Source organism: Actinomadura sp. 3N407 (assembly GCF_052245875.1).
GTDB lineage: Bacteria > Actinomycetota > Actinomycetes > Streptosporangiales > Streptosporangiaceae > Spirillospora.
In genome coordinates this window covers 55,496-111,775 of record NZ_JBQQBP010000022.1, presented here as the reverse complement: position 1 = coordinate 111,775, position 56,280 = coordinate 55,496, and the positions used below count along the sequence as shown (strand labels likewise).

General features: G+C 72.9%; 53 protein-coding genes (1 of these 53 running past the window's edge). 27 read left to right on the top strand and 26 right to left on the bottom strand.

Going from position 1 to position 56,280, the window contains the following annotated elements; all coding sequences use genetic code 11:
* Positions 1–14 precede the first annotated feature (14 nt).
* From ACTWPP_RS38345 to ACTWPP_RS38310, 8 genes are read left to right on the top strand one after another with little or no spacing between them, the layout of a single operon-like run.
* Positions 15–2,903, top strand: a complete 2,889-nt coding sequence (locus tag ACTWPP_RS38345) for a bifunctional glycosyltransferase/CDP-glycerol:glycerophosphate glycerophosphotransferase (protein ID WP_443109349.1) — start codon at positions 15–17, stop codon at positions 2,901–2,903.
* On the top strand, positions 2,887–4,212 hold the full coding sequence (locus tag ACTWPP_RS38340; protein ID WP_443109348.1) for a glycosyltransferase: 1,326 nt from the start codon (positions 2,887–2,889) through the stop codon (positions 4,210–4,212). Before ACTWPP_RS38345 ends, ACTWPP_RS38340 begins: the two co-directional genes overlap by 17 nt.
* A gap of 34 nt (positions 4,213–4,246) precedes the next feature.
* A complete protein-coding gene (locus ACTWPP_RS38335) occupies positions 4,247–5,485 on the top strand; it encodes an acyl-CoA dehydrogenase family protein (protein WP_443109347.1) in 1,239 nt (412 codons plus the stop codon).
* Complete coding sequence (locus ACTWPP_RS38330) at positions 5,482–6,258, top strand: SDR family oxidoreductase (protein ID WP_443109346.1); 777 nt, start codon at positions 5,482–5,484, stop codon at positions 6,256–6,258. The genes ACTWPP_RS38335 and ACTWPP_RS38330 overlap by 4 nt, the downstream gene beginning before the upstream one ends.
* Before the next feature lie 8 nt (positions 6,259–6,266).
* Positions 6,267–6,884: a TetR family transcriptional regulator gene (locus ACTWPP_RS38325; RefSeq protein WP_443109345.1), complete on the top strand. Its 618-nt coding sequence runs from the start codon at positions 6,267–6,269 to the stop codon at positions 6,882–6,884.
* 21 nt (positions 6,885–6,905) lie between these two features.
* Complete coding sequence (locus ACTWPP_RS38320) at positions 6,906–8,060, top strand: acetyl-CoA C-acetyltransferase (protein WP_443109344.1); 1,155 nt, start codon at positions 6,906–6,908, stop codon at positions 8,058–8,060.
* Between the two features lie 2 nt (positions 8,061–8,062).
* Positions 8,063–9,223: an NADH:flavin oxidoreductase gene (locus ACTWPP_RS38315; protein WP_443109343.1), complete on the top strand. Its 1,161-nt coding sequence runs from the start codon at positions 8,063–8,065 to the stop codon at positions 9,221–9,223.
* Between the two features lie 16 nt (positions 9,224–9,239).
* On the top strand, positions 9,240–10,046 hold the full coding sequence (locus ACTWPP_RS38310) for an FAS1-like dehydratase domain-containing protein (protein WP_443109342.1): 807 nt from the start codon (positions 9,240–9,242) through the stop codon (positions 10,044–10,046).
* On the opposite strand, the gene ACTWPP_RS38305 is transcribed toward ACTWPP_RS38310, so the two are convergent.
* From ACTWPP_RS38305 to ACTWPP_RS38295, 3 genes are all read right to left on the bottom strand, one after another.
* On the bottom strand, positions 10,043–11,707 hold the full coding sequence (locus ACTWPP_RS38305) for a glycerol-3-phosphate dehydrogenase/oxidase (RefSeq protein ID WP_443109341.1): 1,665 nt from the start codon (positions 11,705–11,707) through the stop codon (positions 10,043–10,045). The two genes, ACTWPP_RS38310 and ACTWPP_RS38305, sit on opposite strands and share 4 nt — an antisense overlap.
* Positions 11,708–11,823: 116 nt before the next feature.
* Positions 11,824–13,341 (bottom strand): glycerol kinase GlpK, encoded by a 1,518-nt coding sequence (gene glpK, locus ACTWPP_RS38300; protein ID WP_443109340.1) that lies wholly within the window; start codon positions 13,339–13,341, stop codon positions 11,824–11,826.
* A gap of 45 nt (positions 13,342–13,386) precedes the next feature.
* Positions 13,387–14,214 carry an MIP/aquaporin family protein gene (locus ACTWPP_RS38295; protein WP_443109339.1) on the bottom strand — a complete coding sequence of 276 codons (828 nt, stop codon included), beginning with the start codon at positions 14,212–14,214 and terminating at the stop codon, positions 13,387–13,389.
* Between the two features lie 249 nt (positions 14,215–14,463).
* Here ACTWPP_RS38295 and ACTWPP_RS38290 point away from each other — a divergent pair, with 249 nt between their 5' ends.
* Both ACTWPP_RS38290 and glpK (ACTWPP_RS38285) read left to right on the top strand, forming a co-directional pair.
* The gene (locus ACTWPP_RS38290; protein WP_443109338.1) at positions 14,464–15,231 is read left to right on the top strand and encodes an IclR family transcriptional regulator; all 768 of its coding nucleotides are present in this window, start codon (positions 14,464–14,466) and stop codon (positions 15,229–15,231) included.
* Between the two features lie 57 nt (positions 15,232–15,288).
* Positions 15,289–16,815 carry a glycerol kinase GlpK gene (gene glpK, locus ACTWPP_RS38285; protein WP_443109337.1) on the top strand — a complete coding sequence of 509 codons (1,527 nt, stop codon included), beginning with the start codon at positions 15,289–15,291 and terminating at the stop codon, positions 16,813–16,815.
* Positions 16,816–16,831: 16 nt separating this feature from the next.
* Here glpK (ACTWPP_RS38285) and ACTWPP_RS38280 read toward each other — a convergent pair whose 3' ends face one another.
* Positions 16,832–17,983 (bottom strand): acyl-CoA dehydrogenase family protein, encoded by a 1,152-nt coding sequence (locus tag ACTWPP_RS38280; RefSeq protein ID WP_443109336.1) that lies wholly within the window; start codon positions 17,981–17,983, stop codon positions 16,832–16,834.
* Positions 17,984–18,156: 173 nt separating this feature from the next.
* On the opposite strand from ACTWPP_RS38280, the gene ACTWPP_RS38275 reads away from it, so the two are divergent.
* From ACTWPP_RS38275 to ACTWPP_RS38250, 6 genes are all read left to right on the top strand, one after another.
* Complete coding sequence (locus tag ACTWPP_RS38275; RefSeq protein WP_443109335.1) at positions 18,157–18,852, top strand: GntR family transcriptional regulator; 696 nt, start codon at positions 18,157–18,159, stop codon at positions 18,850–18,852.
* Between the two features lie 69 nt (positions 18,853–18,921).
* Entirely contained in the window at positions 18,922–19,716 is a 795-nt protein-coding gene (locus tag ACTWPP_RS38270) for an enoyl-CoA hydratase/isomerase family protein (RefSeq protein ID WP_443109334.1), read from the top strand.
* 19 nt (positions 19,717–19,735) lie between these two features.
* A complete protein-coding gene (locus tag ACTWPP_RS38265) occupies positions 19,736–20,911 on the top strand; it encodes an acyl-CoA dehydrogenase family protein (protein ID WP_443109333.1) in 1,176 nt (391 codons plus the stop codon).
* Between the two features lie 49 nt (positions 20,912–20,960).
* Positions 20,961–21,815 (top strand): helix-turn-helix transcriptional regulator, encoded by an 855-nt coding sequence (locus tag ACTWPP_RS38260; RefSeq protein ID WP_443109332.1) that lies wholly within the window; start codon positions 20,961–20,963, stop codon positions 21,813–21,815.
* Between the two features lie 77 nt (positions 21,816–21,892).
* Positions 21,893–22,678 (top strand): glucose 1-dehydrogenase, encoded by a 786-nt coding sequence (locus ACTWPP_RS38255; RefSeq protein WP_443109331.1) that lies wholly within the window; start codon positions 21,893–21,895, stop codon positions 22,676–22,678.
* A 29-nt stretch (positions 22,679–22,707) separates the two neighbouring features.
* Positions 22,708–23,715 (top strand): aldo/keto reductase, encoded by a 1,008-nt coding sequence (locus ACTWPP_RS38250; RefSeq protein WP_443109330.1) that lies wholly within the window; start codon positions 22,708–22,710, stop codon positions 23,713–23,715.
* Between the two features lie 82 nt (positions 23,716–23,797).
* Here ACTWPP_RS38250 and ACTWPP_RS38245 read toward each other — a convergent pair whose 3' ends face one another.
* Genes ACTWPP_RS38245 through ACTWPP_RS38230 form a run of 4 tightly spaced genes read right to left on the bottom strand, consistent with a single transcriptional unit; the run spans position 23,798 to position 27,286 of the window.
* Positions 23,798–24,925, bottom strand: coding sequence for an NAD(P)H-dependent flavin oxidoreductase (locus tag ACTWPP_RS38245; RefSeq protein ID WP_443109329.1), 1,128 nt, complete (start codon positions 24,923–24,925; stop codon positions 23,798–23,800).
* Positions 24,922–25,686, bottom strand: coding sequence for a CoA-transferase subunit beta (locus ACTWPP_RS38240; protein WP_443109328.1), 765 nt, complete (start codon positions 25,684–25,686; stop codon positions 24,922–24,924). Before ACTWPP_RS38240 ends, ACTWPP_RS38245 begins: the two co-directional genes overlap by 4 nt.
* Entirely contained in the window at positions 25,683–26,543 is an 861-nt protein-coding gene (locus ACTWPP_RS38235) for a CoA transferase subunit A (protein ID WP_443109327.1), read from the bottom strand. The genes ACTWPP_RS38240 and ACTWPP_RS38235 overlap by 4 nt, the downstream gene beginning before the upstream one ends.
* A complete protein-coding gene (locus ACTWPP_RS38230) occupies positions 26,540–27,286 on the bottom strand; it encodes an enoyl-CoA hydratase family protein (protein ID WP_443109326.1) in 747 nt (248 codons plus the stop codon). Before ACTWPP_RS38230 ends, ACTWPP_RS38235 begins: the two co-directional genes overlap by 4 nt.
* An 81-nt stretch (positions 27,287–27,367) precedes the next feature.
* Here ACTWPP_RS38230 and ACTWPP_RS38225 point away from each other — a divergent pair, with 81 nt between their 5' ends.
* Positions 27,368–28,132 carry an SDR family oxidoreductase gene (locus ACTWPP_RS38225; RefSeq protein ID WP_443109325.1) on the top strand — a complete coding sequence of 255 codons (765 nt, stop codon included), beginning with the start codon at positions 27,368–27,370 and terminating at the stop codon, positions 28,130–28,132.
* 34 nt (positions 28,133–28,166) lie between these two features.
* Positions 28,167–29,075 carry an SDR family oxidoreductase gene (locus ACTWPP_RS38220; protein ID WP_443109324.1) on the top strand — a complete coding sequence of 303 codons (909 nt, stop codon included), beginning with the start codon at positions 28,167–28,169 and terminating at the stop codon, positions 29,073–29,075.
* On the opposite strand, the gene ACTWPP_RS38215 is transcribed toward ACTWPP_RS38220, so the two are convergent.
* The gene (locus tag ACTWPP_RS38215; RefSeq protein WP_443109323.1) at positions 29,060–29,188 is read right to left on the bottom strand and encodes a hypothetical protein; all 129 of its coding nucleotides are present in this window, start codon (positions 29,186–29,188) and stop codon (positions 29,060–29,062) included. The two genes, ACTWPP_RS38220 and ACTWPP_RS38215, sit on opposite strands and share 16 nt — an antisense overlap.
* Positions 29,189–29,418: 230 nt before the next feature.
* Here ACTWPP_RS38215 and ACTWPP_RS38210 point away from each other — a divergent pair, with 230 nt between their 5' ends.
* Both ACTWPP_RS38210 and hrpA read left to right on the top strand, forming a co-directional pair.
* Complete coding sequence (locus ACTWPP_RS38210) at positions 29,419–30,945, top strand: NADH-ubiquinone oxidoreductase-F iron-sulfur binding region domain-containing protein (RefSeq protein ID WP_443109322.1); 1,527 nt, start codon at positions 29,419–29,421, stop codon at positions 30,943–30,945.
* A gap of 158 nt (positions 30,946–31,103) precedes the next feature.
* Complete coding sequence (gene hrpA, locus ACTWPP_RS38205) at positions 31,104–35,072, top strand: ATP-dependent RNA helicase HrpA (protein WP_443109321.1); 3,969 nt, start codon at positions 31,104–31,106, stop codon at positions 35,070–35,072.
* A gap of 29 nt (positions 35,073–35,101) precedes the next feature.
* Here the strand turns inward: hrpA and ACTWPP_RS38200 are convergent, their stop codons facing one another.
* Entirely contained in the window at positions 35,102–35,326 is a 225-nt protein-coding gene (locus tag ACTWPP_RS38200; protein WP_443109320.1) for a hypothetical protein, read from the bottom strand.
* 61 nt (positions 35,327–35,387) lie between these two features.
* On the opposite strand from ACTWPP_RS38200, the gene pip reads away from it, so the two are divergent.
* Together pip and ACTWPP_RS38190 are read left to right on the top strand one after the other, a co-directional pair.
* Positions 35,388–36,335: a prolyl aminopeptidase gene (gene pip, locus ACTWPP_RS38195; protein ID WP_443109367.1), complete on the top strand. Its 948-nt coding sequence runs from the start codon at positions 35,388–35,390 to the stop codon at positions 36,333–36,335.
* Positions 36,336–36,414: 79 nt separating this feature from the next.
* The gene (locus tag ACTWPP_RS38190) at positions 36,415–37,923 is read left to right on the top strand and encodes a chromosome segregation ATPase (protein ID WP_443109319.1); all 1,509 of its coding nucleotides are present in this window, start codon (positions 36,415–36,417) and stop codon (positions 37,921–37,923) included.
* An 18-nt stretch (positions 37,924–37,941) separates the two neighbouring features.
* Here ACTWPP_RS38190 and ACTWPP_RS38185 read toward each other — a convergent pair whose 3' ends face one another.
* The 10 genes from ACTWPP_RS38185 to ACTWPP_RS38140 form a co-directional block, all read right to left on the bottom strand.
* Positions 37,942–38,157, bottom strand: coding sequence for a hypothetical protein (locus ACTWPP_RS38185; protein ID WP_358468230.1), 216 nt, complete (start codon positions 38,155–38,157; stop codon positions 37,942–37,944).
* Between the two features lie 137 nt (positions 38,158–38,294).
* The gene (locus ACTWPP_RS38180) at positions 38,295–38,930 is read right to left on the bottom strand and encodes a hypothetical protein (protein WP_443109318.1); all 636 of its coding nucleotides are present in this window, start codon (positions 38,928–38,930) and stop codon (positions 38,295–38,297) included.
* 392 nt (positions 38,931–39,322) lie between these two features.
* Positions 39,323–39,838, bottom strand: a complete 516-nt coding sequence (locus ACTWPP_RS38175; protein WP_443109317.1) for a hypothetical protein — start codon at positions 39,836–39,838, stop codon at positions 39,323–39,325.
* A 194-nt stretch (positions 39,839–40,032) separates the two neighbouring features.
* Entirely contained in the window at positions 40,033–41,382 is a 1,350-nt protein-coding gene (locus ACTWPP_RS38170) for an AAA family ATPase (protein ID WP_443109316.1), read from the bottom strand.
* Positions 41,379–42,851: a hypothetical protein gene (locus ACTWPP_RS38165; protein ID WP_443109315.1), complete on the bottom strand. Its 1,473-nt coding sequence runs from the start codon at positions 42,849–42,851 to the stop codon at positions 41,379–41,381. The genes ACTWPP_RS38170 and ACTWPP_RS38165 overlap by 4 nt, the downstream gene beginning before the upstream one ends.
* Positions 42,852–42,858: 7 nt before the next feature.
* Positions 42,859–43,953: a hypothetical protein gene (locus tag ACTWPP_RS38160; RefSeq protein ID WP_443109314.1), complete on the bottom strand. Its 1,095-nt coding sequence runs from the start codon at positions 43,951–43,953 to the stop codon at positions 42,859–42,861.
* Complete coding sequence (locus ACTWPP_RS38155; RefSeq protein ID WP_443109313.1) at positions 43,950–44,792, bottom strand: hypothetical protein; 843 nt, start codon at positions 44,790–44,792, stop codon at positions 43,950–43,952. The genes ACTWPP_RS38160 and ACTWPP_RS38155 overlap by 4 nt, the downstream gene beginning before the upstream one ends.
* Before the next feature lie 170 nt (positions 44,793–44,962).
* Positions 44,963–45,829: an NAD(P)-dependent oxidoreductase gene (locus tag ACTWPP_RS38150; RefSeq protein ID WP_443109312.1), complete on the bottom strand. Its 867-nt coding sequence runs from the start codon at positions 45,827–45,829 to the stop codon at positions 44,963–44,965.
* 90 nt (positions 45,830–45,919) lie between these two features.
* Positions 45,920–46,975 (bottom strand): phosphotransferase enzyme family protein, encoded by a 1,056-nt coding sequence (locus ACTWPP_RS38145; protein WP_443109311.1) that lies wholly within the window; start codon positions 46,973–46,975, stop codon positions 45,920–45,922.
* 56 nt (positions 46,976–47,031) lie between these two features.
* Positions 47,032–47,163 carry a nitroreductase/quinone reductase family protein gene (locus tag ACTWPP_RS38140; protein WP_443109309.1) on the bottom strand — a complete coding sequence of 44 codons (132 nt, stop codon included), beginning with the start codon at positions 47,161–47,163 and terminating at the stop codon, positions 47,032–47,034.
* Positions 47,164–47,327: 164 nt separating this feature from the next.
* On the opposite strand from ACTWPP_RS38140, the gene paaI reads away from it, so the two are divergent.
* The gene (paaI, locus tag ACTWPP_RS38135; protein WP_443109366.1) at positions 47,328–47,726 is read left to right on the top strand and encodes a hydroxyphenylacetyl-CoA thioesterase PaaI; all 399 of its coding nucleotides are present in this window, start codon (positions 47,328–47,330) and stop codon (positions 47,724–47,726) included.
* A gap of 37 nt (positions 47,727–47,763) precedes the next feature.
* Here the strand turns inward: paaI and ACTWPP_RS38130 are convergent, their stop codons facing one another.
* On the bottom strand, positions 47,764–48,630 hold the full coding sequence (locus tag ACTWPP_RS38130; RefSeq protein WP_443109365.1) for a helix-turn-helix domain-containing protein: 867 nt from the start codon (positions 48,628–48,630) through the stop codon (positions 47,764–47,766).
* A 628-nt stretch (positions 48,631–49,258) separates the two neighbouring features.
* On the opposite strand from ACTWPP_RS38130, the gene ACTWPP_RS38125 reads away from it, so the two are divergent.
* On the top strand, positions 49,259–49,567 hold the full coding sequence (locus ACTWPP_RS38125; protein WP_443109308.1) for a hypothetical protein: 309 nt from the start codon (positions 49,259–49,261) through the stop codon (positions 49,565–49,567).
* 66 nt (positions 49,568–49,633) lie between these two features.
* Here the strand turns inward: ACTWPP_RS38125 and ACTWPP_RS38120 are convergent, their stop codons facing one another.
* Genes ACTWPP_RS38120 through ACTWPP_RS38110 form a run of 3 tightly spaced genes read right to left on the bottom strand, consistent with a single transcriptional unit; the run spans position 49,634 to position 52,139 of the window.
* The gene (locus tag ACTWPP_RS38120; RefSeq protein WP_443109307.1) at positions 49,634–50,461 is read right to left on the bottom strand and encodes an ABC transporter permease; all 828 of its coding nucleotides are present in this window, start codon (positions 50,459–50,461) and stop codon (positions 49,634–49,636) included.
* Positions 50,461–51,237 (bottom strand): ABC transporter permease, encoded by a 777-nt coding sequence (locus tag ACTWPP_RS38115; RefSeq protein WP_443109306.1) that lies wholly within the window; start codon positions 51,235–51,237, stop codon positions 50,461–50,463. The genes ACTWPP_RS38120 and ACTWPP_RS38115 overlap by 1 nt, the downstream gene beginning before the upstream one ends.
* Positions 51,234–52,139 (bottom strand): ABC transporter ATP-binding protein, encoded by a 906-nt coding sequence (locus tag ACTWPP_RS38110; RefSeq protein WP_443109305.1) that lies wholly within the window; start codon positions 52,137–52,139, stop codon positions 51,234–51,236. Before ACTWPP_RS38110 ends, ACTWPP_RS38115 begins: the two co-directional genes overlap by 4 nt.
* A 157-nt stretch (positions 52,140–52,296) precedes the next feature.
* Between ACTWPP_RS38110 and ACTWPP_RS38105 the strand changes: the two genes are divergently transcribed.
* Positions 52,297–53,436, top strand: coding sequence for a sensor histidine kinase (locus ACTWPP_RS38105; protein ID WP_443109304.1), 1,140 nt, complete (start codon positions 52,297–52,299; stop codon positions 53,434–53,436).
* 7 nt (positions 53,437–53,443) lie between these two features.
* Entirely contained in the window at positions 53,444–54,100 is a 657-nt protein-coding gene (locus tag ACTWPP_RS38100; RefSeq protein ID WP_443109303.1) for a response regulator, read from the top strand.
* Between the two features lie 241 nt (positions 54,101–54,341).
* Here the strand turns inward: ACTWPP_RS38100 and ACTWPP_RS38095 are convergent, their stop codons facing one another.
* Complete coding sequence (locus ACTWPP_RS38095; RefSeq protein WP_443109302.1) at positions 54,342–54,842, bottom strand: hypothetical protein; 501 nt, start codon at positions 54,840–54,842, stop codon at positions 54,342–54,344.
* A gap of 378 nt (positions 54,843–55,220) precedes the next feature.
* Positions 55,221–55,919 (bottom strand): alpha/beta fold hydrolase, encoded by a 699-nt coding sequence (locus ACTWPP_RS38090; protein WP_443109301.1) that lies wholly within the window; start codon positions 55,917–55,919, stop codon positions 55,221–55,223.
* A 92-nt stretch (positions 55,920–56,011) separates the two neighbouring features.
* On the opposite strand from ACTWPP_RS38090, the gene ACTWPP_RS38085 reads away from it, so the two are divergent.
* Positions 56,012–56,280: the start of a winged helix-turn-helix transcriptional regulator gene (locus tag ACTWPP_RS38085; RefSeq protein WP_443109300.1), read on the top strand. 397 nt of this gene lie beyond the right edge of the window; the window shows 269 of its 666 coding nt (coding positions 1–269); its start codon is at positions 56,012–56,014; its stop codon lies off the right edge, out of view.

Here is a 56,280-nt window from a genome sequence, read left to right as displayed (position 1 = left end):
TGGAGGGGAAGCCCATGCGCCCTGATGTGAGTGTAGTGGTGATCGCCTACAACGACGCGCGGAGGCTGCCACGGGCCGCCGCGTCGTCGCTGGGGCAGTCGCTGGGGGCCGTCGAGACGGTCATCGTCGACGACGCGAGCACCGACGGCACCGCGGAGATCGCCGACCGGCTCGCCGCCGCGCACCCGGGGCGGGTCAGGGCCGTCCACCTCCCGTCGAACTCCGGTGGCTGCGGCCGCCCGCGCAACGCCGGCATCGAGGCCTCCACCGGCCGGTACGTGATGTTCCTCGACAGCGACGACCTCCTGGACCGGCACGCCTGCCTCAACCTCCTCGGCGCGGCCGAGGACACCGGCGCCGACATCGTGTCCGGCCGGTGCGACCGGGTCTTCCTGGACCGGCCGGAGGACGCGCAGGCACGCGTCCGCCCCTGGTATCCCTGGCTCTACGAGCGCAGGGCCGTGTACGGGTCGCTGAGCGAGAATCCCGACCTCCTCTACGACACCCTGTCGACCAACAAGGCCTACCGGCGGGGTTTCCTGGAGGACCAGGGGCTGCGGTTCGTCGAGGAGCTCTACTACGAGGACCTGCTGTTCACCGCCGAGGCGTACCTGGCGGCCGGCCGGACCGCGCTGATCCCGCACCGGGTCTACAACTGGCTGGTGCGGGAGCCGGCGACGGCGCCGTCCATCTCCAACAGGCGCGCCGAGCTGGCCAACTTCGCCGACCGGCTGGAGATCCACCGGCGCATCGACGAGCTGTTCGCACTGCGCGGGGCCCACGACCTGCGGCGGGCCAAGGACGTCAAGTTCATCAACCACGACCTGCTGCTCTACATGCGGGAGCTGCGCGGCCGCGACCGGGACTACCAGGCGCGGTTCCTCGACCTGGCGGCCGGCTACGTGGCCGAGCTGGATCCCCGGGCGTTCGAGGAGGCCAATCCGCTGCCCGCGATCGCCGCCTACCTGGCCCGTGAGGGAGACCACGCGGGGGCGCTCGCCGCCGCCGAGTACGCCCCCGGCAGCCGGCCCGAGCTGCGCGCGCGGCTCGTGGAGCGGAACGGACGGGTCTACTGGGGCGGCGGCCGCCCGCGCAGGACTCTCGGCCGCCGCATCCTGGACGTCACCGGCCTCGGCTTCCATCAGCGGCCGCTGAACGAGCTGTGCCCGGGCAACACGGTGACGCGGCTGGAGATGCGCGCCGGCCGCGTCCACATGGCCGGGGACGTGCTCAACCCGCTGAACCGGATCCCCGAGGACGCCGACCTGTCCGGCACGCTGGAGTTCAGCGACCGGCGCCGCCCGGCCCGCAGGGCGAGGGTCCGGGCGGCCGTCCGGCACGAGGGCGACCGGCTCAGCTGGCGGGCCGAGTTCGACCCGGCGGCCCGGATCCGGCCGATCGGGTTCGTCGACCCGGTGTGGGACGTGCGGTTCCGCCTGCGGGTGGACGGCGAGGACGTGGTCACCCGGCCCGGCGCGGGCCGGGGTTCGCCTCCGCTGGACGGTGTCATGCTGCCCGTCCGGCCCCGGCTGACGCGGCTCGCCGCCGACCGGCTCAGCTCGCGCGTCACCGGGCGCGGGCAGCTGGCGTTCGTCCTGGAGGCGGGGAGCCCGGGGGCGCGGCTCGCCGGCGCGGTCGTGCGCCGCGCCACCGGGACCCCGCCCGGACGGGCGGCCCGGCGGGCACGGCGCCTGGGCCGGCGCGTCCGCCGGAAGCTGACCTCGCACCACACCAAGATCGTCGTGTTCAACCGGGTGCTGAGCCGGCTGCCCGTCCGGACGGGCCTGGTGGTCTTCGAAAGCCACATGGGGAAGCAGTACTCGGACAACCCGAAGTACATCCACCGGGAGCTGCGCCGGTCGGGCCGGCCGGTGAAGGCGGTGTGGTCGTACGCCTCGTCCCCCAAGGGGTTCCCGGACGACGCCAGGCTGGTCCGGCGCGGCTCATGGGCCTATTTCCTGGCGCTCGCGCGCGCCGGGTTCTGGGTGGACAACCAGGGCTATCCGGATGGTCTCCGCAAGCGGCGCGAGACCACCTACATCCAGACCTGGCACGGGTCGGCTTTCAAGCTGATGGGCCTCGACCAGCCGCGGCTCAAGAGCGGCCCGGCCTCGGAGCGGGCCCGGCTGCGGCGGATGGTGGAGCGATTCGACTGCTTCCTCGTCCGGTCCGAGCACGACGTGGAGACCTTGTGCGGCGGCCTCGGGGTCCGTTCCGAGCTGCTCCGGGCCGGCTATCCCCGCAACGATCCCCTGGTCAACGGCGTGGACGGCGACCCGGAACTGGCCGCCGAGGTTGCGGCCCTCCGCGACTCGCTCGGGCTGGACGACGGTCGCCGCGCCGTCCTGTACGCGCCGACCTTCGCCACCCTCCCGGACGGGCGCCCGGTCGGGGTGCTGGAGCCGCCCATCGACCCGGAGGTGTTCGCGCGGGAACTGGGGGAGGAGTTCGTGCTGCTCGTCCGGCCGCACTACCTGTGCCGGGCCGACCTCCCGCCCGGCGCCCGCGCGGTCGTGCGGGACGCCGGCGCCGCGCCCGACGTCACCCCGCTGCTGCTGCTCGCGGACGCGCTGATCACCGACCACTCCTCGATCATGTTCGACTTCGCGCTGCTCGACCGGCCGATCGTCCTGCACCTCCCGGACGGCAGGGACCGCAGGACCGGCTACTTCGACCTGGAGCCGCACGCGCCCGGGCCGATCACCCGCACCGAGGACGAACTCGTCGCCGCGCTCGCCGGCCTGGACGAGGCGGAGCCCGTCCACGCCGCCCGGCGCCGCGCGTTCGCCGAGCGTTTCGGCGAGCACGACCGCGGCACCGCCGCCCGGACGGTGGTGGACCGCTACTTCCCGCCCGCACAACCGCAACGCCACAGGGGGAACAGGCATGGCCGCACCGCGTGACGTCTTCATCGTGTGCAACAACACCGACGGCATGGGCGGCCTGCAGCGCTGGGCGCACCACATGGCGAGGCTGATGGCGGGACGCGGCGACCGCGTCACCCTCGTCGGGATCACCCGCGGGCCGGAGTCGTACCACCACGGCCGCGACGGCTCCTACGCGGTCGAGGTGCTGCACGAGGACTGGCGTCCGCCCGCGATGGCGTGGCGCCCGAAGAGGCTCCGTCAGCGCATGGACGTGCGCGCACGCGGGCGGGACCTGTGGCGGACGATGGCGCAGCGGCGCGGCGCCGCCCGCTTGTCGGAGCTCTTCGCCGCGGCCGGGCCCGGATCGGTCGTCATCGTGGGGCAGGTGTGGGCGATGGAGTGGGTGAGGCTGGCCGACACCTCCGGGCTGCGCGTCGTGGGCATGAGCCACGAGTCGTTCGCGGCCACCTGCGCGTCCTCGCGGTACCGGCGGGTCAGGGAGCACTACGCGGACGTGGACCGGATGCTGGTGCTCACCGCGGAGGACGCCGACGCCTGGGCCAGGGACGGGATGACCAACGTGGACTACATCCCGAACGCGCTGCACGTCGCCCCCAGCGTCCACCCCACGCTCGATCTTCCCGTCGTCGCCTGTGTCGGCCGCCTGTCGTACGAGAAGGGCGTGGACATGATGCTGGAGGCGTGGGAGCGGGTCGCCGCGCGCCGTCCCGGCTGGCGGCTGCACGTCTACGGCGGCGGGCCGGACGAGGCGGCGCTGCGCGAGCGGGTGGACGCCGCCGGGCTGTCCGGCTCGGTGGAGTTCCGGGGCGTGGTCGCCGATGTCGAGGAGGCGCTCGTCGAGGCGTCGATCTTCGCGCTGCCGTCGCGGGCCGAGGGCTTCCCGATGTCGGTGCTGGAGGCGATGGCGTACGGGCTGCCCACGGTCGCGTTCGACTGCGCGCCGGGCGTCCGGGCCCTGATCGGGGACGGTCGGGGCGGCGTGCTCGTCGAGCCGGGCGACATCGCCGCGTTCGCCCGGGAGCTGGAACGCCTGATGGGGGACCCGGATCTGCGCCGTGCCGTGGGCGCCGAGGCCCGCGCGTCGGTGCTGCGGTTCCATCCGGACGCGGTGCTCGCCCGCTGGGACAGGCTGTTCGACCTCCTCCACCGCACCCTGCCGTCCGCCGCCGGGGAACCGGAGGAGGGCACGCCGGAGAGGTCCGTGGCGAAGAGGCCCGTGGCGGAGGCCGCGGAAGGCGAGGCCGGGCGGACCGCGGCGCGCGTCCCCGGGCCTGCGGAGGGGCCCGAGGCGGAGCGGGCGGCGGAGCCCGCACCCCGGGGGTGATTCTTTCTAACAACTGTTTGGTAGAGTACACGGCGTGAACCAGAACGAGTCCCCGGCGGACCGGGCGTTCCGCGCCGAGGTCCGCGACTGGCTCGAGGCCAACCTGTCCGGCGAGTTCGCCCACGCCCGCGGGCTCGGCGGGCCCGGGCGCGAGCACGAGGCGTTCGAGGAGCGGCTGGCCTGGGAGCGGCACATGGCCGCCGCCGGCTGGACGTGCGTCGGCTGGCCCGAGGAGTACGGCGGACGCGGCGCCACCCTCGAACAGCAGGTCATCTTCCACGAGGAGTACGCGCTGGCCGACGGGCCCGCCCGGGTCAACCACATCGGCGAGAACCTCCTCGGCCCCACGATCATCGCGTTCGGCACCGACGAGCAGCGCGCCCGCTTCCTCCCGCCGATCGTGGCCGTCGAGGAACTGTGGTGCCAGGGTTACTCCGAACCCGGCGCCGGCTCCGACCTCGCCAACGTGCAGACCCGCGCCGAACGGGACGGCGACCACTGGCTGATCAACGGCCAGAAGGTCTGGACGTCGCTGGCCCTCGAATCGGACTGGTGCTTCCTCATCTGCCGGACCGAGCCCGGATCGTCCCGCCACCGCGGCCTGTCGTACCTGCTCGTCCCCATGAAGCGGGACGGCGTGGACATCCGTCCGATCGTCCAGCTCACCGGCACCTCGGAGTTCAACGAGGTCTTCTTCGACGACGCCCGCACGGACGCCGGGAACATCGTCGGCGCGCCCGGCGAGGGCTGGAAGATCGCGATGGCCACGCTCGGGTTCGAGCGGGGCGTCGCGACGCTCGGCCAGCAGGTCGGGTTCCGGCGCGAGTTCGAGGGCGTCGCCGACCTGGCCCGCCGCACCGGCGCCATCGGAGACCCGCTGCTGCGCGACCGTCTGACCAGGTCGTACATGGGCCTGGAGATCATGCGGCTGAACGCCGTGCGGACCATGGCGGGCGTCGCCGCCGGGGCGCCCGGGCCCGAGTCGTCCATCTCCAAGCTCGTCTGGGGCACCTGGCACCGCGAACTGGGCGAGCTGGCCATGGACGTCCTCGGCGCCGCCGGAATGGTCGCCGACGGAGGGCGGGGGCGGGCCCCCGAAAAGGGGACGGAGGAAACACAGCCTTACGACCTGAACGACTGGCAGCGGCTGTTCCTGTTCTCCCGCTCCGACACGATCTACGCCGGGTCGAACGAGATCCAGCGCAACATCATCGCCGAGCGGGTGCTCGGGCTCCCCCGGGAACCGGCCGCAGGCAGGGAGGCACGCGGATGACCCCGCCCTACGTACCCGGGCACGGGCTGCTCGATGACCGCGCCGTCGTGATCACCGCGGCGGCCGGCGCCGGGATCGGCGGCGCCACCGCCCGCCGCTGCCTGGAGGAGGGCGCACGCGTCCTGATCTCCGACGCCCACGAGCGGCGCCTCACCGCGTCCGCGCTGGAGCTGGAGAAGGAGTTCGGCGCCGACCGGGTCGCCTCGCTGCCCTGCGACGTGACGTCCGAGGAGCAGGTCCAGGCCCTCTACGACCTGGCCGTGGAACGCTTCGGGCGCATCGACGTCGCCGTCAACAACGCGGGCCTCGGCGGGACGGCCGACCTGGTCGACATGACCGACGACCAGTGGAGCCGCGTCCTCGGCATCACCCTCACCGGCACGATGCGCTGCACCCGCGCCGCCCTGCGGATCATGCGCGGCCGGGGCTCGGGCGTCATCGTCAACAACGCGTCGGTGATCGGCTGGCGGGCGCAGAAGGGCCAGTCCCACTACGCCGCGGCCAAGGCCGGCGTCATGGCCCTGACCCGCTGCTCCGCGCTGGAGGCCGCCGACTTCGGCGTCCGCGTCAACGCCGTCTCGCCGTCCCTCGCGATGCACCCGCACCTGGTGAAGGTGACCTCCGGGGAACTGCTGGACGAGCTGACGCGCCGCGAGGCGTTCGGCCGCTACGCGGAACCGTGGGAGGTGGCCAACGTCATCGTCTTCCTGGCCAGCGACTATTCCTCGTACATGACGGGCGAGGTCGTCTCCGTCTCCTCTCAGCACGCATAGGGAGAACGATGAGTCCACGACGGCGCGACGCCGAGGGCACGGCCGCCGCCCGCGCGGGACGGCGGGCCGAACTGCTCGCCACGGCCGCCGAGGTGTTCGCCTCCCAGGGGTACTCCGCCACCACCGTCCGGAAGGTGGCCGACGCCGCCGGCATCCTCGGCGGGAGCCTCTACTACCACTTCGACTCCAAGGAGGCGATGGCCGACGAGATCCTCTCGACCTTCCTGGACGAGATGTGGGCCTCCTACGACCGCGTCCTGGAGGCCGGGCTCAGCGCGCGCGACACCCTGGAGGGCATCGTCGTCGAGTCGTTCCGCTCGATCGACCGGCACCGGCCCGCCGTCGTCCTCTACCAGAACGAGTCCAAGCACCTCGCGACGAGCGAGCGGTTCCACTACCTGCACGAATCGCGGCGCAGGTTCGAGGAGATGTGGCTGTCCCTGCTGGAGAGGGGCGTGGAGGAAGGCGTGTTCCGCGCCGACCTCGACCCGAGCCTCGTCTACCGGTTCATCCGCGACACCGTCTGGGTCGCCGCCAACTGGTACCAGCCCGGCGGGCGGCTGTCCGCCGACGACATCGCCAAGCAGTACCTCGCCATGTTCCTCGAAGGGATCCAGGCGAGCTAGGTCCGTACAAAGGAGAACCCCATGGCCGAGGCATACATCGTCGACGCGGTCCGCGCTCCGGTCGGGCGGCGCGGCGGCGGCCTGTCCGGCGCGCACCCCGCCGACCTCGGCGCGCACGTGCTGACGGCGCTGATGGACCGCACGAAGGCCGACCCGGCCGCCGTCGAGGACGTCGTGTTCGGCTGCGTCGACACCCTCGGGCCGCAGGCCGGCGACATCGCCCGCACCTGCTGGCTCGCCGCCGGGCTGCCCGAGGAGGTCCCCGGCGTCACCGTCGACCGGCAGTGCGGCTCCTCCCAGCAGGCCGTCCACTTCGCCGCGCAGGCCGTCCTGTCGGGGACGTCCGACCTGGTCGTGGCCGGCGGCGTGCAGAACATGTCGCAGATCCCGATCGGGTCCGCGATGACGGCCGCCGCGCCGCTCGGCTTCACCGAGGGGCCCTTCGCCGGCTCCAAGGGCTGGACGCGCCGCTACGGCGACGCCGAGGTGACGCAGTTCAACGGCGCCGAGATGATCGCCCGCGACTGGGACCTGTCCCGCGAGGAGATGGAGGCGTTCGCCTACGAGTCGCACCGGCGGGCCATCCGCGCGATCGACGGGGGACGGTTCGAGCGCGAGATCGCCCCCTACGAGGGCGTCACCACCGACGAGGGGCCGCGCCGCGACACTACCCGGGAGAAGATGGCGGGCCTGAAGACCCTCGTGGACGGCGGGCGCCTCACCGCGGCGGTCTCGTCCCAGATCTCCGACGGCGCCGCCGCGCTCCTCATCGCGTCCGAGCAGGCCGTCAAGGACCACGGCCTCACCCCGCGCGCCCGCATCCACCACATCTCCGCGCGCGGAGAGGACCCGATCCGGATGCTGTCCGCGCCGATCCCCGCCACCGCGTACGCGCTGAAGAAGACCGGGATGACGATCGGCGACATCGACGCCGTCGAGATCAACGAGGCGTTCGCGTCCGTCGTGCTCGCCTGGCTGAAGGAGACCGGCGCCGACCCGGCGACGACCAACCCCAACGGCGGCGCCATCGCCCTCGGCCACCCGCTCGGCGCCACCGGCGCCCGCCTGATGACCACCCTCCTGCACGAGCTGGACCGCACCGGCGGGCGCTACGGCCTCCAGACCATGTGCGAGGGCGGCGGCCAGGCCAACGTCACGATCATCGAGCGTCTCTGACCGTGGACGTGTTCGAACCGGCCCGGCTCGGGCCGCTGACCCTCCGCAACCGCGTCATCAAGGCCGCCACCTTCGAGGGGATGACGCCCGACGCGGTGGTGACCGACGACCTGATCGAGTACCACCGCCGTCCCGCCGCCGGGGGAGTGGGCATGACGACGGTCGCGTACTGCGGGGTCGCCCCGGAGGGACGCACCGAGCGGGGGCAGATCTGGATGCGGCCCGACGCCGTCCCCGGCCTGCGGCGGCTCACCGACGCCGTCCACGCCGAGGGCGCCGCCGCGTCCGCGCAGATCGGCCACGCCGGGCCCGTCGCCGACGCCGGTTCCAACAAGCTGCCCGCCGTCTCGGCCGGGCGGTTCTTCAACCCGCTCGGCATGCGCTTCACCAAGGTCGCCACCGCCGGGGACATCGAGCGGATCACCCGCGCGCACGCCGAGGCCGCCCGCCTGGCGATCGAGTCGGGCTTCGACGCCGTCGAGATCCACTTCGGGCACAACTATCTGGCCAGCTCGTTCCTCAGCCCCCGCCTCAACCGGCGCAAGGACGCCTACGGCGGGCCGATCGAGAACCGCGCCAAGGTCGCGCTCGGCATCGCCCGCGCCGTCCGCGACGGGGTCGGCGACCGCATCGCCGTCACCGCCAAGCTCAACATGCGCGACGGCGTCCGCGGCGGCCTGGAGATCGACGACAGCCTGTACGTCGCGCGCCGCCTCCAGGAGGAGGGCACGGTCGACGCGCTGCAGCTGACCGCCGGCAGCTCACTGCTCAACCCCATGTACCTGTTCCGCGGCGAGATGCCCATCCCGGAGTTCGCCGCCAACTACAAGCTGCCGATGCGCGCCGGCATCCGCATGTTCGGCAAGAGGTTCCTGCGCGTCTACCCCTACCAGGACGCCTACCTGCTCGAACACGCCCGCAGATTCCGCGCCGAACTCGACCTGCCGCTGATCCTGCTGGGCGGCATCACCGACCGCGAGACCATGGACACGGCGATGGCTGAGGGCTTCCAGTTCGTGGCCATGGCCCGCGCCCTGCTCCGCGAGCCCGATCTGGTGAACCGCATCGCCGCCGACCCGTCCACCCCGTCCCTGTGCATCCACTGCAACCGCTGCGTCCCCACGATCTACAAGGGCACCCACTGCCCCGTCATCCCGGCCTGACCGGGAGGATGGGGCGATGATCGACATCGCGGGATGGGCACCGGAACCACGGGAGACGGTCGAGGTCATCGGCGCGGCGCCGTCGGCGGCGCTGGCCGGTGTGCTGGACGTCGAGCCGCCCGGGGAGGAGCTGCCGCCGCTGTGGCAGTGGCTCCACTTCCTCGAACGTCCCGCGCGACGCGAGCTGGGCGCGGACGGACACCCGCGTGAGGGACGGTTCCTGCCGCCGATCCCCGACCGGAGCCGGATGTTCGCCGGCGGACGGTTCCGGGTCCACGAGCCGCTGCGTGTCGGGGACGCCGTCACCCGCCGGGACGAGCTGGCCTCCACGGCCGTGAAGAACGGGCGCAGCGGCGAGATGCTGTTCGTGACCGTGCGTCACACGTTCCTTCGCGGTGGTGTGGAGATCGCGGTGGAAGAACAGGATCTCGTCTACCGCAGCGGCGGCGCGGCCTCCCGTCCGGCCGAGGTGTCGTTCGAGGCACCGCAGGTGAAGGCGCCGTGGACGTTGCCCATGGCCGCCGACCCCGTGCTGCTGTTCCGGTTCAGCGCGCTCACCTACAACGCCCACCGCATCCACTACGACGAGACCTACGCCACCGAGGTGGAGGGACACGGCGGGCTCGTCGTGCACGGGCCGCTGCTCGCGATCCTGTGCCTGGAGCTGCCGCGCCGGGCGGGCCTGAAGGTGACGGAGCTGTCGTTCCGCGCCCGGAGGCCCGTCTACGCGCGGCAGCCGTTCGTGGCGGCCGGGTCCCCGGACGGGAAGCTGTCCATCGAGGCGCCGGGCGGTGCCACCGCGATGACCGCCGCGTTCGCCTAGGCGGCGGTGACCGGCGTCTCCGGGACGGCGGGTCCGCCGCGGCGCTCCGCCGCGATCCGCAGCACGTACCGCTTGATCTCGTCGGCGACGTCCTCGCGGCCCCAGCCCAGCCGGGGCGCGAGAAGCTCGGCGACATGGGAGGCCGCGGCGATGCCGCCGTCCCGCTCCTCGATCGAGATGCGCAGGCGCCGGGCCAGGACGTCCTCCAGGTGCAGGGCGCCCTCGTGCGTTACCGCGTAGACCGCCTCGGCGGACAGGTAGTCCTCGGCGCCGGGGACGGGCGCGCCGAGCACCGGGTCGTCCGCGATCAGGTCGAGGACCTCGCGGGCGCACGACCCGTACCGGTGCAGCAGGTGCTCGACCCGCGCGACGTGCAGGCCGGAGTCTGCGGCGAGGCGGCGCCGCTCGTTCCACAGCACCTCGAACCCGACCGCGCCGAGGATCGGCAGCCGGCCCGTGACCGACGCGGGGACGGCGTCGTCCAGGCCCTCGGCGACCACGTCCACCGCGTCCCGCGCCATCACCCGGTAGGTGGTGAACTTGCCGCCGGTGACCACCACCATGCCGGGGACCGGCTCGGCGACGGCGTGCTCGCGCGACAGGCGGGTCGTGTCGTCCATCTCGCCCGACAGCAGGGGCCGCAGCCCCGCGTACACGCCTTCGATGTCGTCATGCGTCAGCGGGGTCCGCAGCACGGCGTTGGCCTGGTCGAGCAGGTAGCCGATGTCGGTGTGGGCGGCGACCGGCTCGTCCGGGCCGTCCTCGTGCGGGGTGTCAGTGGTGCCGACGAGCCAGTGCCGGCCCCACGGGATGATGAACAGCACGCTCTTGGACGTCCGCGTGATCAGGCCGGTGTCCATCGGGATCCGGTCGCGCGGCACCACCAGGTGGACGCCCTTGGACGCCTGCACGCCGAACGCGGCCCGCGACCCGGTCATCGCCTGCGCGCCGTCCGTCCACACCCCGGTCGCGCACACCACGCGCCGGGCCCGCACGGCGATCTCCCGTCCGCCCTCCAGGTCCAGGACGTGGGCGCCGGTCACCCGCTCGCCTTCGCGAAGGAAGCCGGTCATCTCCGCGCGGGTGGCGACCTTCGCGCCGTACTGCGCGGCGGTCCGGGCGACCATCATCGTGTAGCGGGCATCGTCCACCTGCGCGTCGTAGTACTGGATCGCGCCGACCAGCGCGTCCGACCGCAGGGCCGGCGCCTCCCGCAGGGCGCCGCGCCGCGTCAGCTGCCGGTGACGGGGAAGCGCACGGGAACCGCCCATCGAGTCGTACAGGGTGACGCCCGCACTCACGTACGCCCGCTCCCAGACCCGGTTGCGCAGCGGGTAGAGGAACTGGACGGGACGCACCAGATGCGGAGCGAGCCGGTGCAGGAGCAGGCTTCGCTCCCGCAGCGCCTCCCGGACGAGCCCGAAGTCGCGCTGTTCGAGATAGCGAAGCCCGCCGTGGATCAGCTTGCTGGAACGGCTGGAGGTTCCGGCCGCCCAGTCCCGCGCCTCCACGAGGGCGACGGACAGGCCCCGCGAGATCGCGTCGAGGGCCGCGCCGGCGCCGACGATGCCGCCGCCGACGACCAGGACGTCGAACTCGGTCTCGGCGAGGTCGCGCAGGGTGTCCTCGCGGTACCGCGGTCCGAGGGCTACGGATGTCACTGCATGCTCCCGAAAAGAGATCGATCGAGTGTCCCGCCGCCGGGTTGCGGCGAGTTGTCGTCCAGGGGGCCTGCAGGACGACAACTCCCCGCGACTCGGTTGACGTTGACCGGCCGTCAGTCCAGTTCGACCCAGTCGAGGGTGCGGCTGACGGCCTTCTTCCAGCCGGCGTAGCCGGTCTGGCGTTGCCGGTCGTTCCAGGTGGGTTCCCAGCGGCGGTCTTGGTTCCAGTTCTGGCGGAGTTCGTCGGTGGTGTTCCAGAAGCCGGTGGCCAGGCCGGCGGCGTAGGCGGCGCCCAGGGCGGTGGTCTCGGCGACGACGGGGCGGGAGACCGGGACGCCGAGGATGTCGGCCTGCATCTGCATGCACAGTTCGTTGGCGGTGACGCCGCCGTCGACCTTGAGGACGTCCAGGGAGACGCCGGAGTCCTCGCGCATGGCCTCGACGACGTCGCGGGATTGGTAGCAGATCGATTCCAGGGTGGCGCGGGCCAGGTGGGCGTTGGTGTTGAAGCGCGACAGCCCGACGATGGCGCCGCGGGCGTCCGAGCGCCAGTAGGGGGCGAACAGGCCGGAGAAGGCGGGGACGAAGTAGACGCCGCCGTTGTCGTCGACCTGCCGGGCCAGGGCTTCGCTCTGGGCGGCGCCGGAGATGATGCCGAGCTGGTCGCGCAGCCATTGCACCGCCGACCCCGTCACCGCGATCGACCCCTCCAGCGCGTAGACCGGCTTCTCCTGGCCGAACTGGTAGCACACCGTCGTCAGGAGGCCCTGCGAGGAGCGGACGAGTTCGTTGCCGGTGTTGAGGAGGAGGAAGTTGCCGGTGCCGTAGGTGTTCTTGGCCTCGCCGGGCGCGAAGCACACCTGCCCGACCGTCGCGGCCTGCTGGTCGCCGAGCGCGGCGGTCAGCGGGACCTCGCCGCCGAACGGTCCGTCCGGACGCGTCAGGCCGTAGCCGCCGGGCGTGGAGGACGGCTTGATCTGCGGAAGCATCTGCCGCGGGATGCCGAAGAACGACAGGAGTTCGTCGTCCCAGTCGAGGGTCTCCAGGTCCATCAGCATGGTGCGGCTGGCGTTGGTCGGGTCGGTGACGTGCACACCGCCGTCGGTCCCGCCCGTGAGGTTCCACAGCACCCAGCTGTCGGTCGTGCCGAAGATCGCGTCGCCGTTCTCGGCCGCTTCGCGGACGCCGTCGACGTTCTCCAGGATCCACTGGATCTTGCCGCCGGAGAAGTACGTGGCCGGGGGGAGTCCGGCCTTGCGCCGGATGACGTCCCCTTTGCCCTCCCGCTCCAGGGCGGCGGCGATGCGGTCGGTGCGGGTGTCCTGCCAGACGATCGCGTTGTAGTACGGGCGGCCGGTCCGCCGGTTCCACACCACCGTCGTCTCGCGCTGGTTGGTGATGCCCAGCGCGGCCAGGTCGGCATGGCCGAGATCGGCCTTGTTGAGGGTGGACTGGACGACGGCGCGGGTCCGTTCCCAGATCTCGGTGGGGTTGTGCTCGACCCAGCCCGCCTGCGGCAGGATCTGGTCGTGTTCGAGCTGGTGGCGGGCGATCTCGTTGCCGCCGTGATCGAAGATCATGAAGCGGGTGCTCGTGGTGCCCTGGTCGAGCGCTCCGACGAAGTCAGCCATGCGTGGGTTCTCCTGGGATGGACGGGCGGAGGGGAACGGGGCGGTTCACGCCGCCTCGTACTCGGGCTCGGGCTTCGCGGGGGCCTGCGGGGCCTCGTCCTCCGTGGGCAGGAAGCGTCCGATGAGCACCTTGTAGAGGGCGACGCCGATCACCGCGCCGATGAGGGGTGCGATGATCGGCACCCAGAAGTACAGCTCGCCGTACTGGTCCCGCCACGCGCCGCCGTAGCCGGTGAGGAACGAGGCGAGGCGGGGGCCGAAGTCGCGGGCCGGGTTGATCGCGTACCCGGCGGCGCTGCCGAACGCCATCCCGATCGCCACCACGATGAGACCGATCATGAACGGGGCGAGGTTGGCCAGCGGCGGCGAGTTGCGCACGTCGGTGAGCACCTTGATCAGGAAGAGCAGGATGGCGGTGCCGATGATCTGGTCGCGGAACGCGCCCCAGGTCCCGACCGGGAGGGTCCCGTTGCCCGGCAGGGTGGAGAAGACGCCCTGCGTCTTGATGGTGTGGCCGGGGTCGACCTTGGCCAGGATCTCGCTGTAGTTCCAGCGGACGATCAGCGCCGCGACGAACGCCCCCGCGGTCTGCGCGGCGATGTAGGGCGCGGCCTTGCGCCAGGGGAACTCCCTGAAGACGGCGAGGGCGACGGTCACGGCCGGGTTGATGTGCGCGCCGCTGATGCGGGCCGCGACGTAGACGCCGAGCGTGACGCCGAGGCCCCAGGCCCAGGCGATGCTGTCGTGGTCGCCGAGTTCGGCGCCGGCGACCTGCGCGACGACGCCGACGCCGAAAAGGATGAGGATCATCGTGCCGGCGAATTCGGCTGCGAGTTCGCCGGCGAGCGTGGGGATTCTTGGTCGTTCCGCCATGAGCGCTCCTGGTGATGCTGGGGTGGACGCGAGCCCCTTCGAGGCTGGGCAGGACGGTAAGTCGGTCTGGAAGGCCGTACAACGGGACGGTGCCGACAATGTCGAACACTTTCGCCATGGCCCGGCGGCGGTTACCCTCCCCCCTGTGCACCAGATCACAGAATCCGGGCAGTTCGGGGCGAAGATGACGGTGATCGCGGCGGCTGCCGACATTGTCGGCACCCTGCCGCGAGAACTAGCATCGGATTCATGCCCGGACCTGTGCAATCGATCGAGCGGGCCGCCGCGATCCTGCGCCTGCTCGCCGCGAGTTCGGGCCGGCTCGGCGTCGGCGAGGTCGCCACGTCCCTGGGGCTCGCCCGGGGCACCGCGCACGGCCTCCTGCGCACCCTCGAACGCGTCGGCTTCGTCGAGCAGGACGGCGGCACCGGCAAGTACCAGCTCGGCGCCGCGCTGCTGCACCTCGGCACCAGCTACCTGGACGTCAACGAGCTGCGGTCCCGCGCCATCAACTGGGCCGACGCCCTGGCGTCGCGCAGCGGCGAGGCCGTCCGCATCGGGACGCTGCTGGACGGCCAGGTCCTGGTCGTCCACCACGTGTTCCGGCCGGACGACACGCTCCAGGCCATGGACGTCGGCTCGCTGCTGCCGCTGCACGCCACCGCGCTCGGCAAGGCGCTGCTCGCCCACGACGCCAACGCCGCGGCGTCCATCCGCGACACCGTCCTGGAGTCCTACTGCCGGCGGACCATCACCGATCCGAGAGAACTCGCCCGGGCCGCCACCCGGGTACGGGAGAACGGCTGGGCGGCCGAGACCGAAGAGCTGTCCATCGGGGAGGCCGGAATCGCCGCGCCGATCCGCGGGTACGGGGGACTCGTCGTCGGGGCGATCGGGATCTCCGGCGCGGTGGAGCGGATCTGCGACGCGCGCCGCGTCCCCGAGCCGAGGCTCGTGGCGTTCGTGCGCGACGCGGCCCGCGCGGTGTCCCGGGACCTCGGCGGCTCACGCTGGTGACGCCGGGCCGGCGGCACCCGCCCGCGGGGGCGCGCGTCCAGGGAGAGGGGGCCGATCGTGACCGAACGCTATGTGATGTCGATCGACCAGGGCACCACCTCGACCCGGTGCATCCTGTTCGACCACGGCGGCCGGCTGGTGTCGGTCGCGCAGCGCGAGCACCGGCAGCATTTCCCGAGGCCCGGCTGGGTCGAGCACGACCCCATGGAGATCTGGCGCAACCTTGAGCGCGTCGCGCCGGAGGCGCTCGCGCAGGCCGGGGCGTCCACGGACCAGATCGCGGCCCTCGGGATCGCCAACCAGCGCGAGACGACCGTCCTGTGGGACCGGCTGACCGGCGTCCCGATCGGCCGCGCCATCGTCTGGCAGGACATGCGGACCGGCGCCCTGGTGGACGAGCTGGCCCGCGCCCCCGGCGCCGCGGCCGTCACCGAACGCAGCGGGCTGCCGCTGGCCACCTACTTCTCGGCGCCGCGCATCCGCTGGCTGCTCGACCACACGCCCGGCCTGCGGGAACGCGCCGAACGCGGCGAGGTCCTGTTCGGCACCATGGAGAGCTGGCTGATCTGGAACCTCAGCGGCGGCGTGGACGGCGGCGTCCACGTCACCGACGTGACCAACGCCAGCCGCACCCTGCTGATGGACCTGCACACGCTGTCCTGGGACGACGGCCTGCTCGACTTCTTCGGCGTCCCGAAGGCGATGCTGCCGGAGATCAGGTCGTCCACCGAGACCTACGGGACGGCCCGCCGCGTGTTCCCCGGCGTCCGCGTCGGCGCGGCCCTCGGCGACCAGCAGGCCGCCCTGTTCGGGCAGACGTGCTTCGCCCCGGGCGAGACCAAGTGCACGTACGGGACGGGCGCGTTCCTGCTGATGAACACCGGCACCACGCCGGTCAGGTCGGAGAACGGGCTGCTCACCACCGTCGGCTACAAGATCGGCGACGAGCCCGCCGTGTACGCACTGGAAGGCTCGATCGCGATCACCGGCGCGCTGGTGCAGTGGTTCCGGGACGGGCTCGGGCTGATCACCACCGCGCCGGAGATCGAGACCCTCGCCCGGTCGGTCGACGACAACGGCGGCTGCTACATCGTCCCGGCGTTCTCCGGGCTGTTCGCCCCGCACTGGCGCAGCGAGGCCCGCGGCATCATCGTCGGCCTGACGTCCTACATCACGAAGGGGCACCTGGCGCGGGCCGTGCTGGAGGCGACCGGCTGGCAGACCCGCGAGGTCGTGGACGCGATGAACGCCGACTCCGGGCTGTCGCTGAGAGAGCTGAAGGCCGACGGCGGCATGACGTCCGACAACCTCGTCATGCAGATGGTCGCCGACGTGCTGAACGTGCCGGTGGCGCGGCCGATGGTGGTCGAGACGGTGTCGCTCGGCGCCGCCTACGCCGCCGGGCTCGCCGTCGGCTACTGGGCCGGGCTCGAAGGGCTGCGCCGCAACTGGCACCGCGCGGCCCGGTGGGTCCCGGCGATGGAGCCGCAGCGGCGCGCCGCCGAGTACGACAACTGGAAACGCGCCGTGGAACGCACCTTCGACTGGATCCGCGCCGGCGATGACCCCGCCGCGCAGCCGTGAGCGGGCTCGGCGTGCCTCAGATCCGGTTCCGTTCGATGAGCTGTTTGACGATCACGTTGCGCTGGATCTCGTTCGTCCCCTCGCCGACGATCATGAGCGGCGCGTCGCGGAAGTAGCGCTCGATGTCGAACTCGGTGGAGTAGCCGGCCGCGCCGTGGATGCGGACCGCGTTCAGCGCGATCTGCATGGCCGCCTCGGACGCGTACAACTTGGCCATCCCGGCCTCCATGTCGCAGCGCTCACCCGCGTCGAGGCGCGCCGCGGCGTCGAGGGTGAGCAGCCGCGCCGCCCGCAGCTGGGTGGCCATGTCGGCGAGGTAGTTGCCGATGGACTGGTGCTGCCAGATCGGCTTGCCGAACGCCTCCCGTTCCTGGGCATAGCGCAGGGAGTCCTCCAAGGCGGCGCGTCCCACGCCGAGCGCGCGTGCCGCGACCTGGATGCGACCCACTTCCAGGCCCCGCATCATCTGTGCGAAGCCGCGTCCCTCCTCGCCGCCGAGCACCGCGTCGAGGGGCGCCTCGTAGCCGTCGAACGACAGCTCGCAGCTCTCCACGCCCTTGTAGCCGAGCTTGGGCAGGTCGCGGGAGACGGTCAGGCCGGGACCCTTCTCGGCCAGCAGGATGCTGATGCCCCGGTGGCGCGGCGAGGCGCCGGTGTCGGTCTTGCACATCAGCGCGATCAGCCCCGACATGCGCGCGTTGGTGATCCACATCTTGGCGCCGTCGACGACGTACCGGTCGCCGTCCCGCCGCGCGGACGTGGTCATCGCCTGCAGGTCGGAGCCGCCGGACGGCTCGGTGAGCGCCATCGTGGCGCGCAGCTCCCCGGCCGCCATCCGGGGCAGGTAGCGGGCCTTCTGCTCTTCGGTGCCGAATACGGCGAGCAGATGGGAGACGACCGTGTGGCCGCCGAACGCCCCGGCGAGGGTCATCCAGCCGCGCGCCAGCTCCTCGGTGACCAGCGCGTAGCACGCCTTGGACACGCTCACGTCGCCGTAGGGCTCGGGGACGGCGAGCCCGTACACGCCGAGGTCCTTCATGCGGTCGATGAGGTGGGCGGGGTAGGTGCCCGCGTGCTCCAGGTCCCGGGCGACCGGGCGGACCTCCTTGTCGACGAAGTCCGCGACGACCTCGACGATGGCGCGCTCCTCGTCGCTGAGCGTGAACACGGCTGCCGATCTCCTCCCGCACTGGTCCACCCGAAGGCTATTTCATATATTTGATTTGAAAACATGGGGTGTCAACGGTGGCGGAGCCGTGACCGTCCATAATGTGACGCGGCCGCCATCACACCACACGGGCACACCACACGGGGACACCCACACGGGCGCACGGGGAGACGATGACAGTGGCACCTTCCGGTGACCAGGGCCTCGGCAGGCGCCGCCAGCTGAGCGACGAGGTGGCCGCCTACGTGCGCGAGCTCATCATGTCCGGCCAGGTCGGGCACGGGGAGTTCCTCCGCCTGGAGCGGATCGCCGAGGACCTCGGGATCAGCGTCACCCCCGTCCGGGAGGCCCTGCTGTCGCTGCGCGGCGAGGGGTTCGTCACCCTGGAGCCGCGTCGCGGGTTCATGCCCGCCCCGCTGACCCGGCAGGACGTCCAGGACCTGTTCGAGGCGCAGGCGTACTTCGCCGGCGAGCTGGCCGCCCGCGCCGCCGAGAAGGTCACCGAGGCGGAGCTGGAGTCGCTCGACCGGACGCAGGGACTGCTGGAGCAGGCCTCCAGGGCCAAGGACTCCGAGGCCATCGAGCGCGCCAACCACCAGTTCCACCGCGTGATCAACCTGTGCGCCGACTCGCCCAAGACGGCGTGGCTGCTGCGGCTCGTGGTGCGTTACGCGCCGCGCCGCTTCTACTCCAGCATCCAGGGCTGGAGCCAGGCGTCGGTCGACGACCACCACCTCGTCCTGGCCGCGCTCCGGGCCGGGGACGCGGACGCCGCGCGGCAGGCGATGCGCGCCCACATCCGGCACGCGGGCACGCTGCTGGTCGTGCACCTGGAGGGGCAGGGCTTCTGGGACGGCCGGCCCGGATGACGGCCGCGCACCCCTCTTCACTTCCCGCAACGGCCTCCCATATCGTATAAAAAATTCCCAGGAGGTTCGATGGACGGGGACTCTGAAGCGTCACGCACCGTCGTCACGGTGACCGACCACGAGGCGATCCGCGTGCTGACGCTGAACCGGCCCGAGGCCCGCAACGCGATCGACGTCCCCATGCGCGAACGGCTCCTGGAGGAACTCCAGCGCGGCACCGGCGACCCGCACGTCCGGGCGATCGTCCTGACGGGCGCGGGCGGGACGTTCTCGGCGGGAGGCGACGTCCGGTCGATGGAGGGCGCCGGCCCGGACGCCGTCCGCGCCAGGCTCGCGCCCGTGCACAAGGCCGTCCGCCTCATCGCGACCTGCGGGACACCCGTGATCGCGGCCGTCGAGGGCGCCGCCGCCGGGCTCGGCGTCTCCCTCGCCGCCGTCTGCGACCACGTGGTCGCCGCCGAGGACGCCCGGTTCGTCGCCGCGTTCGGCAAGGTCGGCCTCGTCGCGGACGGCGGGCTGCTGTGGACGCTCCCGCAGCGCGTCGGGATGGGACGCGCCAAGGAGATGCTCGTGTTCGGCCGCACCGTGCCGGCCCCCCGCGCCTGCGAGATCGGGCTCGCCGACTCCCTCGCGCCGCCCGGCGAGGCCCTGGCCGCCGCCCTGGGGCTCGCCGCCGACGCCGCCGCGCTCGCGCCCCTCTCGGTCGCCGCCGCCAAGCGGCTGCTGGCGCGCAACGACCACAGCCTGAAGCGGCTGCTGGAGTCCGAACGCGAGGAGCAGGCCGCCCTGTTCGGCACCGCCGACTTCGCCGAGGGCCGCGCCGCGTTCGCCGAGCGCCGCCCACCACGCTTCGAAGGCCGCTGACATCTTGGAGGAACGGAACGTGAGCAGGCTGCAGCAGACCCACGGGCTGACGGACGAGCAACGGGAGATCATCGCGACGGTGCGCGCGTTCGCGGAGAAGGAGATCATTCCGGTCGCCGCCGAACTGGAGCGCGCCGACGAGTACCCGCAGGCGATCGTGGACGGCATGAAGGACCTCGGGCTCTTCGGCCTGATGATCGGCGAGGAGCACGGCGGGCTCGGGGAGTCGCTGCTGACCTACGCGCTGGCGGTCGAGGAGCTGGCGCGGGGCTGGATGAGCGTGTCCGGCATCATCAACACCCACTTCATCGTCGCCTGGATGATCACCCAGCACGGCACCCCCGAGCAGCGGGCGCACTACCTGCCGAAGATGGCGACCGGGGAGATCAGGGGCGCGTTCTCGATGTCGGAGCCCGGCTGCGGCTCGGACGTCTCGGCCATCACGACCCGCGCAGTCCCGGACGGCGACCACCACGTCATCGACGGCCAGAAGATGTGGCTGACGAACGGCGCCTCGGCCAACCTCGTCGCCACCCTGGTCAAGACCGACCCGGACGCCGGCCACCGCGGCATGACCACGTTCCTCGTCGACAAGACCCCCGGCTTCGGCGAGGTCGCGCCCGGCCTCACCGTCCCCGGCAAGATCGGGAAGATGGGCTACAAGGGCATCGACACCACCGAGCTGCTCTTCGACTCCCACCGCGTCCCGTCCGCGCAGATCCTCGGCGGGACGCCCGGCCGCGGCTTCTACCAGATGATGGACGGCGTCGAGGTCGGCCGCGTGAACGTCGCCGCGCGGGCCTGCGGCGTCGCGAAACGCGCCTATGAGCTGGCGATCGACTACGCGCGGCAGCGCGAGACGTTCGGCAGGCCCATCGCCGGGCACCAAGCCGTCCTGTTCCGCCTCGCCGAGATGGCCACCAAGATCGAGGCCGCGCACCAGATGGTGGTGATGGCGGCGCGGCGCAAGGACTCCGGCGAGCGCAACGACCTGGAGGCGGGCATGGCCAAGTACCTCGCGGGCGAGTACTGCAAGGAGGTCGTGGAGGACGCGTTCCGCATCCACGGCGGCTACGCCTACTCCACCGAGTACGAGATCGAGCGCCTCTACCGCGAGGCCCCGATGCTGCTGATCGGGGAGGGCACCGCCGACATCCAGAAAATGATCATCGGCCGCCGCCTCCTGGAGGACTGACCACCGCCGGACGATCACGATGACCGGGGGCGGCGGATATCGTGGCGGCATGGCAAGCCCGACTCCCGCCCCCGGCCGCCGCCACTCAGAGCTGCGCGACTTCCTGCGGACCCGCCGTGCCCGGCTGACCCCCGCCGACGTCGGCATGCCCGCCGGCGGGCGGCGCCGGACGCCGGGCCTGCGCCGCGAGGAGGTCGCCGTCCTCGCCGGGGTCGGGGTGTCCTGGTACACGTGGCTGGAGCAGGGCCGCGACATCACGGTGTCCGGCGACGTGCTCGACGCGATCGGCCGCGCGCTGCGGCTGGACGGCGTCGAGCGCGAGCACCTGTACCTGCTCGCGGGCCTCAACCCGCCCCAGGCGGACGCCGGCCCGGCACTTCCGGTCACCCCGGAGCTCCATCGGCTGCTGGACGCCTGGTCGCCGCGGCCGGCCTACATCCGCGATCGGCACTGGAACCTCATCGCGGTCAACGACGCCGCCCGCGACGTGTTCGGGTACGGCGACACCGACCACAACTGCCTGGTCACGTTCTTCACCAGCGTCCGCTACCGGGCTCTGCACATGCACTGGGAGGCGGTGGCGCCCGACGTCGTGGGACGATTCCGCGCCGACGCCGCCCGCTACCCCGACGACCCCGAGTTCGCCCGGATCGCCGAGGACCTGCTGGCCGTCAGCCCGGAGTTCGCGGAGCTGTGGGGCCGCCACGAGGTCAGCGCGCGGACGCAGGCCGTCAAGGCGATCCGGCACCCGGACGCCGGAGAGATGATCTTCGAGGCGACGGTGCTGCCGTTCACCGACCGTCCCGGCCAGGAGCTCGTCCTGTACAATCCGCGGCCGGAGACGGGCACACGGGAGCGCCTCGAACGCCTCACGGCCCGGCGCGGTCTGGCGGCCGCCAGCTGAGCCGCGAGGGTGGTGGTGACAGACCCACGATAAGCGGACTCTGCCGCCCGGCCGGGAGGAGCGGGACGATCGTCGGCATGACACGGAACCCACGTTTTGCGAACAAGGTCGCGTTGATCACCGGCGGGTCGAGCGGGATGGGCCTGGCCACAGCCCGGCGGCTGCTGGACGAGGGCGCGTCGGTCGTGATCACCGGACGCGACCGGGCGCGCCTCGACGCGGCCGCCAAGGAGCTGGACGGCGGCGACCGGGTGCTCGCCGCCCGCGCCGACGCGGCGAGCCTGCCGGACCTGGACGCGCTGATGGAGACCGTCCGGGAGCGGTACGGCAGCCTGGACGTGGTCTTCGCGAATGCCGGGATCGCCGTGTTCGGCCCGGCCGCCGAGATGACCGAGACCGACTTCGACCATGCCGTGGACGTCAACTTCAAGGGCGTGTTCTTCACCGTCCAGAAGGCGCTGCCGCTGCTGACCGCGGACGCCGCGATCGTCGTCAACGCGTCGTGGACGATGCACCGCGGCCTGCCGGTCGGTGCGCTGTACTCGGCGACGAAGGCGGCCGTGCAGAGCCTGACGCGCACCCTCGCCGCCGAACTCGGACCGAGGGGAATCCGCGTCAACTCGGTCAGCCCCGGCTACATCGACACGCCGATGTACCGCGGCGCCGTTCCCGAGGACGAGGCGGACGCGATCCGCGCTCAGGTGGCGTCCGGCCGGATCGGCACGCCCGAGGAGGTGGCGGGCGCCGTCGCGTTCCTCGCCTCGGCGGACGCCGGCTACGTCAACGGCCAGGACCTCATCGTGGACGGCGGCCTCGTCGCGGCCGTCGCCGGACCCTCCCGCCTGGCCACGGCACAGGCCTGAGACACACCTCGAAGGAAAGGGCGCAGACCATGAGGACGCGTGAGTTCGCGGGGACGCCGGTCGGTGCGGTCGGGCTCGGCTGCATGGGGATGAGCTGGGCCTACACCGAGTCGGAACGGGACGACGCGGCGTCGGCCGCGCTGATCCGCGAGGCCCTCGACCTCGGGGTCACGTTCCTGGACACCGCGCAGCCCTACGGCGACGGCCACAACGAGACGCTCGTCGGCCGGGCGCTCGCGGGACGCCGGGACGAGGCGGTCGTCGCCACCAAGACGGGCCTGGTCGTCGAGAGCATGACGACCAGGAAGATCGTCCGGCGGGGCACGCCCGAGCACGCCAGGGCGTCCGCGGAGGACAGCCTGCGCCGCCTCGGCACGGACGTGATCGACCTGTACTACCTGCACCGCGTCGACCCGGAGGTGCCGCTGGCCGACACGTGGGGCGCGATGGCCGAGCTGGTCGCCGAGGGCAAGGTCCGGAGCCTGGGCCTGTCGGAGGTCAGTGTCGCGCAGGCCGCGGAGGCGCACGCGATCCACCCGGTGGCGGCCGTCCAGTCGGAGCTGTCGCTGTGGACCCGGGACGCGATGGGCGCGCCGGGCGGGCTCGCCGGAACCCTGCCCGGCGACGCGTCCGGCAGGGAAGGGCCGGGGGACGTGGTCGGCTGGTGCGCCGCCAACGGCGCCGCGTTCGTGCCGTTCTCGCCGCTCGGTCGGGGCTTCCTCACCGGGACGGTCACCTCCGCCGACTTCGAGGACACCGACTTCAGGGGCGGCAACCCGCGCTTCCAGCGGGACGCGCTGAAGGCCAACCTGCGCATCGTCGACGTCGTCAAGGCGGTCGCCGAGCGGCACGGCGCCACTCCGGCGCAGGTCGCCATCGCCTGGACGCTGGCGCAGGGCGAGCACGTCATCCCGATCCCCGGCACCAAGAAGCGGCGCTACCTGCGCGACAACGCGGGCGCCGCCGGCCTGGACCTCACCGTGACCGACCTTGCAGAACTGGACGACGTCCCGGCGCCCGTCGGCGGACGCTACTGACCGCCGGCCGCCCTGATCCTGTGCGCCGTCCGCAGGGCCGCCTACCCCGGCGCGGTCGGCCGCGTTCCCTGACCCGGCCGGGTCACCGCCGCGGCTGCGTCAGGTACGAACGCTGGGCGGCGATCGCCTCCGCCGCCTGCTTCACGATCCCCTCGATCAGCTCCTCGCAGCCGGGCAGGTCGCCGATGACGCCGACGACCTGCCCGGACGCCATCACGCCGAGGTCGGGGCGGCCGTCCACCATGGCCGCCTTCAGCAGCATCGGGGTGTTGGCGGCCATGAGGACCTGCGACCACGACAGGTCCTTGCCGTGCTTCATCGCCTTCCCGTCGGCGATCATCTCGCGCCACGACATCCCGGACAGCTTCTTGAACCGGGCGCCGTTGCGCATGGCCCGGATCAGCCCGCCGACCCGGCCGGAACCCTCCAGGGTGTCGACCAGCTCGCTGCGCAGCACCCGGTGCGGCATCCCGTCCACCTGCCGGGTCACCACCGTCTCGCCGGTCTCCAGGTACACCCGCTTGACCGCGTCCGGGACCGAGCTGTCGGACGTCAGCAGGAACCGGGTGCCCATCGCGACGCCCGCCGCCCCGTACGCCAGCGCGGCGGCGAGGCCGCGTCCGTCGAAGAAGCCGCCGGCGGCGATCACCGGGATGTCCACCGCGTCCACGACCTGCGGCAGCAGCAGCGTCGTGGCGACGGGACCGGTGTGCCCGCCGCCCTCGCCGCCCTGCACCAGGACGGCGTCGGCGCCCCAGCCCGCGACCTTCTCCGCGTGCCGCCGCGCGCCGACCGACGGGATCACCACGAGCCCGGCGTCCTTCAGCTTGGCGATGAGCTCCTTCTTCGGCGCGAGCGCGAACGAGGCGACCCGCACGCCCTCCTTGATCAGGAGGTCGATGCGGTCGCCCGCGTCGCCGGCGTCGGCGCGCAGGTTGACGCCGAACGGCGCGTCCGTGCGGTCCTTGACCTCGTGGACCGCGTCCGCGAGCTGGTCGAGCGTCATCGTCGCCGACGCGAGGATCCCCAGGCCGCCGGCGTTCGCTACGGCCGTGACGAGCCGCGGACCGGCCACCCACCCCATGCCCGTCTGGACGACCGGGTGCCGCACGCCGGTCAGCCGGGTCAGCGGGGTGGCGAGCACCTGCTCGCCCCTGCCTGTTTCCTGCGAGGGGACGACCCCCCGTTCCCCCTGGTCCGCCTCGCTCATGCGGGGACTTCCCTCTCACGCAGCCCCTTGGGGTCGAGCACCTCGCGCATGACCCGCAGCTCCCCGTCGCCGGGCAGCCGCGTCAGCGGCACCTCGTCCGGGACGACCAGTTCGAAGCCCGTGGCGGCGACGACGTCGTCGACCTCCACGCCGGGATGCACCGACCGCAGCCGCATCCGCCTGTCCGGGGTGTCGAAGTCGAGCACCGCGAGGTTGCTCACCACGGCGCGGATCTCGTGCGCGCCCCGGTCCCAGCCGACGCCGCTCACCATGTCGACCTTCTCGGTGAACACCCGCGCCGAATGCTTCGGCACCCAGTAGCTCGTCGTGTTCAGCAGCGTGTTGCCCGGCCCGCCGCGCACGCCGAGGAGTTGCCGCGCCGGACGCTCCCAGTCGCCGATGCACGAGATGTTGGTGTTGCCGTGCGCGTCGATCTGGCTCGGCCCCATCACCACGTGCCGCCGCCCGTTGAGGACGAGCCACAGGTGGTCGCGGAACGGCAGCCAGCCCTCGGCCGTCGCCGCCGGGGCGCCGAGCGGGACGGGCTCGGCGCTCAGCGCCGGACCGCCGTCGGTGGTCAGCAGGTCGGGCTCGAACGTGGCCCGCGCCAGCCGGGACCCCAGCATCGGCACGAACCCGGCGACGGCCGCCGCGACGATCTCGCCGTCGCCCCGGAACAGGTCGGCGCACGCGGCCGCGCAGACCTCGGCCCGCGTGACGGTGCCCGTGGTGGTGCCCGTGGTGGTGCTCGTGGTGCTCATCGGGATTCCTCCTGCCAGACCCGGACGGCGTCCTGGTAGGCGGCCTCGTCGCCGGACAGGAAACGGTCCCGGAACGCCGCCCACTTGTCCGGGTCGGCCGCCGACTGGGCGTAGAGCCTCTGGAACGCCTCGTCCCGCCCGGAGTCGGGCGCGCAGTCGGTGAAGTGCGCCCCGTTCGGCGTCTCCACCACGCCCGTCACGTGCGACCGGCTGATCAGGAGGGACTGCATCGGCCCCTCCTTGGCGAAGTCGGCGGTGTCGACGAGCCGCTCGCACGACACGTACGTGCGGTCCGCCGCCTTGGCGAACAGGTCGTCCATGTACGGGTCCGGGCCGAGGTACTGGGCGTTGCCGCGGGCGTCGGCGCGGTTCATGTGCACGAGCGCCACGTCCATCGTCAGGGCCGGGACGGCGACGAGTTCGCGACCGTCCTCGTAGGGCGACCGGATCGTCTTAAGCTCCGGGTTGACCTTCAGGACGTCCGAGCCGAGGCCCACTGGGGTGGGCAGGAACGGCAGCCGGTGCGCCGCCGCGTACAGCCCGAACATGAACATGCCCTCGTCGTACTCGGTCAGCTCGATCGACCCGGACTGCCGCGCCTGCCGGAAATGCGGCTCCAGCGGCACCGTGTCCATCGTCACGAAAGCGGTGACGAGCCGCCGGATCTTGCCCGCGGCGCACAGCAGCCCCACGTCCGGCCCCCCGTACGTCACGACGGTGAGGTCGGTGACGGGGGAGCGGAGGATCGCCCGGACGAGCGCCATCGGCTTGCGGCGCGAGCCCCAGCCGCCGATCCCGACCGTCATGCCGCTCTCCAGCGACCCGGCGACCTCCTCGATGGAGAGGATCTTGCTCACTTCGCCCCCTTGGCGACGAAGGCGTCGCGGTGCTCGTCGCCGGCGCCGACGAGGTTGAGCTCGAACGTGAAGCCCTGCTCGTAGCGGTAGCTGCGCTTCACGTCGATCGGGTCGATGCCGTTCAGCGACTCCTTGGCGCGGCGGATGACGTACCGGTCCTTGGCGGCGATGTTCGCGGCGACCTCCATGGCCTTGGCGCGCAGCTCGCCCGCCGGGACGACCTCCAGCACCGAGCCGTGGCGGTGCAGTTCGTCCGCCGTGACGTTGCGGCACGTGTAGACCATGGCCCGCATCAGGTGCTGCGGGACGAGCCGTGCCAGGTGGGTGGCGGCGCCGAGCGCGCCGCGGTCGACCTCGGGGAGGCCGAAGTAGGCGTCCTGCGAGGCGACGACGATGTCGGCGTTGCCCACGAGGCCGATCCCGCCGCCGAGGCAGAAGCCGTGGACGGCGGCGACGACCGGGACCTCGCAGTCGTAGACGGCGGCGAACGCCGCGTAGCAGCCGCGGTTGGCCCCGACCAGGGCGGCGTGGCCGTCGGTGTTCTGCATCTCCTTGATGTCGACGCCCGCGTTGAACCCCCGGCCCTCGGCTCGGAGCACGACGGCGCCGACCCGCGGGTCGCGGCCCGCCGCGAGGACCGCGTCGGCCAGCTCGTACCAGCCCGCGACGGTCAGGGCGTTGACCGGCGGAGCGTCCACGACGATCTCGGCGACCCCGTCCAGGGTCGTGGTGGAGACTCCCATGCGCTACCTTTCCACCAAACATTTGTTAGAACAGAACGTAGCAGAGGCGGACACGGGAGGCGCTATGCCGCAGGAGACGCGATGGCACTGACGCTCGATCTGGGCGGCAAGACCGCCGTGGTCACCGGCGGCGTGCGGGGGGTCGGCGCCGGGATCAGCCGCGCCCTCCTGGAGGCGGGCGCCGACGTCGTCGCGGTGGCCCGGCGCGAGCCGGAGTCGCTTCCGGAGGCGGGCGGCCGGACGGTGAGGTTCGTCTCGCTGGACGCCCGCGACCCGGCCGCCGCGCAGGCCTTCGCGGACGGGCTGGACCGCGCCGACGTGCTGGTCAACAACGCGGGCGGCGCACCGTTCCTGCCGCTCGCCGACGGTGAGCTGCGCACCCACATCAAGATCATCGAGTTGAACCTGACCTCGGCGCTGATCATGGCGCGGGCACTGCGGCCGCGGATGCTGGAGGGCGGCGGAGGCTCGGTCGTCAACATCGGCAGCGTGAGCGGGCAACGCCCGTCGCCCGGCACCGCCGCCTACGGCGCGGCGAAGGCCGGCCTGCAGAGCCTCACCACGTCCCTGGCCGTCGAATGGGCGCCGCACATCCGCGTCAACTCCGTGACGGTCGGCATGGTCCGCACCGAGTCGTCGCACCTGCACTACGGGGACGAGGCGGGCATCGCGGCGGTGGAGCGGACCGTCCCGCTCGGCCGCCTCGCCGATCCGTACGACGTCGGCGCCGCCTGCGTGTTCCTCGCCTCCGACCTCGCGTCCTACGTCACCGGGTCGTCGATGCTGCTGCACGGCGGGGGAGAGCGCCCCGCCTTCCTGGACGCCGCCAGCGCCAACAAGCCGTGAGCCCCGAACAAGCGTGAGCACAGAAGGAGTCGCGATGATCTGCAAGGACCGGGTGGTCGCCGTCACCGGCGCCGGGCGCGGGCTCGGCCGCGCGCACGCCCTGGAGTTCGCCCGGCAGGGCGCCCTCGTCGTCGTCAACGACCTGGGCGTCGCGCGGGACGGCACCGGCGACGCCTCCGAGGGGCCCGCGCACGACGTCGTCCGGGAGATCGAGGCGCTCGGCGGCCGGGCCGTGGCCAGCACCGACGACATCGCCACCGACGCCGGCGCCGCCGCGCTGATCGCCACCGCGACCGGCACGTTCGGGCGGCTCGACACCCTGGTCAACAACGCCGGGTTCCTGCGCGACCGCATGCTGGTCAACCTCGATGAGGACGAGTGGGACGCCGTCATGCGCGTCCACCTCAAGGGCCACTTCCTGCCGCTCAAGCACGCCGGGCGGTACTGGCGCGCCGAGAGCAAGGCGGGCCGCACGGTCGACGCGCGGGTCGTCAACACCTCGTCCGGCGCGGGCCTGCTCGGCAGTGTCGGCCAGGGCAACTACTCCGCCGCCAAGGCCGGCATCGTCGGCCTGACGCTCGTCGCGTCCGCCGAACTCGGCCGCTACGGGGTGACGGTCAACGCGATCGCGCCCGCCGCCCGCACCCGCATGACCGAGGAGGTCTTCGCGCAGACGATGGCCGCCCCCGCGGAGGGCGAGTTCGACGCCATGGCCCCGGAGAACGTCTCCCCGCTCGTCGTGTGGCTCGGGTCCGCCGCGTCGCGGGACGTGACCGGACGGGTCTTCGAGGCCGAGGGCGGCAAGATCTGCGTGATGGACGCCTTCCGGCACGGTCCCGCCGCCGACAAGGGCGCGAAGTGGGACCCGGCCGAGGTCGGCGAGGTCGTCACGGGCCTGCTCGCGAAGGCCCCGGCCCCCGAGCCCGTCTACGGCGCCGGCTGACCGGACCCCGACTCGGGCGCCGGCGCGACACCGAACGCGGAGGCACCGATCAGGTCGGCCGCGGCCTGCTCGCCGAACGGCGTGATCCGCCCGGCCTGGACGTCCCGCCACATCCGCTCGAACGGGCGGCGCGCGTGAAGCCCGCGCCGCCCGGCACGCCCGCCGGCCGCTGAACGATCGTGATCGCTTTGCCCGCGCACACGTTCGTCACCAGCGCGCGGCGGGTTCCCACCGCCTGCCGCCGGGGAACCCGCGCGGAGAAGATTGCCGGCGCCGCCGAACCGGCGGGCCTCCTCACGTGTCGTACAGGTCGGCGGCGGGGCACGCGAGCGAGGGGGCGCACATGGGGCGTGACGGGGAGGACGCCGCGGACGCGGACGCGCGCCCGCCGATCGCGGTACGGCAGATCGGCCCGCCGCGGCTCACCAAGGGGCTGGAGGGCACGGCCCGGCTCGGCTGGGACGCCCACCGCGCCCTGCACCCCGAACCGCGTCCCCACACGTCCGCGCAGCTCATCGCGCTCTGCGAGGAGGGTCGGCTGCACGGCCGGGGCGGCGCCGCCGCCCCCTTCGCCCGCAAGGTCGAGGCGGCCGCCCGCGCCGCCTCCCGCCGCGGCGAACGCACCGTCGTGGTCGTCAACGGCGCCGAGGGTGAGCCCGGCAGCGCCAAGGACAAGGTGCTGCTCCGCCGCGCCCCCCACCTGATCCTGGACGGCGCCGCGCTCACCGCGACCGCGCTCGGCGCGCTGGAGGTCGTCGTCGCGGTGACCGACGAGGAGGCGGCCCGCTCGGTGCGGCGGGCGATCGCCGAACGCGGGATCGGCGTGCGGGCACGGACGGTCCGGCTGCCCGCGCGGTTCGTCACGGGGGAGGGCGGCGCGCTGATCAGCGGCATCAACGGCGGCCGCCCGATCCCGCCCGTCCACGAGGGCCGCGCCTCCGGCCGGGGCGTGCACGGGCTGCCCACCCTGCTGTCCAACGCCGAGACCTACGCGCAGCTCGCCGTCCTCGCCGGGCTGGGCCCCCACGCCTACGCCTCTGCCGGGACCCCGGACGAACCCGGCACGGTGCTGCTGACCGTGACCGGCGCGGCCCGGTTCCCCGCCGTCGTCGAGACGCCCGCCGGGGCGCCGCTCGGCCACCTGCTCGACCTGTGCGGCGCCCGCGCGGGCGACGGCGTGCTCGTCGGCGGCTACCGCGGTGCCTGGCTGAGCGGCGAGGCCGCGGCCCGGACCGGGGTGTCGCGGGCGGGCCTCGCGGCGTCCGGCGGCGTGCTCGGCGCCGGGGCCGTCCTGCCGCTCGGCCGCGGCACCTGCCCGCTCGGCGAATGCGCGCGGGCGGCCCGCTACCTGGCGGCCGAGTCCACCGGGCAGTGCGGGCCGTGCCGGCTCGGGCTGCCCGACATCGCCGGCGCGTTCGCCGACCTCGCCGCCGGACGCGACGCCGGCGCCGCCCGCGACACCGTCCTGCGCGCCGCCCGGATGGTGAGCGGGCGCGGCGCCTGCGCGCACCCCGACGGCTCCGCCCGCTTCGCGCTGTCCGCCCTGGACGTCTTCGCCGCCGACATCGCCCGGCATCTGGCGGACGGCGGATGCGGCCGTCCCGTCCGGGGCGTCCTGCCCGCCGACACCGGGGCGCGGCTGAGCCTGGAGATCGACTGGAGCCGCTGCGACGGGCACGGGCGGTGCGCCGACGTGCTGCGCGGCGTGGTCCGGATGGACGAGTACGGCTACCCGGTCGTTCCCGCCGGGCCGGTTCCTGCGCGGCTGGAGGCGGACGCGAGACGCGCGGTCGCGGTGTGCCCCGGCCTCGCGCTCCGCCTCGTCCCGCGCACCCCGCCCGCCGCGGCGCCCGGCCGGCCCGGGCGGTAGCCGCCCGCCGCGGTCGCCGGAATGCCGTGCGGTAACGGGGCGTTCTAATCGCGTACCACCGAAAATGGATCGCCTCGCGTGGGGCGCTCCGGCTACGGTGCGAAGGTTTGTGGGGTGAGCGGAGCCGAGGGCCTGGAACCCTATCCTTGTCGATGCCTATGAGGACGCCTGTGAGATCGCCGCTCGCCGACCTGCGTGCGCGCCTGCCGGAGCTGATGCTGCGCGACCAGCACCGGCTGCGCCGCCGGATCGACGGCGCCCAGAAGATGCGCGACGCGGGACGGCGCGCCAAGGTCGCCGAGGAGATCACCGCCGACGTCGAGGCCGCCGGGCGGCGGGTGGAGCGGCGGCGCCTCGCCGTGCCCGCGATCACCTACCCGGCGCAGCTGCCGGTCGCGCAGAAGAAGGACGACATCCTCGCCGCGATCCGCGACCACCAGGTCGTGATCGTCGCGGGGGAGACGGGCTCCGGCAAGACCACCCAGATCCCCAAGATCTGCCTTGAGCTGGGCCGGGGCGTGCTCGGCTCGATCGGGCACACCCAGCCGCGCCGGCTCGCCGCGCGCACGGTCGCCGACCGCATCGCCGAGGAGCTCGGCACCGATCTCGGCGACGCCGTCGGGTACAAGGTGCGCTTCACCGACCGTTCCAGCGACGACACGCTCGTCAAGCTGATGACGGACGGCATCCTGCTCGCCGAGATCCAGACCGACCGGCTGCTCCGCCAGTACGACACGCTGATCATCGACGAGGCGCACGAGCGCAGCCTGAACATCGACTTCCTGCTCGGCTACGTCAAGGAGATCCTGCCGCGCCGCCCGGATCTCAAGGTGATCATCACATCGGCGACGATCGACCCCGAGCGGTTCTCCGAGCACTTCAGCGGGTCCGGGGGATCGTCCCCCGATGGACATCTCGGAGACGCACCCATCGTGGAGGTGTCGGGCCGCACCTATCCGGTGGAGGTCCGGTACCGGCCCGTCGCCGACCCGGACGATCCGTCCGCGGACCCCGACCGCGACCAGATCCAGGCGATCGTGGACGCCGTGGACGAACTGGGCCGCGAGGACCCCGGCGACGTGCTGGTCTTCCTCAGCGGCGAACGGGAGATCCGCGACACCGCCGACGCGCTGACCAAGCACTTCACGCGCCAGCGAGGCGCCACCGAGGTCCTGCCGCTGTACGCGCGGCTGTCCTCGGCCGAGCAGCACCGGGTGTTCCAGCCGCATCGCGGGCGGCGCGTGGTCCTGGCGACGAACGTCGCCGAGACGTCCCTGACCGTCCCGGGGATCAAGTACGTCGTCGACCCCGGCACGGCCCGGATCTCCCGCTACAGCCACCGCCTGAAGGTGCAGCGGCTCCCGATCGAGCCGGTCTCGCAGGCGTCGGCGAACCAGCGCAAGGGACGCTGCGGCCGCGTGTCCGACGGCGTGTGCATCCGGCTCTACTCCGAGGAGGACTTCGAGTCCCGACCGGAGTTCACCGACCCCGAGATCCTGCGCACGAACCTCGCGTCGGTCATCCTGCAGATGACGGCCCTCGGCCTCGGTGACATCGCCGCGTTCCCGTTCGTGGAGCCGCCGGACCGCCGCAACGTCAAGGCGGGCGTCGACCTGCTCCACGAGCTGGGCGCCATGAACCCGTCGGAGAAGGACCCTCGGAAGCGGCTCACCCCGCTCGGCCGCAGTCTCGCCCAGCTGCCCGTCGACCCGCGCCTGGCCCGCATGGTCCTGGAGGCCGACAAGAACGGATGCGTCCGCGAGGTACTGATCATCGCGTCGGCGCTGTCGATCCAGGACCCGCGGGAACGTCCCGCCGAGCACCAGCAGGCCGCCGACGACAAGCACCGCCGTTTCGCCGACCCCACGTCCGACTTCCTGGCGTACCTGAACCTGTGGAACTACCTGCGCGAGCGGCAGCAGGAACTGTCGGGCAGTGCGTTCCGGCGCATGTGCAAGAGCGAGTTCCTCCACTTCCTGCGCATCCGCGAATGGCAGGACCTGCACGGCCAGCTCAAACAGGTCGCCAAGTCCCTCGGCGTCACGCTCAACACCACCGACGCCGAACCCGACCGCATTCACACCTCGCTGCTGGCGGGTCTCCTCTCGCACATCGGGCTCGCCGACACCGAGAAGAAGGACAAGCAGCGCCGGGGCCAGGAGTACATCGGTGCGCGCGGCGCGAAGTTCGCCGTGTTCCCCGGGTCGTCGCTGTTCAAGAAGCCGCCGCGCTGGGTGATGTCGGCCGAGCTGGTCGAGACGTCCCGGCTGTGGGGACGCGTCAACGCCAGGATCGAGCCCGAGTGGATCGAGCCGCTCGCGCAGCACCTGGTGAAACGCAACTACAGCGAGCCGCACTGGTCGAAGAGGCAGGCGGCGGTCATGGCGCGGGAGAAGGTCACGCTGTACGGGGTGCCGATCGTCGCCGACCGCCGCGTCAACTACGGCCGCATCGACCCCGAACTGTCCCGCGAGCTGTTCATCCGGCACGCGCTCGTCGAAGGCGACTGGGAGACCCACCACCGGTTCTTCCACGACAACCGCGCCCTGCTGGACGAGGTGGAGGAGCTGGAGCACCGCGCCCGGCGCCGCGACATCCTCGTCGACGACGAGACCCTCTTCGACTTCTACGACGAGCGGATCCCCGACGACGTCGTCTCCGGGCGGCACTTCGACTCCTGGTGGAAGAGGGCCGGGCGCTCCGACCCCGACCTGCTCGGCTTCGAGAAGTCGATGCTCATCAACGAGACCGCGGGCGGCGTCAGCGAGGCCGACTACCCGGACGTGTGGAAGCAGGGCCCGCTGCGGCTGCGCCTCACCTACCAGTTCGAGCCGGGCGCCGACGCCGACGGCGTGACCGTGCACGTGCCCGTCCAGGTCCTCAACCAGGTGCGGCCGGACGGGTTCGAATGGCTGGTCCCCGGTCTGCGCGCCGAACTGCTCACCGAGCTGATCCGGTCGCTGCCCAAGCAGCTGCGCGTCAACTTCGTCCCGGCGCCCGACTACGCCCGCAAGGTCCTCGACCGCGTCGCGCCGCGCACCGAGCCGCTCCTGGACGCCCTGGAACGCGAGCTGACCGCGATGACGAGCGTGCCTCTCGCGCGGGAGGCGTGGGACCCGTCCCGGCTCCCCGCCCACCTGCACATCACGTTCCGCGTCGTGGACGACAAGGGCCGCACGCTCGGCGAGGGCACCGACCTGGACGAGCTGAAACGCCGCCTGGCGGGCAAGGTGCGCGGGACGCTGTCCAAGGCGGCGTCCACCATCGAACGGTCCGGTCTCACCGAGTGGACGATCGGGGAACTGCCCCGCACCTACGAGCAAAAGCAGGCGGGCTACGACGTCAAGGCTTACCCGGCGCTCACCGACGAGGGCGAGAGCGTCGCCGTCCGCATGTACGAGACGGAGGCGGAGCAGCGCCGGGCCATGTGGCTCGGCACGCGGCGCCTGATCCTGCTGAGCGCGCCCTCGCCGGTGAAGCTCATCCGGGGCCGCCTCACCAACAAGGGCAAGCTCGCGCTCAGCCACAACCCGCACGGCTCCGTCACCGCGCTCTTCGACGACTGCGTCACCGCCGCCGCCGACCGGCTCATCGCCGAGGCCGGCGGGCCCGCCTGGGACGAGGACGGCTTCCGCGCCCTGTACGACCGCGTCCGCGCCGACCTGCACGACGCGACCGCGCAGATCGTCGAGCTGGTCGAACGCGTCCTGGCCGAGGCGCACGAGGCCGACCGGCGGCTGCGCGGCACCACGAGCCTCACGCTCGTCCCGGCGCTGACCGACATCCGCGGCAACCTCGCGGCGCTCGTCCACCCCGGGTTCGTCACCGCGACCGGATGGGCGCGGCTGCAGGACCTGCCCCGCTACCTGCGCGCCCTGCAGATCAGGCTCGACAAGCTCCCCGAGAACCCCGGCCGCGACCGGATGCTGGCGCACCAGGTCGACGTCCTCGCGCAGGAGTACGACCAGACGCTGCGCCGCCTGCATCCGTCGCGCCGCGAGGACGAGCCCGCGCGGCAGGTCCGCTGGATGCTGGAGGAACTGCGGGTCAGCCTCTTCGCCCAGCAGCTCGGGACCCGCTTCCCCGTATCGGACAAGCGCATCCGCAAGGCGATGGCCCAGCTCTGACCCGGGGGCGTTCCGCTCCGGTCACCCGCTCAGTCCGCGTCGTAGGCGAACAGTTCCAGGTGGGTGCACTTGGTGCACCGGAAGGCGTGCACCTGCAGCCGCGGCCGTCCGAACAGCTTCGCGCCGCCGAAGACGCCGCGCTCCAGCGGGCCGGAGACCCAGCGGGAGAAACCGCGGGCGGACTGGCCGGAGTCCTCGATGAAACCCTGCTGAAAACTCGTGCTCCCGCACAAAGTGCACCTAAGCTCCGTCACCCGGGGATGATAGGCGCGAACGAACCATGATCGTTGATCGGGTATGACTGGTCTCATGGGATTGCGGGAGTTCTACCCACCGGTCGAGCCGTACGACTCCGGGCTGCTCGACGTCGGCGACGGAAACCGGATCTACTGGGAGACCTGCGGGAATCCGCACGGCAAACCCGCCGTCTTCCTGCACGGCGGCCCCGGCGGCGGGCTGCTGCCCGACAACCGGCGGTTCTTCGACCCGTCCGCCTACCGGATCGTGCTGTTCGACCAGCGCAACTGCGGGCAGAGCGTCCCGCACGCAGGCGACCCGGCGGTGTCGCTGGAGCACAACACCACACCGCACCTGGTGGCCGACATGGAACGGCTGCGCGAGCACCTGTCCATCGACCGGTGGCTCGTGTTCGGCGGAAGCTGGGGCAGCACCCTGGCCCTCGCCTACGCGCAGGCGCACCCCGGCCGCGTGTCGGAGATGGTGCTGCGCGGCGTCTACCTCGTCCGCCCGCCCGATGAGGCGTGGGCGTTCACCTCGACCGGCGCGGCGCATCTCTTCCCCGCCGAGTGGGCGGCGTTCCGCGACGCGATCCCGCCCGGCGAGCAGGACGACCTTCTCGCCGCCTACGGCCGCCGCATCGGCGACCCGGACCCGGCCGTCCACGTCCCGGCGGCCCGGGCGTGGATCGGCTGGGAACTCGCCGCGAACACGCTCCTGCCCGTCCCGCCGCCGGACCTGGACGAGACCCTCGTCGTGGCGTTCGCCCGCATCACGCACCACTACATCTCCCGCGGCGGCTTCCTCCCGGACGGCGGCCTGCTCGCGGGCGCCGACCGCATCCGGCACATCCCCGCCGTGATCGTGAACGGCCGCTACGACATGAAGACCCCGCCGGACCAAGCCTGGGATCTGCACCGCGCCTGGCCCGAGGCGGAGTTCCACATCGTGGAGGACGCCGGCCACGGCGGCGCCGAGCCCGGCACCCGCGACCGCCTCATCGAGGCGACCGACCGATTTTGCTAAGTTCAGTACGACGTGGGCACCCCCACATGTACCACCCAAGTCACTGCAGTCACGCGCATCAATGCGTATGGTTCATTCCATGCCTAACAGCGAAGAGCGCGACAATAGCGGCCCCCAGGGGGCGGCCGCGGCTCCCCGGGCCGGCGCGGTCTCCGAAGGCGCGGGGGACGGGGACAGGGGGTCCGGCGGATCCGCCGGAACGGCGGTCGCCCGGATGGGCGAACCGGTCACCGTGTGGCCCTGCGCCAACTGCGGACGTCCCGTGCCCCAGCCCATGGGAGCCGTCCGCACCGTCCGCTACTGCCAGGACAACGACGGCGCCTGCGCCCGCGAGGCGCGCGACCGCAGGGAACGCGGCCGGGACGCGCCGGGCCTCACCGGGCAGGTCGCCTCGGCCTGGGAGATGGTCGAACGGCTGGAGAAGGCGGCCGACCTGCTCGCCGACTCCCTGACGTCCGAGCTGAGCGTCGCCGGCGTCGAACGGCGCGTCGCCGAGGTGCGCGCCGAGGCCGCCCGCGAGCTCGCCATCGCGCAGAGCGAGCGCGACGCGTCCCAGCGCCGCGCCGAGGAGGCGTGGCAGGAGGCGTCGTCCTCCCGGCAGCGCGCCGACACCGCCGAGCGGGACGCGGCCGGCGCCCGCGAGGAGGCCAAGCTCGCCACCGCCAAGCGCGACGCCGCGCAGCAGGCGTGGGAGGAGGCGCACCAGATCGCGCAGCAGTCGATGAGCGCGAAGCTGGCCGCCGAAAGCGAACGCGACCGCGTCGCGGCCCGCGAGACCGAACTGCTCGCCGCGCTGGAGAACGCCCGCGCCGAACTCGTCGCCATGCACGCCAAGTTCGCCGAGGCCGAGGGCTCCGCCGAGTCGCAGCGCGTCGAGGCCGCCGTCGCCAAGCAGGGCGCCGAGGACCTCCGCAACGCCATGCGCGACACCGAGGCGCAGCGGCAGCGCGCCATGCAGGCCGCCAGCAAGGCCGAGGCCGAACGGACCACCGCGCTGCGCGCCCAGTCCGAGGCCGAGGCGGAGGTCGTCCGCGCCAACGCGCGCGCCGACGAGGCCGCCAAGGAACGCGACGCCGCGCAGGCCCACGCCCAGGCCGCGACGGCCGAACGGGACGAGCTCGCCGCCAAGGTCAACGACCAGGGGGTTCAGCTGCGGCAGCTGTCGCAGTCGGTGGCCGAGCAGCAGGCCGCGCTCACCGCCCTCGCCGAGGAACGCGACGCGGCCCGCGCCGAGGCCGACCGCGCCCGCCGCCAGATCGACCAGTTCACGCACAGCACGCTGTCGTCCGGCGTCCCGCCCGGCGGCCGGATGCCCGGCGGCGGAAACCCGATGCCCCCGGCGGGCGTCCCGCACGGCACGGGACCGCAGCCCGCCGGCATGCCGCCCGGCCCGCCCCCGATCGGCGGCCCCGTCCCGAGCATGCCGCAGGCGAACAACGGCTCGCCGATGCCGCTCGGCGCACCCGTCCCGAACGGGACGCCCGGCCCGAACACCGGGAATCCCCCGATGCCCGGCGCCAACCCCCCGAACCACGTCCGCCCGGTCAACGGCGCGGACCGGGAGGATCCCCTCTTCACCGGCCCCTGACGGACGCGCGGCCCGGGCTCAGCCGTACCTGACCGCCAGGAACAGCGCCAGGGCCGCCACCGCCCAGATCATCGCGACATGGCCGCGCTCCCGCGCCGCCGCCTGCCGCAGGCCGACGATCCGTCGCCGGCTGAGCCGCAGGTCCGAGACGGCGCGGCGGGCGCGCTCCCAGTGCACGCCCATGTAGATCGCCAGCGCTGCGACACCGAGAAGCAACAGAACGTTTCCGCTCATCAGACCCGCCTCCGTTTTCGCGGAAGCTCAGATTGAACAGCGGAACCGGCCGCCCCGACAATGCCCGGCGACACATTTCCGTGAACCATGCGGAACCGGACCGGGGCGGCCGCGAACGGATCATCGGCCTCCGAGGGTCAGCGCCCGAACCGCTCCGGGTCGATCTCGATCCAGATCTGCTCGGCGCGGCCCAGCAGCCGTCCGTCCGCGCCGTACAGCGCCGTGGCCGCGTGCATCTTGCGGCCCTCGCGGCTGCGCGCGAGCCCCATCACGACGCACCGCTCCCCGGCCTCGGGCACGTCCATCACCTGCGCGGTCATCGTGCCGAGCACGGCGGGACGCTCCGCCACGTCGAACGACCATCCGCCGGGGCAGTCCAGCGCCGCCCACACCAGTTCCCGTTCGGGCACCCGGTCCGGCACCCACGGCGCCGCGACGGTGTCGTCGGCGACCGGCCCCGGTTCGAGCCGCAGCCCGTCGCCCGGCTCCCGCTCCGGCCCGCACACGAAGCAGCCGGGGAACGGGTGGCTCTCCGCCGCCCGGTACTTCTCCGCGGCCTCCGACGCCCGCTCGAACGGGACGGGCGCGATGGGCGGCACCACGATCGCTCCCGCGAGCGCCTCCGCGATCAGCCGGTCCCCGTCCCAGAGCCGCACACTGTGCCCGCGGTCGTCCTCGACCGTGACGGCCATCTCGGTGTCCAGCGGCGGCGGCAGCCGCAGCGTCACCGTCACCGTGTCGATCGGCACCCGCCCCGCGAGGCGCCCCGCCACGTACCCACCGTTCCCGGACCCGTCCGGCCCATGAAACCGCCCGTCAATGATCACCGTGTTCCCCCGTGGTAACGCGCTCCCCAATAAAACGGCACCGAGTCTAATGACCCACCCCGACACTCCAGCCCTAACCCCCACCACCCGGAGCGACCACCCACCCGAGCAGCCGTCCTTTCACCCCAGGGGGCCGGACACCATCCCGGGCGATTGAACCTCAACCGGCACACCGGCCACGCAGCGACCCCGGCTATCGCGACCGCGTCCGAAACGGGTTCGAGCCTGCCGGAACCTGATCGCGCAGCGAGCCGCAAGGCGAGCCGGACCGATGCGGCGATCGCACGCGTTTCTCGACGTGGAGGGCCGTCAGGCCCGAAGGAGGAGAGAAAGCAGAATCACACGGCGCGTGAGGGTTGGGGGCGGCCCGGGCGGGTGGTGAAGAACACCGAGAGGGAGCCCTTGAGGCGTGCGCGGACGGTCTCCTCGTCGACGGGGCCGTCTTCGGGGACGGGGGTCCGGTCGAGGGCGCGGTCGATGAGGACGTCGATGTTGCGGTCGGCGACGAGGACGGAGCACGTGTCGCAGGCGTACCACGGGTAGAGCATGTTGAGGACGGCGACGGCGGTGTCGTCGTCCGACAGCTGCGTGGTGTCCAGCTCGACCTCGAACATGTCGGTGTCCTCGGGGTCCAGCGTGGGGTAGTAGAGCCAGCTGGGCCCGGAGCCGCCGCAGAAGTCGCAGCCCTGGTCCTGCGGGGCGGGTTCGCCGACGGCGAGCTCCAGCTCGTGGTCCCACGGCTCCACCCGCCGGTTGTGGCGGTAGCCCACTCCGTCGAGCGAGCCTTCGCGGTTGTGGGTGACGTCGTGCACCTCGCCGCCGCAGCGGGCGCACATGAAGCCGATGTCCTCCATGTCCCTCCCCTGATCGCTGAGGCACCGGATCTCACAGTATCCGTCCGGGGCCCTCCCTCGTACCCGGGCGCCGTGATCCCGGATACGTTGAAGATCTTCTTTGACGCTTCCCTTCCGGCGCTTCGCACACGTCCGCATGACGGGTTCCCTGCCGCGTCCCGATGACGGTGCCGCGCGGCGGGCGCATGGCCCGGTCAACCGGCGGGGACCCGATGGCGGGCCAGGTGGGCCAGGACGGACTGGTTGGCCTCCCAGCCGTCCGGGAACTTCACCGGCACGCCGAGACGCACGGGTTCGGCGGACGGGTGCGCGTCGAGCAGTTCGGGGATGCCCGCCCGCGCGACCACGACGCACGCGTGCCGGTGCCGGGACGTCAGGACGCAGAGGCGTCCCGACTCCAGGTGGAAGGCGGTGGCGTCGCGGCGTCCCGACAGCGGGTGCAGCACGACCGTCGCGTCGTACTCGCGGCCCTGGAGCCGGTTGGCGGTGTCGACCGTGATCCCGTCGCCGTGCGGGCCGAGCGCGGCGCGGATCGCGGTGACCTGGTCGCGGTGGGCCGCGCCGATCGCGACGCGCGCCGCGTCGACGGGACTCGACCCGAGTTCGGAGTGCGCGACGGGGCCGCGCTGCAGCAGCCGTACGGCCAGGGCCGCCGTCGCGCGGACCGCCTCGGCGTCGGTGCGCAGTGTGTGCCGCGCCGGCAGCTCGTAGAGACCCCAGCCCGTGGCGGCGGCCTCTTCGAGCGCCTGGTCGTAGGTGGTGCCCATGCCGCGCGCCCCGAACTCCAGCCGCCGGTCGCCCGGCCCGGTGCCGGCGCGGAACCCGGTGAACGGGTAGAACGCCTCCGACACCACCGGCGCGGCCGACGCGGGCAGCCGCCACGACACCGGGAGCCGGTGGACGGGCAGGTCCGGGTTGTGCGCCAGCAGGACGGACACGGCGCTGCGCATCGGGTCCCACGACAGGCCCGCCCAGCGCTCCACCTCGACGGTGGAGAACGGGTCGAGCTGCCCCGGGTCGCCCACGAACAGCGCCCGCTCGAACCGCCCGGCGATGCGCAGCAGCATGTCCGAGCGCATCTGGTACGCCTCGTCCACGATCGCCCACGGCCACGACCCGTCGGGCAGCGTCGCCCATTTCGCGGCGGTGGCGATCACGATGGTGTGTTCGGCGAGGTCGTCGGCCTTCTGCGCGACCCGCACCGCCGGATGCGCCGCGACCCGCTCGGACGGGACGTATCCCGACGCCGACAGGCGGCCGAGCGTCACCTCCGGGTGCCTGCCGGCGATGCGGTCGATGAGGTCGTCGACCTGCTCGTTCGTCTGCGCCACGATCATCAGGCGCTCACCGGCCGCGGCCAGGTGCGCGGCGGCGCGGACGACCAGCGTGGACTTCCCGGCGCCGGGCGGGGAGTCGACCACCACGCCGCGGTGCCCGCCGCCGAGATCCGCGAGGACGCCGTCCACGACCCGCGCCGCCGCCTCGGAGGGGGCCGCTTCGTCCGCCGTCACCGGCACCAGGCGGCGCCCCGCATGTTCGGTCACGACCATTCCTCTTCGGCGTCCTCGTGGGTCGGCACGTATTCCTCGGGCGGCCCGCCGTGCGTCCACGGCGTGTCCTCACGTTCGGGGAACTTGGCCGCGCCGAACGAACCGTCGGTCAGCGACGTGAAGCACACCCGGTCGCCGACCCGGGGGACGACGCCCGGTTCGGGGGTGAGCTTGCGGCCCATCCCGCCGGTCAGCTCCAGCAGCACGGCCCCGTCGCCCAGCTCCACGATCCTCCCCTTGAGCGCCGGCCGCGCGGCGTCGCACACGGTCGTCCCGGCGTCGAGCCGCACCGGATCCCGCGTGCCGACCCGCAGGTGGGGGCGGAGCTTCGGCCGCTTGCCCGTCTCGTCCAGCCGGGTCGGGTCGCATTCGGTGACCACGCCGCCGAACGCCTGGCCCGTCAGCCGGTGCTCGGCCATGACGAGGGGGTCGTCGAACGCCCGCTGCGCGTCGTAGGCGTCCTGGGCGCGTTCGAGGTCGTGCAGCCGCCGCGCCGCACGGACGGGCGGGTCGCGGCGCGCCTGCGGGTACGCCTCACCGAACGTCTGGTGGTAGTACGTGAAGGCGTCCCGGTCGCGTTCCCAGCGCTTCGGCACGCTCGCCCCCTCCGGCAGGGCGCGCAGCAGCGCCACGGCATCCCACATGAGGTCCCACGTCGGGGTGAGCTGGCCGGCGAGGACCGTGCGCAGCCGCTCCTCGGCGCGCGAGCCCGCGCCCGCCCGGTCGTACCCGGCGATCGCCGGAGCGAGGACCTCGTTGTCGAACGTCGGGTCCGTCGTCGGCCCCGCCGGCGGGCACATCACCGGATCCTCGGCACGCGCGGCCGCGGCCGGGCCGTCCAGACCGTCCGGCGGGTCGATCCAGCCCATCAGCGCCGCGAGGTTGCCGTCCTCCAGGGAACTCTGACCCGTCGCCCAGTGCAGTCGCAGCATCTCCGTCATGGCGCCCAGCAGCGACGACCCGGGATGGTCGTACCGGTCGGCGAACCACGTCAGCCACCGGCCGAGGACCGGCACCGCCGGGTCCACCGCGTACGGGCCCTCCGTGCTGCGGAACCGCGTCGACCGTCCCACCATCCGCAGGAACGCGACACCGCCCCGGTTCGGCACGAGCAGCTGCGGTGCGTTCCCGTACCGGATCCGCTCCTCGCCCTCCTTGCCGGGCGGCAGCTCCTCCACGGCGCCGCGGCTCGTCTCGATGTGGTTCAGGACGAGCTTGGCGAAATCGGCGGTGAACGCGAACCGCAGGTCCCGGTTGCGCGGCTGCGGCACCATCAGCAGCGCCGGATCGTCCCGCGCGCTCCCGGCCATCACCGCCAGCGGCGCCGCCGCCTCCCCGGCGAGCTTCAGCGGGACGAGCACCAGCGGCGCGTCCGGCACGTGGCAGTGCCGCACCGTCGCGAGCGGCCGCGCGACCCCGGCGGCCGCCGCCTCCAGGCGGGCGAGCGAGGACAGTGCGCTCATGTACCGATCACGCGACCCCGTCCAGGGCTTCGGCGCGGAGGCGGGCCGCGGTGCGCAGCTGGTCGGCCGTCTCCGCGAGGTCGTCGGACGGCGGGAGCGAGCCGTCCGCCAGGGCGAGCGCGGTACCGATCGTGTCGACGCCGCCGAGGTCGTCGCGGACGGAACGGCCGAGCGCGCCCGTCGAGCCGCAGGCGCGCGCCTCGTCGCGGCAGAACAGCGCCATCTCGCAGCCCGACATGCACTCCGGCGCGTACCGGGCCTCGACCGCCCGGACCGACTCTTCGAGCCCGTCCCCGGGCCCGAACGTCAGATCGCCGGGCAGCTCCGCCAGGATGTCGTCGATGCGGGTGAGGCGCGCGAGCTGCCGCTCCAGGACGGCGAGCTGCGGCCGGACGTCCAGCGGTGTCGCCGTCGGGCGGTTGGAGAAGTTCTCCGGGCAGACGAGGAACACGTCGTGCGACACCCGCCCGGGATCGTGCCCCAGCTCGGCCACCAGCCGGCGCAGCGCGAGCACGTACACCGCCGACTGCCGCGCCGCCGCCGCGACCTGCTCCGGCTCGGCCTGCCCGTCCACCACGGCGAACGACTTGATCTCGATGACGTGCAGCCGCCCCGCGAGCTGGAACGCGATGACGTCCGGCTCCAGGTAGGCGAGCCGCCCGGCGATGTCGAGCCGCAGCAGCGGATGGTCGAACAGCGTGCCCTCACCGGTCTCCAGTACGCGGGCGACCAGCCGCCGGGTCCGCGAATGCCGCAGCTCCCGGCCCTCGTTGCCCGCGACCACCTCCAGGTCGTCGTAGGCCACCTCGGGGACGGCGAGGCCGAGCCGCTCGCGCAGCAGCGTCAGCAGCTCCGCGCATCCGTCCGCCTTCACCTGCGCCTCGAACACGTTCCCGCGCGTGATCGCGAACTGCGACTGCCCGAACGGCGCGGGGAAGCCCAGCTCCCGCGCCACCGTGTCCTTGTCGACCCCCGCCGCGTCCATCACCCCGCGGCGGGCGCAGCCGGGATTGGACGTCAGCGCGGCGATCGTGCGGGCGTCGTGATTGCGCGGGGGAGCGCCGCCGCGCAGCCGGTCCAGGTCCGGCGCGGTCTCGGTCATCCGTCCGTCTCTCCATTGCTGGCAGGGCGCCGTCCGGAGTGCCGCAGGGCCCGCAGCCGGCTGCCGAACAGCATTTCCGCGTCGTCGAGCTGGGCCCGGGCGCGCCCGGCGGCGGACGCGCGCCGCCGCCGGTCCGGCTCCCGGTGCACGTCCAGCTCGGCCCGGGCGGCCTCGGCGAGGGCGGCCGGATCGACGGTACCGACCGTACCGGTGACCGCACCGGGAATGTTGGACGCGAAACGCCACAGCAGCCGCTGCACGTCGGGGGACGGCCTCCCCCGCCCGGCCTGCTCGGCGAGGCGTGCGGCGCACGTGAGGAAATCGGTGCGCGGGCTGAGCGGCCCGACGATCCGCTGCTCCAGCGGCCAGGTGCTCACGGTGAGCAGCCCGCGGGCCGGCGCGAGAAGATCGGCGGTCAGCGCGGCGCACAGGTAGTACGGCCGCGCGTACGGCGCGGTGCGGAACGAGCGTTCCTCGTCGCGGCGCAGGCTCGTCAGCCTGCTCCCCGGGATCTCGCCGGGGAAGAACGCCGCGTACACCGACCCGATCAGCTTGGGCGCGGACGGCGCGCCGAGCAGGGTCAGCGCCTGGTGGACCTGCTCCCGGACGGGCAGCAGCCCGCGCTGCCCGGCACCGGGTTCCTCGCCGCCGCGGCCACCGGCGGGGGCGTCGCCGAGGACGGCGTCGTCCCATGCCGTCTCGGCCTTGCGCAGCTCGGCGCGCAGGCCGCGGGCCTCGTGCCGGTCACCGGTCGCCATGGCCCGGCGCACGGCGGCGCGCAGCTCGGTGATGCGCCGCTCCAGCTCGTCGGGGGTCGGGACGCCGGGGGACCGGGACATGCGGCAGACAGTACAGGAGCTTCCAGACAGTTCCAGTGTTTTCCAGTTTTGGGCCGTCCCGCACGAGGCCGGCGGGGCTCCGCCACACGATGGAGCAGCGCCGGAGCGGACGCGGGGACGGGGCCTCCGGAACCTCCGCGATAACGATCGGCGCCATACCCCGCGCCGGGTCAGCCGGGGAAGCTCGCGCGGTACGTGGCGGCCATGTCCTCGTCGCCGTGTCCCCGGTCGATGGCGCGGCGGAACCGCGCGCCGGCCGCGTCGTTCACGTCCACCCGGATCTCGGCGGCCTCGGCGGCCTCGTGGATCAGCCGGGTGTTCTTCTCCGCGTTGCGGACGGCGAAGCTCGGCTCGAAGTCGTCCGCGAGCATGGCCTTCATCTTGGCCTGCAGGTAGACGCTGTCGAGCGGGCCGCCGGTGAGGACCTCGCCGAGCAGGGCCGGGTCGAGCCCGAGGCCCTTGGTCAGCGCGACCGACTCGGCGACGACGGAGGTCAGCGAGATCGCGTAGCTCACGGCGGCGAGCTTGAGGCGGGTGCCGGCGCCGCCCGCACCGTCCTCGTCCAGCCAGAGCGTCCTGGCGCCGACGCTGCCGAACACCGGTTCGAGAACGGTCCGCGCGTCCTGCGGCCCCGCCGCGAGGACCACCAGCTTTCCCTGTTCGGCGGGCTGCCTCGTCCCCTGGACGGGCGCGTCGACGAACAGGAGCCCCTGGTCGGCGGCGAAGCCGGCGAGCAGCCGCACGGACGCGACGCCGACCGTGCCCATCTGCGCCCAGATCTGCCCCGGCCGCAGCGCCGGCGACGCGTCCGTCATGACCGACAGCGCCGTGTCGCCGTCGTCCAGCATCGTGATGACCACCTCGGCACCGCCGGCGGCCTGGGCGGGGGAGTCCGCCACGGTCGCGCCGTCGCCCGCGAGGGGCTCGGCGCGCGATCGGGTGCGGTTCCACACCGTGACCCGGTGCCCGTCCCCGAGCAGCGTGCGGGCCATCGCCGCGCCCATGATCCCGGTGCCGAGCAACGCGACTGCCGTCATGTTCCCACTCCTTCGCGGACCGCCTGTCCGGACGATGCCTGTCCGACAATGCCCTTCCTACCCGCGAACAGGCGGACCGTGCGGTGCCGGCTAGCCGTAGGCGGGGCTGTCGCCGGGGGCGTCCGCGTACACGGCGGTGTAGGGCGCCGCGAACGCGTCCAAGGTGCGGTCCAGCTGGGCCGACCACCAGGTCACCAGGGCGGCGAGGCCCCGCTCGCCGGCGCCGTCCTCGCCCAGGTACCGGTGCCGCAGCGGCGCGACGTCGCAGAGCCGCTCCCACCATTCGCGGTGCACCGCCGACTGGATCTGCCCGGCGTCCAGCGGGAACGCCGAGCGGTGGCCGCGCACGAACGCCTGGACGCGGTCGAGGTCGAGCCCCCGCTCGTCGTCGCAGGCGAACAGCCGCGCCGCCGCCCGCACGACCTCCCCGGCGACGGGGCCGGTCGCCAGCCCGTCCCAGCCGAGGACGGCGGTGACGTTGCCCGACCCGCCGTACCGGAGGTGCCCGGCGTGGAACGCGCCGTGCAGATGGCCGACGGTGCTCACCTCGATCTCGGGCGGCTGGTGGTCGGCGAACTCGGTGAGCAGCTCGCGCCGCTCCCGCAGGCGGCGTCCGGTCAGCGCGTCGAAGTCGGTTCCGCCGCCGTCCGGCAGGTCGCGCAGCATCGCGTCGACGGCGGCCGCCGCGGACGCGGCGCGCGGCGTCGGCACCAGCAGGCTCTGCTGCACCGGCGGCGTGAGCAGGTCGAGCGCCGCGTGCAGCCGTCCCAGCAGCTCGCCGAGCCTCTCGCACTGGCCGAACGTCAACTCCAGCCCGCCGCGCCCGCGCCCGCCCACCCACGGGTAGAGGACGTAGCCGCGCCCGGAGGCGGTGACCAGTGTCCGGCCGCCGCGCGCGGGCATCGGCGCGAGCACCGGAAGGCCGGCCTCGTCGAGCGCGGTGGTCACGGCGTGCTGGAACAGGACGCGGCGCCGGTCGGGTTCGGCATACTCCTTCAGGAAGAACGCACCGTCGGCCGTGCCGACGCGCCAGCACCGGCGGCCGGGGCCGGCGGCCAGCGGGTCCGGGGCGTCCGGCGCGTCGATCTCCCAGCGTCTCAGCAGCCGTGGCGGCGGCTCGGTGTCAGCACTCTGTGACGTCGGCACCTCGGCACCTCGGCTGCGTGGACGGACGATGGTCGAATGGATGTTCTACGGCGACGCTACACGTCCCGCCCGCACCGCGAAAGGGAACCGCGCGGCTCAGCGGGTTCGAGGACGACCACGGGAATGTCGCGGGTCGTCTTCTGCTGGTACTCGTCGTACGCGCGCCAGACGGCGCCATCCTCTGCCACAGCGCGGGCTTCTCCTCGGGCATCGCCGTCCGCGCCAGCGCGGTGAACGTGTCGAATATCCGAACACCGCACCGTCGTCCTGGGCGAACGCCCTGGTTGCAGTCCGCGGCTACCCTGGGCCGGTGGACGACGCGGCTGAGGTGGCGCGGCGATGCGCCGAGACGATGTACGCGCGGGACAAGGTGGCGCAGGACCTCGCCATGCAGATCACCGAGATCTCGCCCGGACGGGCCCGGCTGCGCATGACGGTCGGCGACACGATGGTGAACGGGCACGGCATCGCGCACGGCGGCTACGTGTTCCTTCTCGCCGACTCCGCGTTCGCCTACGCGTGCAATACCCATGACGCCGTGACGGTCGCGGCGTCCGCCGACGTCGTGTTCGTCGCGCCCGCCCGCACCGGCGACGTCCTGGAGGCGACCGCGGTGGAGCGCACCCGCTACGGCCGCAGCGGAATCTACGACGTGACGGTTCGCCGCGTCCCGGACGGCGAGGTCGTCGCCGAGTTCCGCGGCGGGAGCCGCAGCCGCGACCAGCGCGTGCTCGACGACCCGGGCCCCTGACCGCTGGGCCGGCCGCGTCGCCGCGCGTCCCTCGGGATCAGAGGTCGTTGAGGACGCGGGTGAGCTGCCGAGCCGTGTCGTCGGGGCGCGCGGCGGTGATGCAGAGGTTGTTCATGGCCCGCATGTAGGTGTCGACGTCCGTCGGCTTGTCGAGGTACAGCGCGCTGGTGAGCTGCTCCAGGTAGACGACGTCGGAGAGGCCGGGCTCCGCGAACCGCAGGATCGTGAAGGGACCGCCCGCGGCGGCGTGCCCGCCCGCGCCGAACGGCACGATCTGCAGCGTGACGTTGGGCAGCTCGGACACCTCGATCAGGTGCTCGATCTGGCGGCGCATCACGTCGCGGCCGCCGAGCGGGCGGCGGACGACCGCCTCGTCCACCACGGCCCACAGCGTCGGCGCGCCGGGGGAGGTGAACCGCTCCTGCCGGATCGTGCGGAGCTGCACGCGCCGCTCGACCTCGTCCTCGGCCGCGTCGGAGAAGCCGAGGCGGACGACGGCGCGCGCGTAGTCCTCGGTCTGCAGCAGCCCGGGGACGAACTGCAGCTCGTAGGTGCGCAGCAGCGAGGCGGCCTCCTCCAGGCCGAGATAGACCTCGAACCAGCTCGGCAGCACGTCGCCGTACCGGTGCCACCATCCGGGGGTGTTGGCCTCCTTGGCCAGCTCGAGCAGCGGGGCGCGCTCGCCGGGGTCGTCGACGCCGTAGAGGGTGAGCAGGTCGGCGACGTCGCGTTCCTTGAAGCCGACCCGGCCGAGCTCCATCCGGCTGATCTTGGAGTGCGAGCCGCGGATCTCGTAGCCCGCCTGCTCGGTGGAGATGCCGCGCTCCTCGCGGAGCCGGCGCAGTTGGGCGCCGAGCAGAATGCGCAGGACGGTGGGGCCGCCGCGCCGGGGATAATCGATCAGCCGTCCGGCCGGATCACCTTCGGGCGGAGGTGTTGGGGCAGCTGAATCCTGGACCAAGGGGTCACCAGCCAGTCGACGGGTCTGCTCGTGGGCGGAACGGCACCGCGGAACGGCACCGCCCTATGTTAGAGGATGGGGGCGGGTTTTTGGGAAGTATGAAAATCGCGTTCGGTGCGAATCGCCGGGTACCGCGTGGATCGCGTGCCCGGCCGGTGTGCATGGGCGGCGACCTGTGCTGTCGGTGGCCGAATGGCTGCGCTGCGTATCGCAGTGGTGACAACCGAGTTGGCCCGGTGGTCATTTCCGTGGCATCCGAGTCACCGTTGGAGCATGAATTGCCCGGCGCACTCGGACGTTGCGGACGGCCAATCCCACACCGGTCATTCCCCGCAACGTCGTGTGACGTTCGAATGACGGACGTCTCCCATTCCGGTGAATTCCGGGGCGCCCGCCGCGCAGATCATGCCAGAGTGGCCCGTTCTGAGGCCCCGGAGACGCGAATCGCGTGATGAAGCTCTCGTCCCACGCGGGTGTGGTCTGGGACGGGTGCGACGTTAGGTGTGCAGAGGGGCGATCACGATCGCCGCTCCGCAGAGGCGAGCACCACACCGCACAACTGGGGGAAACCATGAACGCGACCCGTGAACGACCTGAGATCCGATTCCTGACCTCGGGCGATGTCACGGCGCACGAGCGCGCGGCGGCGGAGCGCGCCGTCCAGACCGCGCTGAGGGACGCCCAGGGCGTCACGTCCGTCCAGGTCACGCTGAGCGTCGTGGCCGACCCGTCGCTTCCGCGCCCGGCGCTGGCCCAGGCCGTCGTCGAGATCAACGGCCGCCGCGTCCGCGCCCAGGCCGCCGCGCCGCGCATCGACGAGGCCATCGACATGCTCCGCGAGCGTCTGGCCGTCCGGACGTCCTCCCTGCAGGCGGGCTGAACCCGCCGCGCACGATCGGCCGGCGGCGCCCCTGGAGGGGACGCCGCCGATCGTGTCTCCGGGCCGTCAGGCGTCGCGGCGGGTGAGCGCGATAGCGGCGAAGCCGAGCGGGACGAGCGCGTACGCCACCATCGCTGCCGCCGCCACACCCGGTGACAGCAGGTCGCCGTAGATGGAGTTGTCCGCACCGAGCCCGGCGGCCTGCCTGGGCAGGGCGCCGGGCATCACCGACCCGATCCGCTCGTTCCACGGCTCCGGCAGGTGGAAGACCAGCATCGGCACCACGTACCAGAGCAGGACGACCGGCACGAGCGCCCCGGCCGTCGACCGCAGCAGCACGCCGAGCGACAGGCCGAGCAGCGCGAACATCGCCACCGACGTCCCCGAGATGACGAAACCCGGCAGGTCGTGGCCGATGGACGCCCGCTGGTCCGGGAACGGCCGGTCTCCGATGATGAGCCGCGTCCCGAGGAACGAGCCGATCGTCATGGCCTCGCCCGCGATGAGCGCGACCGCCCCGACCACGGCCGCCTTCGCCGCGAGGACCGTCCGGCGCCGGGGGAGCACCGCGAACGTGGTGCGGATCATGCCGGTGCGGTACTCGGACGTGACGGACAGCACGCCCAGAACGGCGAGGCACAGTCCCGCGACCCACCCGCCGATCTCCTGAAGCGGACGCAGCGGGAACTCCGCTCGGCGCTCGGCCGACAGGCCGTCCCAGACGTGCGCCATCTGGAACGCCAGCAGCAGAACGAACACGAGGAACAGGGCCGTCGCCGCCAGCACCCCATAGGTGGACCGGACCGACCGCAGCTTCCACCACTCGGCCGCGAGCGCGTCGCCCAACCCGCGTCCCGGTCCGCGCCCGGTCCCGTGCGCCGCCCCGCCTCCCATCACGCATCCCTGCGGGTGAACGAGTACGCACCGGCTCCCAGCGCGACCGCCGCGTAGGTCACCAGAAGCGCCACCGCGCCGGTCGGAGAAAGGACGCCGTGGACGCCGGACGAACCCGGCGCCCCCGCGATCTGGCCGGCCAGGTTGCCGGGCATCGCCGACCAGATCCGCTCGTCCCACGGGAACGGCAGAAGCCGCGCGAGAGCGGGCAGCACCATCAGCACCACCATCCCCGATGCGATCGTCGCCGCGGTCGAGCGCAGCACGGCGCCCAGCCCGAACGTGATCAGCGTGATCGCCGCCGTCGTCAGCGCCAGCCACAGCAGATGGACCGCGACGTCCCCCGCCGGGCCCTGGAACGTCGGGACAGCCCGGTCGCCCACGATCGCGTCGCCGGCCACGGAACCCGCAGCCAGGCTCACCAGGGCGGCGGCGAACATGATCGCACCGGCCACCCCCGCCTTCGCCGCGAACGGCGTCAGGCGGCGCGGCATCGCGGCGAGGGTCGTCCGGACCATCCCCGACCCGTACTCGGACGTCAGCGTGAGAGCGCCCAGCACCACCGCGCACACCGGCAGCGACACGGCGAGGGGCTGCTCCGCCGGGGCCGTCCTGGCGGTCGCCTTCCGCTCCGCCGGCAGACCGTCCCAGTACCGGGCCACGAACCACGACCACAGGAGGCACAGCAGCGTGAACAACGCGACCGTGCCGAAGACGGCCGCGGTCGACCGGACGGACCGGAGCTTGTACCACTCCGCCGCGAGCGCGTCGATCACGACGCCACCGCCCCGAACTCTGTGCTGCCGGCGGTCAGCTCCATGTACGCCTCCTCCAGCGAGGCACTGCGAGGAGTCACCTCGTACAGCGGGATGCCCCGCGCGGCGGCCATGTCGCCGATGGCCGCGACGTCCAGCCCGGTGACCGTCAGGGCGCCGCCGGGCACGGACTCGACTCCGCCCCCGGCCGCCGCGAGAACCGCGGTCAGATCGGCCGGCCGCGGCGTACGCACCAGAACACCCCGCCGGAACCGGTCCGCCAGCTCCCGCACCGACGTGTCGGCGATCAGCCGCCCCCGGCCGATGATGATCAGCCGGTCGGCGGTCAGCTCCATCTCGCTCATCAGATGGCTCGAGATCAGCACGGTCCGTCCCTCCGCGGCCAGCGTCCGCATCAGCTCCCGGATCCAGCGGACGCCGTCCGGGTCCAGCCCGTTCACCGGCTCGTCGAACATCAGCACCCCCGGATCGCCCAGCAGCGCCGCCGCGATCCCGAGCCGCTGCCTCATGCCCAGCGAGAACCCCCCGACCCGCTTGCGCGCGACCCTGGCCAAGCCCACCTGCTCCAGCACCTCCGTCACCCGCCCCGCCGCGATCCCGTTGCTGCGCGCCAGCCAGCCGAGATGGTCGAACGCGCGCCGCCCGCCGTGCACGGCGCCCGCGTCCAGCAGCGCCCCCACCTCCCGCATCGGCCGCCGCAGCGCCGCGTACCGGCCCCCGTTCACCAGCGCCTCACCGGACGTCGCCGCGTCCAGCCCGAGCAGCACGCGCATGGTCGTCGACTTCCCGGCGCCGTTCGGTCCGAGGAACCCGGTCACCGTGCCCGGCCGCACCACGAAGGACAGGCCGTCCACCGCGGCCGTCGCGCCGTAGCGCTTGGTCAGCTCACGTACTTCGATCATGCCGACAACGCTCGTACCCGACGGCCCTCCGCACATCGGAACGCGGGCGGGAACCGCGCGTGCGACCGTGCTCCGAGACCGCCGCCGCGCCTCCGACCCCGGTATGACGCCCGGCGGCACGAGGCGCCCGCCCCGACCGTCCCGCTACCTTCATGACGTGGACGATTCCGGGCTTCGCTCCCCGTTCTCCAGGCGGCTCAGCCGGCGGCGGCTGATCGGCCTGGACGCCGCGGCGGCGGCCTTCTGCACGATCGCGCTGCTGCTGCTCTCAGGGAAGACCGAAGCCTCCGCGGCCCTCGTGCCGCCGCTCGCCGCCGCGACCGGCCTGCCGCTCGCGGTGCGGCGGCTCTGGCCCATCCCCGTCTTCGCCGTCGTCCTGTCCGCCTCGACGGCGATGCTGCTCCTCGGGCTGCCCTGGGACTCCTTCGTCGGCCCGGCGTTCGCCCTCTACGTCGTCGCGCTCGACCGCGTCCGCCGGCGGTGGCTGCCGACACCGCTGATCGGCGTGGTCAGCGCCACCGTCATCCTCGGCGGCGCGATGGCCGGCCCCGCCGACCGGCCTGCCGAGTCCGCCGGCCGGCTGCTGCTCGGGCTCGCCGTCCTCGGCGCGTCCTGGTCCCTCGGCCGCGTCGTCCGCGAACGTCGCGCGGAGACCGCCCGCACCGCCCGGCAGCTCGCCGACCGGGCCGTCTCCGACGAACGGCTCCGCATCGCCCGCGAACTCCACGACGTCGTCGCGCACAGCATGAGCCTGATCGCCGTCAAGGCCGGCGTCGCCGTCCACGTCGCCGAGGCCCGCCCCCAGGAAGCCCTCGACGCCCTCCGCGTCATCGAGACGACGAGCCGCGGCTCACTCGCCGAAATGCGCCACCTCCTCGGCGTGCTGCGGACCGGCGGCACCGACACCGACCTCACCCCGTCCCCGGGCCTCGCCGACCTGACGGGCCTCGCCGAGCGGGCCGCGATGGCCGGCGTCGACGTCGACCTTGAAGTCGACGCCGGGAACCTCCCCGAAGGCGTCGCACTCTCCGCCTACCGCATCGTCCAGGAGGCGGTCACCAACGTCGTCAAGCACGCCGCCCCGGCCCGCTGCCGCGTCCGCGTCCAGTCCGACGGGCTCCGCGTGCGCATCGACGTCACCGACGACGGCCCCGGCGTCCGCCTCCTCCCCGGCGGGGACGGGCACGGGCTCATCGGCATGCGCGAACGCGTCATGATGTACGGCGGCGACTTCACCGCCGGACCCCGTCCCGAAGGCGGCTTCGCCGTGTCTGCCGCCTTCCCGTGCGAACCCTAGGAAACCCTTGGAACTGCGCGTCCTCGTCGCCGACGACCAGGCCCTGCTGCGCGGCAGCTTCCGCGTCCTCATCGACACGGCGCCCGGCCTGCGCACGGTCGGCGAGGCCGGCACCGGCGCCGAGGCCGTCGAGCTGGCCGAACGCGAACGCCCCGACCTCGTCCTCATGGACGTCCGGATGCCCGAGATGGACGGGATCGAGGCGACCCGGCGGATCTGCGACGACCTTCCCGACGTCCGCGTCCTCATCCTCACGACCTTCGACCTGGACACCTACGTCTACTCGGCGCTCCGGGCCGGGGCCAGCGGCTTCCTGCTCAAGGACACCCCGCCCGCCGACCTGCTGTCGGCGATCCGGGTCGTCGCCTCCGGCGAGTCCCTGCTCGCGCCGTCGGTGACCCGGCGGCTGATCGCCGAGTTCGTCCGGCGGCCCGGCCCCGCCCAGCCCCCGCCCGCCGGGCTGGACGGCGTCACCGAACGCGAACGCGAGGTCCTCACCCTCATCGCCCGCGGCCTGTCCAACACCGAACTCGCCGAGCACCTGCACCTGAGCCCCGCCACGGTCAAGACCCACATCGGGCACCTGCTCGCCAAACTCCGCGCCCGCGACCGCGCCCAACTCGTCATCGCCGCCTACGAAACGGGCCTCGTCCGCCCCCGCTGATCGACGACGACCACGATCCCCTCACCGAGCGAGGCGACGCCCGCACAACGCGAGCACACACCGGCGTCGCCGGGCCAGAGCGGTGTGCCCAGCCGTACGGGCCGAGGCGATTCGCCGGGCCGACGGCGTCCACAACTCAATGAAGGTGAGCCGCCCGCGTCGCCGGGGGCGGCGAGGGCGGCGAGGGTGGGTTGCAGGTCGTTCGTTGTGCCGGATGCCGCGTGGCCGGGCGGGGCGGCGATCACAGCAGGATCGGGGCCAGATGCTCGAGCTGGTCGGCGGATGATGCCAGATCCGGGGCGAACCCCATGACGCACACGTGATCCGCGCCCGCGTCCAGGTGCTCCTGGATCCTTGTGCGGACGGCGGTTTCGTCTCCCCAGTTGAAGCAGGCGTCGATGACCTCGTCCGAACCGCCTGCGGCCAAGGCCGCGTCGTCGTAACCGAGGCTCCTGAGGGAACGGAGGTACGGCGACCCGGGCATTTCGAGCAACTGTGTCTGCCTGGCGATGCCGCGCGCCTTCTCGGGATCCGTCGCAAGGATCGCGCTCTGTCCGACGACGAGCAGTTCGTCCGGTCCGAGGCGTTCCCTGGCCCTCCTGGTGTGCTCGACGGGCATCATGGCGGGCAGGGCCCCGCCCGCCCTGTCCCGTGCCAGGCCCTGCATCTTCGGTCCCAGCGCCGCCAGGAGCCGGGGGAACGGCACCTCGGGCACCGGCGCGGTGTCCACCGCGGCGTCCATTCCGTCGAAGTACTCGCGTGTCCGGTCCAGCGGGACACGGCGGGTTCGTCCCGGATCCTCCGGAACCGGATGACCTGGGCCCAGACCGTCCGTCCTCCTCTGTTTGATGGCGCGCAGCACCTGGGCCCGTGAGCCGGGGCTACAGGCCGCCCCCGCGCGGCAGCGCCGGTGGTCCGCCGGTGCCCCGCGCCGGAGTCCCCGGCGACTGCCCGCCGCCCCGCCCGGTCTTGCCGCGTCGGGGCCGCGGCGAGACCGGGCCAGGAGACGGCCCAGACTCCCTCGAAGAGGTCGGTGGTTCCAGGCCAGGGGAACTACCTTCAACGAACGCTTCACCCCGCTGCCTCCCACCCTCGCCCACCGCCTCGGGGCCTGCGCGAGCTAGGGGGATGCCGGGCGGGTCCGGTAGGCCTCCAGGCGTTCGGCGAGTTCCTTGGGCTGGCTGAGCGCCACGAGGTGCCCGCCCGGCATGTCGTCGACCGGGATGCCCAGCCGCTCGCGCACGACCCGGCGCTGGAACTCGAGTGGGAAGAAACGATCGTCTCGTCCCTGCAGAACGACCGTGGGGGTGCTGGGCCACTCGCGTAGCGGCCACGGCTCGGCGAACGGCGTCGCCGACTGCGGCGGTTCTTCCCGGGAGAACGCCTCAGCCGTCACGTCCGGCGGGACGTCGTGGAAGAAGCTCTCCTTGGGGTCGAACTCGGCCGGAATGGTTCGACCCTCGCGGGCCGCGTAGTCCGCCATGGCCTGCGACTGACCGGTGTTGTCCCACCAGGCGCCGCCTGATTCGCCCGGGACGGGGACCATGGCGTTGAGCATGACGAGCAGGTCCACCGATATCCGTTCGCAGACGAGCGGGGCGGTGAGGCCGCCCATGGACTGTGCCACCAGGACGACGCCCGTCCGATCGCCGATCGCCTCCACCACGGTGTCGGTGTACGCGTGGAGGCCGGCCGAGTCGTCACCGGCCGGAAGATCTACTGCCACGACGTCATGGCCCCGCGCTCGCAGTTCCGGGACGAGTCGATGCCAATACCAGGCCTGGCCGCCCGCCCCTGGGATGAGTGCGTAGGTCGCCATGGTCACCGTCCTGTGGTCGTGGGCGCCACCGGTCGCGCGGTCGTTCCCCCGGATTCCGATCCTAATTTAGGAGTATCCCGTACTATTTTGCTATGGCTGGTCGCAGGAAGTACGGCGACCCGTGCGGCATCGCGCGGGCACTCGACGTCGTCGGAGAACGGTGGGCGATGCTGGTCGTCCGCGAACTGCTCCTCGGGCCGAAGCGGTTCACCGCCCTGCACCGCGGGCTCGCCGGGATGAGCCAGAACGTCCTGTCGCAGCGTCTGCGTGATCTCGAAGAATCCGGAATCGTCCGGCACCGCGTGCTCGGAGCGCCGGTGAGCGCCCGGGTGTACGAACTGACCCCCCGCGGCCGGGAGCT

Bases quoted from the DNA above. Each gene is read 5' to 3' on its own strand.
- ACTWPP_RS38345 (WP_443109349.1), top strand. From the start codon at position 15: ATGCGCCCTGATGTGAGTGTAGTGGTGATCGCCTACAACGACGCGCGG.
- ACTWPP_RS38340 (WP_443109348.1), top strand. From the start codon at position 2,887: ATGGCCGCACCGCGTGACGTCTTCATCGTGTGCAACAACACCGACGGC.
- ACTWPP_RS38330 (WP_443109346.1), top strand. From the start codon at position 5,482: ATGACCCCGCCCTACGTACCCGGGCACGGGCTGCTCGATGACCGCGCC.
- ACTWPP_RS38325 (WP_443109345.1), top strand. From the start codon at position 6,267: ATGAGTCCACGACGGCGCGACGCCGAGGGCACGGCCGCCGCCCGCGCG.
- ACTWPP_RS38320 (WP_443109344.1), top strand. From the start codon at position 6,906: ATGGCCGAGGCATACATCGTCGACGCGGTCCGCGCTCCGGTCGGGCGG.
- ACTWPP_RS38310 (WP_443109342.1), top strand. From the start codon at position 9,240: ATGATCGACATCGCGGGATGGGCACCGGAACCACGGGAGACGGTCGAG.
- glpK (WP_443109340.1), bottom strand. From the start codon at position 13,341: ATGGCTGACTTCGTCGGAGCGCTCGACCAGGGCACCACGAGCACCCGC.
- ACTWPP_RS38295 (WP_443109339.1), bottom strand. From the start codon at position 14,214: ATGGCGGAACGACCAAGAATCCCCACGCTCGCCGGCGAACTCGCAGCC.
- ACTWPP_RS38290 (WP_443109338.1), top strand. From the start codon at position 14,464: ATGCCCGGACCTGTGCAATCGATCGAGCGGGCCGCCGCGATCCTGCGC.
- ACTWPP_RS38275 (WP_443109335.1), top strand. From the start codon at position 18,157: ATGACAGTGGCACCTTCCGGTGACCAGGGCCTCGGCAGGCGCCGCCAG.
- ACTWPP_RS38270 (WP_443109334.1), top strand. From the start codon at position 18,922: ATGGACGGGGACTCTGAAGCGTCACGCACCGTCGTCACGGTGACCGAC.
- ACTWPP_RS38260 (WP_443109332.1), top strand. From the start codon at position 20,961: ATGGCAAGCCCGACTCCCGCCCCCGGCCGCCGCCACTCAGAGCTGCGC.
- ACTWPP_RS38255 (WP_443109331.1), top strand. From the start codon at position 21,893: ATGACACGGAACCCACGTTTTGCGAACAAGGTCGCGTTGATCACCGGC.
- ACTWPP_RS38250 (WP_443109330.1), top strand. From the start codon at position 22,708: ATGAGGACGCGTGAGTTCGCGGGGACGCCGGTCGGTGCGGTCGGGCTC.
- ACTWPP_RS38245 (WP_443109329.1), bottom strand. From the start codon at position 24,925: ATGAGCGAGGCGGACCAGGGGGAACGGGGGGTCGTCCCCTCGCAGGAA.
- ACTWPP_RS38240 (WP_443109328.1), bottom strand. From the start codon at position 25,686: ATGAGCACCACGAGCACCACCACGGGCACCACCACGGGCACCGTCACG.
- ACTWPP_RS38230 (WP_443109326.1), bottom strand. From the start codon at position 27,286: ATGGGAGTCTCCACCACGACCCTGGACGGGGTCGCCGAGATCGTCGTG.
- ACTWPP_RS38225 (WP_443109325.1), top strand. From the start codon at position 27,368: ATGGCACTGACGCTCGATCTGGGCGGCAAGACCGCCGTGGTCACCGGC.
- ACTWPP_RS38220 (WP_443109324.1), top strand. From the start codon at position 28,167: ATGATCTGCAAGGACCGGGTGGTCGCCGTCACCGGCGCCGGGCGCGGG.
- ACTWPP_RS38215 (WP_443109323.1), bottom strand. From the start codon at position 29,188: ATGTGGCGGGACGTCCAGGCCGGGCGGATCACGCCGTTCGGCGAGCAG.
- ACTWPP_RS38210 (WP_443109322.1), top strand. From the start codon at position 29,419: ATGGGGCGTGACGGGGAGGACGCCGCGGACGCGGACGCGCGCCCGCCG.
- hrpA (WP_443109321.1), top strand. From the start codon at position 31,104: ATGAGGACGCCTGTGAGATCGCCGCTCGCCGACCTGCGTGCGCGCCTG.
- ACTWPP_RS38190 (WP_443109319.1), top strand. From the start codon at position 36,415: ATGCCTAACAGCGAAGAGCGCGACAATAGCGGCCCCCAGGGGGCGGCC.
- ACTWPP_RS38185 (WP_358468230.1), bottom strand. From the start codon at position 38,157: ATGAGCGGAAACGTTCTGTTGCTTCTCGGTGTCGCAGCGCTGGCGATC.
- ACTWPP_RS38175 (WP_443109317.1), bottom strand. From the start codon at position 39,838: ATGGAGGACATCGGCTTCATGTGCGCCCGCTGCGGCGGCGAGGTGCAC.
- ACTWPP_RS38165 (WP_443109315.1), bottom strand. From the start codon at position 42,851: ATGAGCGCACTGTCCTCGCTCGCCCGCCTGGAGGCGGCGGCCGCCGGG.
- ACTWPP_RS38160 (WP_443109314.1), bottom strand. From the start codon at position 43,953: ATGACCGAGACCGCGCCGGACCTGGACCGGCTGCGCGGCGGCGCTCCC.
- ACTWPP_RS38155 (WP_443109313.1), bottom strand. From the start codon at position 44,792: ATGTCCCGGTCCCCCGGCGTCCCGACCCCCGACGAGCTGGAGCGGCGC.
- ACTWPP_RS38150 (WP_443109312.1), bottom strand. From the start codon at position 45,829: ATGACGGCAGTCGCGTTGCTCGGCACCGGGATCATGGGCGCGGCGATG.
- paaI (WP_443109366.1), top strand. From the start codon at position 47,328: ATGTACGCGCGGGACAAGGTGGCGCAGGACCTCGCCATGCAGATCACC.
- ACTWPP_RS38125 (WP_443109308.1), top strand. From the start codon at position 49,259: ATGAACGCGACCCGTGAACGACCTGAGATCCGATTCCTGACCTCGGGC.
- ACTWPP_RS38120 (WP_443109307.1), bottom strand. From the start codon at position 50,461: ATGGGAGGCGGGGCGGCGCACGGGACCGGGCGCGGACCGGGACGCGGG.
- ACTWPP_RS38110 (WP_443109305.1), bottom strand. From the start codon at position 52,139: ATGATCGAAGTACGTGAGCTGACCAAGCGCTACGGCGCGACGGCCGCG.
- ACTWPP_RS38095 (WP_443109302.1), bottom strand. From the start codon at position 54,842: ATGGACGCCGCGGTGGACACCGCGCCGGTGCCCGAGGTGCCGTTCCCC.
- ACTWPP_RS38090 (WP_443109301.1), bottom strand. From the start codon at position 55,919: ATGGCGACCTACGCACTCATCCCAGGGGCGGGCGGCCAGGCCTGGTAT.